53 protein-coding genes (1 of these 53 only partly in view) are annotated in these 56,166 nt (G+C 72.6%); 17 read left to right on the top strand and 36 right to left on the bottom strand.

Features of this window, described 5'->3' with window-relative positions:
* From AB0O19_RS11410 to AB0O19_RS11355, 12 genes are all read right to left on the bottom strand, one after another.
* A protein-coding gene (locus tag AB0O19_RS11410; protein ID WP_363619159.1) for an NADH-quinone oxidoreductase subunit J crosses the window boundary here: on the bottom strand, positions 1-211 show its beginning. The gene continues 779 nt to the left of window position 1, outside the view; the window shows 211 of its 990 coding nt (coding positions 1-211); its start codon is at positions 209-211; its stop codon lies beyond the left edge, outside the window.
* Entirely contained in the window at positions 208-810 is a 603-nt protein-coding gene (nuoI, locus tag AB0O19_RS11405) for an NADH-quinone oxidoreductase subunit NuoI (RefSeq protein ID WP_363619158.1), read from the bottom strand. Before nuoI ends, AB0O19_RS11410 begins: the two co-directional genes overlap by 4 nt.
* A 6-nt stretch (positions 811-816) precedes the next feature.
* Entirely contained in the window at positions 817-2,145 is a 1,329-nt protein-coding gene (gene nuoH, locus AB0O19_RS11400; RefSeq protein WP_363619157.1) for an NADH-quinone oxidoreductase subunit NuoH, read from the bottom strand.
* Positions 2,142-4,685, bottom strand: coding sequence for an NADH-quinone oxidoreductase subunit G (locus tag AB0O19_RS11395; RefSeq protein WP_363619156.1), 2,544 nt, complete (start codon positions 4,683-4,685; stop codon positions 2,142-2,144). The genes nuoH and AB0O19_RS11395 overlap by 4 nt, the downstream gene beginning before the upstream one ends.
* Positions 4,682-6,043 (bottom strand): NADH-quinone oxidoreductase subunit NuoF, encoded by a 1,362-nt coding sequence (gene nuoF, locus AB0O19_RS11390; protein WP_363619155.1) that lies wholly within the window; start codon positions 6,041-6,043, stop codon positions 4,682-4,684. The genes AB0O19_RS11395 and nuoF overlap by 4 nt, the downstream gene beginning before the upstream one ends.
* On the bottom strand, positions 6,043-6,798 hold the full coding sequence (nuoE, locus tag AB0O19_RS11385) for an NADH-quinone oxidoreductase subunit NuoE (RefSeq protein ID WP_363585048.1): 756 nt from the start codon (positions 6,796-6,798) through the stop codon (positions 6,043-6,045). Before nuoE ends, nuoF begins: the two co-directional genes overlap by 1 nt.
* Positions 6,795-8,171, bottom strand: a complete 1,377-nt coding sequence (locus AB0O19_RS11380; protein ID WP_363619154.1) for an NADH-quinone oxidoreductase subunit D — start codon at positions 8,169-8,171, stop codon at positions 6,795-6,797. The genes nuoE and AB0O19_RS11380 overlap by 4 nt, the downstream gene beginning before the upstream one ends.
* Positions 8,171-8,884: an NADH-quinone oxidoreductase subunit C gene (locus AB0O19_RS11375; protein ID WP_363619153.1), complete on the bottom strand. Its 714-nt coding sequence runs from the start codon at positions 8,882-8,884 to the stop codon at positions 8,171-8,173. Before AB0O19_RS11375 ends, AB0O19_RS11380 begins: the two co-directional genes overlap by 1 nt.
* Positions 8,881-9,435, bottom strand: coding sequence for an NADH-quinone oxidoreductase subunit B (locus AB0O19_RS11370; RefSeq protein ID WP_063348147.1), 555 nt, complete (start codon positions 9,433-9,435; stop codon positions 8,881-8,883). The genes AB0O19_RS11375 and AB0O19_RS11370 overlap by 4 nt, the downstream gene beginning before the upstream one ends.
* A 100-nt stretch (positions 9,436-9,535) precedes the next feature.
* Positions 9,536-9,895: an NADH-quinone oxidoreductase subunit A gene (locus AB0O19_RS11365; protein ID WP_030060100.1), complete on the bottom strand. Its 360-nt coding sequence runs from the start codon at positions 9,893-9,895 to the stop codon at positions 9,536-9,538.
* A gap of 549 nt (positions 9,896-10,444) precedes the next feature.
* Positions 10,445-11,485 carry a DMT family transporter gene (locus AB0O19_RS11360; RefSeq protein WP_363619152.1) on the bottom strand — a complete coding sequence of 347 codons (1,041 nt, stop codon included), beginning with the start codon at positions 11,483-11,485 and terminating at the stop codon, positions 10,445-10,447.
* A 230-nt stretch (positions 11,486-11,715) separates the two neighbouring features.
* Positions 11,716-12,381 carry a CatB-related O-acetyltransferase gene (locus AB0O19_RS11355; RefSeq protein ID WP_363619151.1) on the bottom strand — a complete coding sequence of 222 codons (666 nt, stop codon included), beginning with the start codon at positions 12,379-12,381 and terminating at the stop codon, positions 11,716-11,718.
* A 94-nt stretch (positions 12,382-12,475) separates the two neighbouring features.
* Here AB0O19_RS11355 and AB0O19_RS11350 point away from each other — a divergent pair, with 94 nt between their 5' ends.
* The 3 genes from AB0O19_RS11350 (at position 12,476) to AB0O19_RS11340 (ending at position 14,490) form a co-directional block, all read left to right on the top strand.
* Positions 12,476-13,240, top strand: a complete 765-nt coding sequence (locus AB0O19_RS11350; protein ID WP_363619150.1) for a TetR/AcrR family transcriptional regulator — start codon at positions 12,476-12,478, stop codon at positions 13,238-13,240.
* 85 nt (positions 13,241-13,325) lie between these two features.
* Positions 13,326-14,024, top strand: a complete 699-nt coding sequence (locus AB0O19_RS11345) for a peptidylprolyl isomerase (RefSeq protein ID WP_363619149.1) — start codon at positions 13,326-13,328, stop codon at positions 14,022-14,024.
* A 103-nt stretch (positions 14,025-14,127) separates the two neighbouring features.
* Positions 14,128-14,490 (top strand): MazG-like family protein, encoded by a 363-nt coding sequence (locus tag AB0O19_RS11340; protein ID WP_363585035.1) that lies wholly within the window; start codon positions 14,128-14,130, stop codon positions 14,488-14,490.
* A 62-nt stretch (positions 14,491-14,552) separates the two neighbouring features.
* Here AB0O19_RS11340 and AB0O19_RS11335 read toward each other — a convergent pair whose 3' ends face one another.
* The 6 genes from AB0O19_RS11335 to AB0O19_RS11310 form a co-directional block, all read right to left on the bottom strand.
* The gene (locus tag AB0O19_RS11335) at positions 14,553-15,842 is read right to left on the bottom strand and encodes a geranylgeranyl reductase family protein (RefSeq protein ID WP_350877772.1); all 1,290 of its coding nucleotides are present in this window, start codon (positions 15,840-15,842) and stop codon (positions 14,553-14,555) included.
* Between the two features lie 134 nt (positions 15,843-15,976).
* On the bottom strand, positions 15,977-16,672 hold the full coding sequence (locus AB0O19_RS11330) for a demethylmenaquinone methyltransferase (RefSeq protein WP_363585033.1): 696 nt from the start codon (positions 16,670-16,672) through the stop codon (positions 15,977-15,979).
* A 124-nt stretch (positions 16,673-16,796) separates the two neighbouring features.
* The gene (locus tag AB0O19_RS11325) at positions 16,797-17,384 is read right to left on the bottom strand and encodes a hypothetical protein (protein WP_363585031.1); all 588 of its coding nucleotides are present in this window, start codon (positions 17,382-17,384) and stop codon (positions 16,797-16,799) included.
* 247 nt (positions 17,385-17,631) lie between these two features.
* Entirely contained in the window at positions 17,632-18,273 is a 642-nt protein-coding gene (locus tag AB0O19_RS11320; RefSeq protein WP_363585029.1) for a hypothetical protein, read from the bottom strand.
* 16 nt (positions 18,274-18,289) lie between these two features.
* The gene (gene mqnC, locus AB0O19_RS11315) at positions 18,290-19,510 is read right to left on the bottom strand and encodes a cyclic dehypoxanthinyl futalosine synthase (protein WP_363585027.1); all 1,221 of its coding nucleotides are present in this window, start codon (positions 19,508-19,510) and stop codon (positions 18,290-18,292) included.
* A 174-nt stretch (positions 19,511-19,684) separates the two neighbouring features.
* On the bottom strand, positions 19,685-20,587 hold the full coding sequence (locus AB0O19_RS11310; protein ID WP_063348157.1) for a menaquinone biosynthesis protein: 903 nt from the start codon (positions 20,585-20,587) through the stop codon (positions 19,685-19,687).
* A 368-nt stretch (positions 20,588-20,955) separates the two neighbouring features.
* Between AB0O19_RS11310 and AB0O19_RS11305 the strand changes: the two genes are divergently transcribed.
* Positions 20,956-21,159, top strand: coding sequence for a cold-shock protein (locus AB0O19_RS11305; protein WP_052580872.1), 204 nt, complete (start codon positions 20,956-20,958; stop codon positions 21,157-21,159).
* Positions 21,160-21,430: 271 nt separating this feature from the next.
* Here AB0O19_RS11305 and AB0O19_RS11300 read toward each other — a convergent pair whose 3' ends face one another.
* Positions 21,431-22,777, bottom strand: a complete 1,347-nt coding sequence (locus AB0O19_RS11300; RefSeq protein WP_363619148.1) for a dicarboxylate/amino acid:cation symporter — start codon at positions 22,775-22,777, stop codon at positions 21,431-21,433.
* A 424-nt stretch (positions 22,778-23,201) separates the two neighbouring features.
* Between AB0O19_RS11300 and AB0O19_RS11295 the strand changes: the two genes are divergently transcribed.
* Complete coding sequence (locus tag AB0O19_RS11295; protein WP_363619147.1) at positions 23,202-24,410, top strand: MFS transporter; 1,209 nt, start codon at positions 23,202-23,204, stop codon at positions 24,408-24,410.
* A gap of 73 nt (positions 24,411-24,483) precedes the next feature.
* Here AB0O19_RS11295 and AB0O19_RS11290 read toward each other — a convergent pair whose 3' ends face one another.
* The 4 genes from AB0O19_RS11290 to AB0O19_RS11275 all read right to left on the bottom strand — a co-directional run bounded on the left by AB0O19_RS11290 (position 24,484) and on the right by AB0O19_RS11275 (position 28,022).
* The gene (locus AB0O19_RS11290) at positions 24,484-25,479 is read right to left on the bottom strand and encodes a LacI family DNA-binding transcriptional regulator (RefSeq protein ID WP_363619146.1); all 996 of its coding nucleotides are present in this window, start codon (positions 25,477-25,479) and stop codon (positions 24,484-24,486) included.
* A gap of 227 nt (positions 25,480-25,706) precedes the next feature.
* A complete protein-coding gene (locus AB0O19_RS11285; RefSeq protein WP_363619145.1) occupies positions 25,707-26,051 on the bottom strand; it encodes a DUF4229 domain-containing protein in 345 nt (114 codons plus the stop codon).
* A gap of 121 nt (positions 26,052-26,172) precedes the next feature.
* Positions 26,173-26,700 (bottom strand): GNAT family N-acetyltransferase, encoded by a 528-nt coding sequence (locus tag AB0O19_RS11280; protein WP_363619144.1) that lies wholly within the window; start codon positions 26,698-26,700, stop codon positions 26,173-26,175.
* Positions 26,701-26,771: 71 nt separating this feature from the next.
* Positions 26,772-28,022 carry an MFS transporter gene (locus tag AB0O19_RS11275; RefSeq protein WP_363619244.1) on the bottom strand — a complete coding sequence of 417 codons (1,251 nt, stop codon included), beginning with the start codon at positions 28,020-28,022 and terminating at the stop codon, positions 26,772-26,774.
* 278 nt (positions 28,023-28,300) lie between these two features.
* On the opposite strand from AB0O19_RS11275, the gene AB0O19_RS11270 reads away from it, so the two are divergent.
* Positions 28,301-29,272, top strand: a complete 972-nt coding sequence (locus tag AB0O19_RS11270; RefSeq protein ID WP_363619143.1) for a helix-turn-helix domain-containing protein — start codon at positions 28,301-28,303, stop codon at positions 29,270-29,272.
* Positions 29,273-29,710: 438 nt separating this feature from the next.
* Here the strand turns inward: AB0O19_RS11270 and AB0O19_RS11265 are convergent, their stop codons facing one another.
* On the bottom strand, positions 29,711-30,184 hold the full coding sequence (locus tag AB0O19_RS11265; RefSeq protein WP_063348164.1) for an ATP-binding protein: 474 nt from the start codon (positions 30,182-30,184) through the stop codon (positions 29,711-29,713).
* 644 nt (positions 30,185-30,828) lie between these two features.
* On the opposite strand from AB0O19_RS11265, the gene AB0O19_RS11260 reads away from it, so the two are divergent.
* Together AB0O19_RS11260 and AB0O19_RS11255 are read left to right on the top strand one after the other, a co-directional pair.
* A complete protein-coding gene (locus AB0O19_RS11260; protein WP_363619142.1) occupies positions 30,829-31,488 on the top strand; it encodes a sigma-70 family RNA polymerase sigma factor in 660 nt (219 codons plus the stop codon).
* Positions 31,485-32,732, top strand: a complete 1,248-nt coding sequence (locus AB0O19_RS11255; protein WP_363619141.1) for a zf-HC2 domain-containing protein — start codon at positions 31,485-31,487, stop codon at positions 32,730-32,732. Before AB0O19_RS11260 ends, AB0O19_RS11255 begins: the two co-directional genes overlap by 4 nt.
* A gap of 67 nt (positions 32,733-32,799) precedes the next feature.
* On the opposite strand, the gene purU is transcribed toward AB0O19_RS11255, so the two are convergent.
* Positions 32,800-33,675: a formyltetrahydrofolate deformylase gene (gene purU / locus AB0O19_RS11250; RefSeq protein WP_063348167.1), complete on the bottom strand. Its 876-nt coding sequence runs from the start codon at positions 33,673-33,675 to the stop codon at positions 32,800-32,802.
* 176 nt (positions 33,676-33,851) lie between these two features.
* Positions 33,852-34,286, bottom strand: a complete 435-nt coding sequence (locus tag AB0O19_RS11245; protein WP_363619140.1) for a hypothetical protein — start codon at positions 34,284-34,286, stop codon at positions 33,852-33,854.
* A gap of 255 nt (positions 34,287-34,541) precedes the next feature.
* Here AB0O19_RS11245 and AB0O19_RS11240 point away from each other — a divergent pair, with 255 nt between their 5' ends.
* Positions 34,542-35,840 (top strand): ABC transporter substrate-binding protein, encoded by a 1,299-nt coding sequence (locus AB0O19_RS11240; RefSeq protein WP_363619139.1) that lies wholly within the window; start codon positions 34,542-34,544, stop codon positions 35,838-35,840.
* A gap of 121 nt (positions 35,841-35,961) precedes the next feature.
* On the opposite strand, the gene AB0O19_RS11235 is transcribed toward AB0O19_RS11240, so the two are convergent.
* Both AB0O19_RS11235 and AB0O19_RS11230 read right to left on the bottom strand, forming a co-directional pair.
* A complete protein-coding gene (locus AB0O19_RS11235; protein WP_363619138.1) occupies positions 35,962-37,191 on the bottom strand; it encodes a hypothetical protein in 1,230 nt (409 codons plus the stop codon).
* A 209-nt stretch (positions 37,192-37,400) separates the two neighbouring features.
* Positions 37,401-38,777 carry a transcriptional regulator gene (locus AB0O19_RS11230; protein ID WP_363619137.1) on the bottom strand — a complete coding sequence of 459 codons (1,377 nt, stop codon included), beginning with the start codon at positions 38,775-38,777 and terminating at the stop codon, positions 37,401-37,403.
* Positions 38,778-39,083: 306 nt separating this feature from the next.
* On the opposite strand from AB0O19_RS11230, the gene AB0O19_RS11225 reads away from it, so the two are divergent.
* Entirely contained in the window at positions 39,084-39,797 is a 714-nt protein-coding gene (locus tag AB0O19_RS11225) for a bifunctional DNA primase/polymerase (RefSeq protein WP_363585006.1), read from the top strand.
* 555 nt (positions 39,798-40,352) lie between these two features.
* Here AB0O19_RS11225 and AB0O19_RS11220 read toward each other — a convergent pair.
* Entirely contained in the window at positions 40,353-41,045 is a 693-nt protein-coding gene (locus AB0O19_RS11220) for a metal-dependent transcriptional regulator (RefSeq protein ID WP_350877579.1), read from the bottom strand.
* Between the two features lie 222 nt (positions 41,046-41,267).
* On the opposite strand from AB0O19_RS11220, the gene AB0O19_RS11215 reads away from it, so the two are divergent.
* The 3 genes from AB0O19_RS11215 (at position 41,268) to AB0O19_RS11205 (ending at position 44,039) form a co-directional block, all read left to right on the top strand.
* Positions 41,268-42,032 (top strand): sugar isomerase domain-containing protein, encoded by a 765-nt coding sequence (locus AB0O19_RS11215; RefSeq protein WP_363619136.1) that lies wholly within the window; start codon positions 41,268-41,270, stop codon positions 42,030-42,032.
* 220 nt (positions 42,033-42,252) lie between these two features.
* Positions 42,253-43,161, top strand: a complete 909-nt coding sequence (locus tag AB0O19_RS11210; RefSeq protein ID WP_363585002.1) for a DUF4231 domain-containing protein — start codon at positions 42,253-42,255, stop codon at positions 43,159-43,161.
* Positions 43,162-43,184: 23 nt separating this feature from the next.
* On the top strand, positions 43,185-44,039 hold the full coding sequence (locus AB0O19_RS11205; RefSeq protein WP_363585072.1) for an alpha/beta hydrolase: 855 nt from the start codon (positions 43,185-43,187) through the stop codon (positions 44,037-44,039).
* A gap of 4 nt (positions 44,040-44,043) precedes the next feature.
* Here AB0O19_RS11205 and AB0O19_RS11200 read toward each other — a convergent pair whose 3' ends face one another.
* The 3 genes from AB0O19_RS11200 to AB0O19_RS11190 form a co-directional block, all read right to left on the bottom strand.
* Positions 44,044-45,096 (bottom strand): D-glycerate dehydrogenase, encoded by a 1,053-nt coding sequence (locus AB0O19_RS11200; protein ID WP_363619135.1) that lies wholly within the window; start codon positions 45,094-45,096, stop codon positions 44,044-44,046.
* A 53-nt stretch (positions 45,097-45,149) separates the two neighbouring features.
* Positions 45,150-49,070 carry an FxSxx-COOH system tetratricopeptide repeat protein gene (fxsT, locus tag AB0O19_RS11195; RefSeq protein WP_363619243.1) on the bottom strand — a complete coding sequence of 1,307 codons (3,921 nt, stop codon included), beginning with the start codon at positions 49,068-49,070 and terminating at the stop codon, positions 45,150-45,152.
* Positions 49,071-49,153: 83 nt separating this feature from the next.
* A complete protein-coding gene (locus AB0O19_RS11190; RefSeq protein WP_363619134.1) occupies positions 49,154-50,533 on the bottom strand; it encodes a TIR-like protein FxsC in 1,380 nt (459 codons plus the stop codon).
* Between the two features lie 194 nt (positions 50,534-50,727).
* Between AB0O19_RS11190 and AB0O19_RS11185 the strand changes: the two genes are divergently transcribed.
* The gene (locus tag AB0O19_RS11185) at positions 50,728-50,922 is read left to right on the top strand and encodes a DUF397 domain-containing protein (RefSeq protein WP_363584996.1); all 195 of its coding nucleotides are present in this window, start codon (positions 50,728-50,730) and stop codon (positions 50,920-50,922) included.
* Between the two features lie 160 nt (positions 50,923-51,082).
* Here the strand turns inward: AB0O19_RS11185 and AB0O19_RS11180 are convergent, their stop codons facing one another.
* Together AB0O19_RS11180 and AB0O19_RS11175 are read right to left on the bottom strand one after the other, a co-directional pair.
* A complete protein-coding gene (locus AB0O19_RS11180) occupies positions 51,083-51,334 on the bottom strand; it encodes a hypothetical protein (RefSeq protein ID WP_363619133.1) in 252 nt (83 codons plus the stop codon).
* Positions 51,331-51,699 (bottom strand): ATP-binding protein, encoded by a 369-nt coding sequence (locus AB0O19_RS11175; RefSeq protein WP_063348181.1) that lies wholly within the window; start codon positions 51,697-51,699, stop codon positions 51,331-51,333. The genes AB0O19_RS11180 and AB0O19_RS11175 overlap by 4 nt, the downstream gene beginning before the upstream one ends.
* 170 nt (positions 51,700-51,869) lie before the next feature.
* On the opposite strand from AB0O19_RS11175, the gene AB0O19_RS11170 reads away from it, so the two are divergent.
* Positions 51,870-52,739, top strand: a complete 870-nt coding sequence (locus AB0O19_RS11170; RefSeq protein ID WP_363619132.1) for a helix-turn-helix transcriptional regulator — start codon at positions 51,870-51,872, stop codon at positions 52,737-52,739.
* Between the two features lie 2 nt (positions 52,740-52,741).
* Positions 52,742-52,936 (top strand): DUF397 domain-containing protein, encoded by a 195-nt coding sequence (locus AB0O19_RS11165; protein ID WP_363619131.1) that lies wholly within the window; start codon positions 52,742-52,744, stop codon positions 52,934-52,936.
* Positions 52,937-53,002: 66 nt separating this feature from the next.
* Here AB0O19_RS11165 and AB0O19_RS11160 read toward each other — a convergent pair whose 3' ends face one another.
* Complete coding sequence (locus AB0O19_RS11160) at positions 53,003-54,238, bottom strand: cytochrome P450 (protein WP_363619130.1); 1,236 nt, start codon at positions 54,236-54,238, stop codon at positions 53,003-53,005.
* Positions 54,239-54,549: 311 nt separating this feature from the next.
* Positions 54,550-54,903 (bottom strand): DUF6879 family protein, encoded by a 354-nt coding sequence (locus tag AB0O19_RS11155; RefSeq protein ID WP_363619129.1) that lies wholly within the window; start codon positions 54,901-54,903, stop codon positions 54,550-54,552.
* Positions 54,904-55,353: 450 nt separating this feature from the next.
* On the opposite strand from AB0O19_RS11155, the gene AB0O19_RS11150 reads away from it, so the two are divergent.
* Complete coding sequence (locus AB0O19_RS11150) at positions 55,354-55,938, top strand: DUF6879 family protein (RefSeq protein WP_363619128.1); 585 nt, start codon at positions 55,354-55,356, stop codon at positions 55,936-55,938.
* Positions 55,939-56,166 lie beyond the last annotated feature (228 nt).

Genomic DNA, 56,166 nt, shown 5'->3' with positions numbered 1-56,166 from the left:
TCTGCACCACGCCCAGGAACACCGCGCCCTGCGCCATGTAACAGACCGCCAGCGCCATCATCGTGGCCGCCAGGCACAGCGCGCTGTGCACGGCCTTGCGCATCAGCACCATGCCGAGCGCGCCGCCGACCGCGATCACCGCGAGCACCCAGAACTGGACGGCCTCCCCGACGGAGGTCGTCCCGGTCGCGGCCAGGTTGAGGGAGGTCACTGCTGGACCTCCCGCTCCCGGTCGGTGCGCTCCTGCTGGACCGTCCCGGGCGCCGCCGCGGTGATCTCGCCCCGGTAGTACGCGCCCTCGTCGGCGCCCGGGAAGATCGCGTGCGGGGAGTCCACCATGCCCTCGGACAGGCCGACCAGCAGCTGCTCCTTGGTGAAGATCAGGTCCCGGCGCGAGGAGTCGGCCAGCTCGTACTCGTTGGTCATGGTGAGCGCGCGGGTCGGGCAGGCCTCGATGCACAGCCCGCACAGGATGCAGCGGGCGTAGTTGATCTGGTAGACCGCGCCGTAGCGCTCGCCCGGCGAGTAGCGCTCCTCCTCCCGGTTGTCCGCGCCCTCCACGTAGATGGCGTCGGCCGGACAGGCCCACGCGCACAGCTCGCAGCCGACGCACTTCTCCAGGCCGTCCGGGTGCCGGTTCAGCTGGTGGCGGCCGTGGAAGCGCGGAGCGGTGGGCTTCTTCTGCTCCGGGTACTGCTCGGTGAGCCGCTTCTTGAACATGGCCTTGAAGGTCACGCCGAAGCCGGCGGCCGGGCCGAGGATCGACGGCTTGTCGGGCCGCTCGGCCCGCTCCGTCTGGTCGGACGACATCTCGGTTCAGCTCCCTTCGGTATGGTCGGCCCCGTTGAGGGCGTCCTGGAGTTGCTTCGGGGCCCGGCTGCGCCGGCGCGGCACCGGCGGGAGCTCCTGTCCGGGCAGCGGGGGCACCGGGTATCCGCCCGCCATCGGGTCGAAGTCCCCCTTCGGCAGGGCGGGTTCGGGCTCGGGTTCCTTCTTCAGGAAGTCCCGCAGCAGGGCGAGCAGCAGGATCGCCCCGACCGGCGCGCCGACGTACAGCACCACCTCGCCGAAGCCGTAGCCCTCGTTGCGCAGCGCCCGCACGCTAGCGATCAGCACCAGCCACACCAGCGAGACCGGGATCAGCACCTTCCAGCCCAGCTTCATGAACTGGTCGTAGCGGAACCGGGGCAGCGTGCCGCGCAGCCAGATGAAGAAGAACAGCAGCAGCTGGATCTTCAGCGTGATCCACAGCATCGGCCACCAGCCGTGGTTGGCGCCCTCCCAGAAGGTCGACACCGGCCACGGGGCCCGCCAGCCGCCCAGGAACAGGGTGGAGGCCACCGCCGAGACGGTCACCATGTTGACGTACTCGGCCAGCATGAACATCGCGAACTTCAGCGAGGAGTACTCGGTGTTGAAGCCGCCGACCAGCTCGCCCTCGGCCTCCGGGAGGTCGAACGGCGCCCGGTTGGTCTCGCCCACCATCGCGATGATGTACACGATGAACGACACCGGCAGCAGCGCCGCGAACCAGGTCGGCTGCTGGTGCGCCACGATCTCCGAGGTCGACATCGACCCCGAGTAGATGAACACCGCCGCGAAGGACAGGCCCATCGCGATCTCGTAGCTGACCATCTGCGCGGCCGAGCGCAGCCCGCCCAGCAGCGGGTACGTCGAACCGGACGACCAGCCGGCCAGCACGATGCCGTAGATGCCGATCGAGGCCGTCGCCAGGATGTACAGCAGGGCCACCGGGAAGTCGGTCAGCTGCATCGCCGTCCGGGTGCCGAAGATCGACACCTCGTTGCCGGCCGGCCCGAACGGGATCACCGCGAAGGCCATGAACGCCGGGACGGCGCAGACGATCGGGGCCAGGACGTAGACCGCCTTGTCCGCGCCCTTGACCACCAGGTCTTCCTTGAGCGCCAGCTTCACGCCGTCCGCCAGGGACTGCAGCATCCCCCACGGCCCGTGCCGGTTCGGCCCGATGCGCAGCTGCATCCAGGCCACCACCTTGCGCTCCCAGACGATCGCGATCAGCACCGTCAGGACCAGGAAGCCGAAGCAGAACACCGCCTTCAGCAGCACCAGCCACCACGGGTCCTGCCCGAAGAAGTGGAGCGTCTCGTACGGCTGCGGAGTCATCGCTCCTCCCCTTCGCTGCCCGCGTCGCCCGCCGCGGCCCCGGCCCTCGCGGCCGGCTCGGGGGCGGCCACGGCGATCGTCACCAGATGGCCGACGGTGGTGCCGAGCGCGCGGTGGGCGCCGCCCGGCGTGGAGTTGAGCGGGATCCAGACCGTGCGGTCCGGGATCGAGTCGGTGACCTCCAGCGGCAGGGTCAGCGAGCCGGCCGGGCCGGTCAGCCGCAGCGCCCCGCCCGCCCCGCCCGCCTCGGCGCCGGCCTCCGGCGCACCGACCTCCTTGGCGGTGGCCGGCGAGACCCGGGCCACCGCCCGGTGCCGGGTGCCCGCCAGGTGCGGATCACCCTGCTGCAACGTGCCGTTGTCCAGCAGCTGGCGCCAACCCGCCAGCACCGCCTGGCCGGTGGCCGGGCGGGGCAGCACGCCGGGGTGCGCGGCCGGGTCCGCGGACCGGTCACCCGTCCACGGGGTGAAGTGGTCCAGCTCCAGCCGGGCCGCCCGGACGTCCGGCAGACCCAGCCGGTGGCCCAGCGCCTCCGCCAGCATGGTCAGCACCCGCAGGTCCGGGTACAGATGGCGGCCCATCTGCTGATCGGGCTTGAGCGCCGCCTCGAACATCCGCAGCCGGCCCTCCCAGTCCAGGAAGGCGCCGGCCTTCTCCGCCACCGCCGCCACCGGCAGCACCACGTCCGCGCGCGCCGTCACCGCGGAGGGCCGCAGCTCCAGCGACACCACGAACGGCACCGCCGCCAGCGCCGCGTCGGCCAGCGCCGGATCCGGCAGGTCGTCCGGGTCGACGCCGCCGACCAGCAGCGCGTCCAGCTCGCCGTGCGCCGCGGCCGTCAGGATCTGCTCGGTGTCCCGGCCCGGCCGGGACGGCAGCTCCGCCACCCCCCACACCCCGGCGGCCTCCGCCCGGGCGGCCGGAGCCGCCACCGGACGGCCGCCGGGTAGCAGCCCCGGCAGCAGGCCCGCCTCGACCGCACCGCGCTCACCCGCCCGGCGCGGCACCCACGCCAGCCGGGCGCCGGTCGCGTGCGCCAGGCGCAGCACCGCCGTCAGCGCGCCCGGGGCGGCGGCCAGCCGCTCGCCCACCAGGATCACCGCGCCCGGGCCGCGCAGCAGCTCGGCGGCCCGCCCGGCCTCGTCGTTCAGCGGCTCGTCGGCGGCCAGCGCGGCGAACCACTCCGCCTCCGTGCCCGGGGCGGCCGGCAGCAGCGCGCCGCGCAGCTTGGCCAGGCCCCGGGAGGCGAACGCCGCCACCGAGTACACCTTCAGGCCCCGGTCGCGGCTGGCCTTGCGCAGCCGCAGGAAGACGATCGGCGACTCCTCCTCCGGCTCGAAACCCGCCAGCAGCACCGCCGGAGCCTGCTCCAGCTGCTCGTAGGTCAGGCCCTCGCCGTCCACGTCCACCCCGCGCCCGGCGACGGCGGCGGCCAGGAAGTCCGCCTCCTCGCCGCTGTGCGGGCGGGCCCGGAAGTCCACGTCGTTGGTGCCGAGCACCACCCGCGCGAACTTCCCGTACGCGTAGGCGTCCTCGACGGTGACGCGGCCGCCGGTCAGCACCCCGGCGCGGGCGCCGCGCAGTCCCTCGGCGGCCCGGGCCAGTGCCTCCGGCCAGGAGGCGGGCACCAGCTCGCCGTCCACCCGCACCAGCGGGGTGGCGATCCGGTCCCGCTGCTGGGCGTAGCGGAACGCGAACCGGCCCTTGTCGCAGTTCCACTCCTCGTTGACCGCCGGGTCCTCGCCCGCCAGCCGGCGCAGCACCTTGCCGCGCCGGTGGTCGGTGCGCTGGGCGCAGCCCGAGGAGCAGTGCTCGCACACGCTCGGCGAGGAGACCAGGTCGAACGGGCGGGAGCGGAAGCGGTAGGCCGCCGAGGTCAGGGCGCCCACCGGGCAGATCTGGATGGTGTTCCCGGAGAAGTACGAGTCGAGCGGCTCGTCGTCCCCGGTGCCGACCTGCTGGAGCGCGCCGCGTTCCAGCAGGTCGATGAACGGGTCCCCGGCGATCTGCTGCGAGAAGCGGGTGCAGCGCGCGCACAGCACGCAGCGCTCCCGGTCCAGCAGCACCTGGGTGCTGAGCGGGATCGGCTTCTCGTAGGTGCGCTTCATCCCCTCGAAGCGGGTGTCGGCGTCACCCGTGGACATCGCCTGGTTCTGCAGCGGGCACTCGCCGCCCTTGTCGCAGACCGGGCAGTCCAGCGGGTGGTTGATCAGCAGCAGCTCCATCACGCCGCGCTGCGCCTTCTCGGCCACCGGTGAACTCACCTGGGTGCGCACCACCATGCCCTCGGCGACCGGGATGGTGCAGGAGGCGACGGGCTTGCGCTGGCCCTCGATCTCGACGATGCACTGCCGGCAGGCGCCGGCCGGGTCGAGCAGCGGATGGTCGCAGAAGCGCGGGATCTGGGTGCCGATCCGTTCGGCGGCCCGGATCACCAACGTCCCCTTGGGGACCTGCACTTCGACGCCGTCGATGGTGAGCGTGACCAGCTCGACCGCGGCCTTGTCGCCCGTGGAGGTGGATGGCTCTGTGATCGTCACGCGTGCACCTCCCTTTCGGTGGCGGACTGGTGGCCGGGGCGGGGGCCGTCGGCCCAGACGGTGGAGGCGGCCGGGTCGAACGGGCAGCGGCGCTCGGCCAGGTGCTGCTCGTACTCGGCCCGGAAGTGCTGGAGGGAGGAGACGATCGGGCTCGCGGCGCCGTCGCCCAGTGCGCAGAAGGACTTGCCGTTGATGTTGTCGGCGATGTCGAGGAGCTTCTCCAGGTCCCCGTCGACGCCCGCGCCCGCCTCGATCCGCTTGAGCAGCTGGACCAGCCAGTAGGTGCCCTCGCGGCAGGGGGTGCACTTGCCGCAGGACTCGTGGGCGTAGAACTCGGTCCAGCGGGTGACCGCCCGCACCACGCAGGTGGTCTCGTCGAAGACCTGCAGCGCCTTGGTGCCGAGCATCGAGCCGGCCGCGCCGACACCCTCGTAGTCCAGCGGGACGTCCAGGTGCTCGTCGGTGAACATCGGGGTGGACGAGCCGCCCGGGGTCCAGAACTTGAGCCGGTGCCCGGGGCGGACGCCGCCGCTCATGTCCAGCAGCTGGCGCAGCGTGATGCCCAGCGGCGCCTCGTACTGGCCGGGGTTGGTGACGTGGCCGGAGAGCGAGTACAGCGTGAAGCCGGGGGACTTCTCGGTGCCCAGGCCCTTGAACCACTCCTTGCCGCGGGCCAGGATCGGCGGCACCGAGGCGATCGACTCGACGTTGTTGACCACCGTCGGGCAGGCGTACAGGCCGGCGATCGCCGGGAACGGCGGCCGCAGCCGGGGCTGGCCGCGGCGGCCCTCCAGCGAGTCCAGCAGTGCCGTCTCCTCGCCGCAGATGTAGGCGCCGGCTCCGGCGTGCACGGTGATGTCGAGGTCGACGCCCGAGCCGAGGATGTCCCGGCCGAGCAGCCCGGCCTGGTACGCCTCGGCGACGGCCGCGTGCAGGCGGCGCAGCACCGGGACGACCTCGCCGCGCAGGTAGATGAACGCGTGGTCGCAGCGGATCGCGTAGGAGGCGATGATCATGCCCTCGATCAGCGCGTGCGGGTTGGCGAACAGCAGCGGGATGTCCTTGCAGGTGCCCGGCTCGGACTCGTCCGCGTTGACCACCAGGTAGTGCGGCTTGCCGTCGTTCTGCGGGATGAACTGCCACTTCATCCCGGTGGGGAAGCCGGCACCGCCGCGACCGCGCAGCCCGGCGTCCTTCACCAGGGCGATCACGTCGTCCGGCGGCATCGCCAGGGCCGCCTTGAGGCCGTCGTAGCCGTGGTGGCGGCGGTAGGTGGCCAGCGTCCAGGGCCGTTCGTCGTCCCAGGAGGCGGACAGGACGGGGGTGAGCAGCTTCTCGGCCGGCTCGGCGGCGGTCATCACGCTTCCGTCCCTTCGTGGCCGGTGCCCTCGTGGCGGGGCGCGACGACCTTGGTGCCGCCGGTGCCGGGCAGCGCCTCGCCCTTGGCCAGGCGCAGGCCGGCCAGCGAGGGCGCGCCGCCCGCGCCGGACTCGTCGTTGGCACCCGGGCGCTCGTCGGGGAAGCCCGCCAGGATCCGGGCGGACTCCTTGAAGGTGCACAGCCGGGCGCCGCGGGTCGGCCGGACCTCCCGGCCCGCGCGCAGGTCGTCGACCAGCCGCTTGGCGCTCTCCGGGGTCTGGTCGTCGAAGAACTCCCAGTTGACCATCACCACGGGCGCGTAGTCGCAGGCCGCGTTGCACTCGATGTGCTCGATCGAGATCTCGCCGTCCCCGGTGGTCTCGTTGTTGCGCACGCCGAGGTGCTGCTGGAGCTCGTCGAAGATCTGGTCGCCGCCGAGCACCGCGCACAGGGTGTTGGTGCAGACCCCGACGTGGTACTTCCCGGCCGGGCGCCGCCGGTACATGGTGTAGAAGGTGGCGACGGCGGTGACCTCGGCGGTGGTGAGGTCCAACTGCTCGGCGCAGAACCGGATGCCGGTCGGGCTGACGAAGCCCTCCTCGGCCTGCACCAGGTGCAGCAGCGGCAGCAGCGCCGACCGGGCCTGCGGGTAGCGGCCGATCAGCTCCGCGGCGTCGGCGGCCAGCCGGGCGTGCACCTCCTCGGGGTACGGTGTGGCCGGCAGCGCCGGCATCCCCAACTGGACGTCTGTCACCGGTCCACGCCTCCCATCACCGGGTCGATCCCGGCCACCGCGACGATCACGTCGGCGACCTGGCCGCCCTCGCACATCGCCGCCATCGTCTGCAGATTGGTGAACGACGGGTCCCGGAAATGGACCCGGTACGGGCGCGTCCCGCCGTCGCTGACCACGTGCACGCCCAGCTCGCCCTTGGGCGACTCGACCGCCGCGTACGCCTGGCCGACCGGGACCCGGAAGCCCTCGGTGACCAGCTTGAAGTGGTGGATCAGGGCCTCCATCGAGGTACCCATGATCTTGCGGATGTGGTCGAGCGAGTTGCCCATCCCGTCCGGGCCGACGGCGAGTTGGGCGGGCCAGGCGATCTTCTTGTCGGCCACCATCACCGGGCCCGGCCGCAGCCGGTCCAGGCACTGCTCGACGATCCCCAGCGACTGCCGCATCTCCTCCAGGCGGATCAGGAAGCGGCCGTAGGAGTCGGCGCTGTCCGCGGTCGCGACCTCGAAGTCGTAGTCCTGGTAGCCGCAGTACGGGTCGGTCTTGCGCAGGTCGTGCGGGAGGCCGGTGGCGCGCAGGATCGGGCCGGTGGCGCCGAGGGCCAGGCAGCCGGGCAGGTCGAGGAAGCCGACGTCGACCAGGCGGGCCTTGAACACCGGGTTCCCGGTGGCGAGTTTGTCGTACTCGTGCATCCGGGAGCGCAGGGTCTTCACGCACTCGCGGATCTGGTCGACGGCGCCGGGCGGGAGGTCCTGGGCGAGGCCGCCGGGGCGCACGTACGCGTGGTTCATGCGCAGGCCGGTGACCAGTTCGAAGACGTCCAGGATCAGCTCGCGGTCGCGGAAGCCGTAGATCATCAGGGTGGTGGAGCCGATCTCCATGCCACCGGTGGCCAGGCAGACCAGGTGCGAGGCGATCCGGTTGAGCTCCATCATCAGCACCCGGATCACGCTGACCCGGTCCGGGATGTCGTCGGTGATGCCGAGCAGCTTCTCGACGGCCAGGCAGTACGCGGTCTCGTTGAACAGCGGGGTCAGGTAGTCCATCCGGGTCACGAAGGTGGTGCCCTGGACCCAGTTGCGGAACTCCATGTTCTTCTCGATGCCGGTGTGGAGGTAGCCGATGCCGCAGCGGGCCTCCTTCACCGTCTCGCCGTCGATCTCCAGGATCAGCCGCAGCACGCCGTGGGTGGACGGGTGCTGGGGGCCCATGTTGACGATGATGCGCTCGTCGTCGGCCCGGCCGACCGCCTCGACCACCTCGCCCCAGTCGCCGCCGGTGACCGTGAAGACCCGGCCCTCGGTGGTCTCCCGGGCCTCTGCCTGCTCGGTCTCCTCGTGGGGTCGAGTCTCTTCGTCGTGCCGAGCATCTTCGTGGTGCCGAGTACTCATCAGCTGTACGACCTCCGCTGGTCGGGAGCCGGGATCTGGGCGCCCTTGTACTCGACGGGGATGCCGCCGAGCGGGTAGTCCTTGCGCTGCGGGTGGCCCAGCCAGTCGTCCGGCATCATGATCCGGGTGAGCGCCGGGTGGCCTTCGAAGACCAGGCCGAAGAAGTCGTAGGCCTCGCGCTCGTGCCAGTCGTTGGTCGGGTAGACGCTCACCACGGAGGGGATGCGCGGGTCGGCGTCCGGCGCGGTGACCTCCACCCGGATCAGCCGTCCGTGGGTGATCGACCGCAGGTGGTAGACCGCGTGCAGCTCGCGGCCCTTGTCGTCGGGATAGTGCACGCCGCTCACGCCCAGGCACAGTTCGAAGCGCAGCGCCGGGTCGTCGCGCAGGGTGCGGGCGGTCCGGAGCAGGTGGGCGCGGTCGATGTGGAAGGTGAGCTCGCCGCGGTCGACGACGGTCTTCTCGATCACCTCGACCGGGTCCAGGCCCTGCTCCTCCAGGGCGCCCTCCAGCTCGTCGGCGACCTCGTCGAACCAGCCGCCGTACGGCCGTTCGCTCGGGCCGGGCAGCACGATCGGCGCGGCCAGGCCGCCGAAGCCGGAGGTGTCGCCGCTGTCCTGGGCACCGAACATGCCCTGCCGGCGGCCGACCACCTCGACCGGGATCTCGCGGACCGGGTGCTCGTGACGGGTCTCGGGTACCTGCTCGTTCATCGCAGCAGCCCCCGCATCTCGCTGACCGGGGTGGCCTTGAGGGCGAGCGCCTCGCCCAGTTCCTCGGCCCGGATCCGGTTCGCGCCCAGCGGCTCGTGCTGGATCTTGTCGTGCAGCTTCAGGATGGCGTCCATCAGCATCTCCGGGCGGGGCGGGCAACCGGGCAGGTAGATGTCCACCGGGACGATGTGGTCGACGCCCTGCACGATCGCGTAGTTGTTGAACATCCCGCCCGAGGAGGCGCAGACGCCCATCGAGATGACCCACTTCGGGTTGGCCATCTGGTCGTACACCTGGCGCAGCACCGGGGCCATCTTCTGGCTCACCCGACCCGCCACGATCATCAGATCGGCCTGCCGGGGGGAACCCCGGAACACCTCCATGCCGAACCGGGCCAGGTCGTAGCGGCCTGCGCCGGTGGTCATCATCTCGATCGCGCAGCAGGCCAGACCGAAGGTGGCCGGGAAGAGTGACGCCTTGCGCACCCAACCGGCGGCCGTCTCCACGGTCGTGAGCAGAAAGCCGCTCGGCAGCTTCTCCTCGATTCCCATCAGATCCCTCTCAATGCCCTCAAGAAGCCCTCAAGTCCTGTGGTACGTCGGCCCGTTCGGGCTTGTCCGCTCGTTCACAAAGGCGGCGGCCACCCCGCGCTCAGTCCCACTCCAGGCCGCCGCGGCGCCACACGTAGGCGTAGGCGACGAAGACCGTGGCGATGAACAGGAGCATCTCGACCAACCCGAAGATCCCCAGGGCGTCGAAGGTCACCGCCCAGGGATAGAGAAAGACGATCTCGATGTCGAAGACGATGAAGAGCATCGCCGTCAGGTAGTACTTGATCGGGAACCGACCGCCGCCCACGGGCTGCGGGGTCGGCTCGATGCCGCACTCGTACGCCTCCAACTTGGCCCGGTTGTAGCGCTTGGGGCCGGTGAGTGAGGCCATCACGACGGAGCCGACCGCGAACGCCGCCGCGATGGCACCGAGTACGAGGATCGGCGCGTAGGCATTCATAGCCCCCGCTCCCTCCGTCCAGTCGTCCTTGACTGCAGATCGGAACCGGCGGGTCACGCTGAGGTGAACCCGCGTTCCGGTTCCCGGAATCCGCCCCATGTGAGGCAGTTCACAAAGCCTGGAACGAGCGCATCCTATGCCCGTCGGCTTGTGATCTGCGACACGCAGTTCAACGTCATCTTTGTGATCTACGCCACGATGGGAATCGTGACGAATATGAACATGCCCAGAGTTGTCAACACAAAGAAGTCAAATGGTCACAACCAGTCGTATTTACTTGTGAAGCGGCTGGTCAGAGCCGCACCCCTATATCAACTATGCGTCGACGGGAGCAAATTTCGAGGCGCCATGTTGACGTGTTATAGCGACTCACTCTGAGGGGTGGCGGGGGGCCGAACGCTCGCTTGACCCTTCGTTCACAAGCGCGCGAAACGGTCCTTGGGGCCCCACCCCGCCCGCCGCCCGCCGCCCGGTACGCCGAGCACCAGCCGGGCTGGGGCACGGTCTACGCCCGTCGGCCGCCGAGTCGCCGGTGACCACCACAGCGGATCACACCGGGGCCGGCTCCGGGCCCCGCTCCCCGACCCCGGTCGTGGACTCGGCGACAACAGATCCAGCGGCCTCGGACTCGACGGCTTCGGACTCGACGGCTTCGGACTCCCCGCGCCGGACGGGAGCGGGAGCGGGGACGGAGGCGGGAGCGGTGCGGCGGCCCCACTCGGTGGCGACCATGACCAGGGCTCCGCCGACCAGGGCGAGCGGACCCATCCGGTTCCCCGCGATGGTGATGCCGAAGACGGCGGCCCACAGCGGTTCGGTGCCGAGCAACAGACTCACCCGGGACGGCGAGGTGGCGCGGACAGCCCACATCTGAACGAAGAAGGCGAACAGCGTGCACAACAGGGACAGGTGCAGCAACCAGGCCCACTGGCCGGGCCCGTACGAGCGGGCGACGGCCCACGGCGACGGCCCTACGGCCGGCGCGACGGCCGCGAACACGGCTGTCGCGACGGCGAGTTGGACCCAGGTCAGGGCCAGCATGTCGGTTCCGCGGACGGCGCGGGCGCGGGCCGTCGCCAGGACGAAGGCCGAGCGCACCAGGGCGGCGCCCAGCACCAGCAGGTCGCCGGGCGAAGGCGGGCGCAGCCCGCCGTCCCCGGTGAGCAGCGCGACGCCGAGCACGGCCAGCGCGGCGGCCGCGAGGAAGGCGCGCGGCGGCGCCGTCCGGCTGAGGACGCTCTCGCCGAGCGGGGTGAGCACCATCGCGAGGCTGATGATCAGCCCGGCATTGGTGGCGGAGGTGTGCACGGCACCGTACGTCTCCAGCAGGAAGATCCCGCTGAGCACCAGCCCCAGTGCGCCGCCGCCCAGCCACTCGGCGCGGCTCAGCCTCCGTAGCGCCGGCCAGGCGACCATCCCGAGCAGCGGCAGCACCAGCCCGAACCGCAGGACCAGCATCGCCACGGCCGTCCCGGGCTCCGCCACCCGCTGGACGGCGAGGAAGCTCGACCCCCACACCACCGCCACCAGGAGAACCGGCAGGTCGCGAAAGGCCGATGAGGACGAAGACACGGACTGGGAGGCGCGCATGAGTCAGATCCCTCCGAGCGAACGGAACCGGCGGGGCGCGAGTACCGTACGGCGTCGGACGGACCCTGGAGCTGGGCGGAGGGCGCAGCTATCGACGGGGCGGAGCATGGAGCAGCGGGACGCCATCCTCCCGCACCGGCGCACCCGTGATCAACGCCCTGCCGCAACTCACCGGATCTCCGGCGGGCTCCAGCGACCCCGGGGCCGACGTCCTTCCCAGGCCCGGCAGGTCAGCGGGCGAGCAGGCCGTTCGCCGCGGCGATCTCCTCGATGTCGGCCGGGGTCCCGGACATGATGGCGCGGACGTGCTCGGTGACGAGCTCGACCGGCCAGTTCCACCAGGCCGCACGGAGCAGTCGCTCGACGTCGGCGCCCTCGAAGCGGCGCCGGATCGGGCGGGCGGGGTTGCCGCCGACGATGGTGTACGGCTCGACGTCGGCGGTGACCATCGCACCGGCCGCGACGATCGCGCCGTCGCCGATCCGGACGCCGGGCAGGACGGTGGCGCCGAAGCCGAACCAGACGTCGTTGCCGATCACGGTGTCGCCCCGGCTGGGCAGGCCGGTGACGAGGTCGAGGGTCCGCTCGGTCCACTCGCCGCCGAACATCGTGAACGGGAAGGTGGACACGCCGATGGTCGGGTGGGCGGCGCCGGCCATCAGGAAGCGGGCCCCGGTGGCGATCGCGCAGTACTTTCCGATCACCAGCCGCTCGGGTCCGTAGGCGTAGAGGACGTTGCGCTCCTCGAAGCGGGTGGCCCCTTCGGGGTCGTCGAAGTAGGTGTACTCGCCGACCTCGATCCGCGGGTCGGTGACGAGCGGGCGCAGCAGGACGACCCGGTCGTGGCCGGCGAGCGGGTGCAGGGCAGTGGGGTCGGGAATGGCGGTGGCGGTCACGCAGACTCCTCTCGTAACGCGACCAACGTCGCATTACGATGAGCATGGCACGGCCGCCACACCACAGCAAGCCTTAACGCGACTGGAGTCGACTTTGAACGACAACGCCCCGGAGCCGACCCACCCCGAAACGACCCACCCCGCAACCACCGCACAGCCCGCGACGACCCACCCCGCCACCACCGCACAGCCCGCGACGACCCACCCCGAAACGACCCACCCCGAGCCCCGCACCCCGACCCCCCGCCCCGGCGGTCGCAGCGCCCGGGTCCGGGAGGGGGTGGTCGCCGCCACGCTCGCCGAGGTCGCCGAGAAGGGGTACGACGGCCTCACCGTCGAGGCGGTCGCGAGCCGCTCCGGCGTCCACAAGGCGACGCTGTACCGGCGGTGGGGCGGAGTGGACGGCCTGGTCGCGGACGCCCTGACCGCCTCGGCCGACCAGCCCTGGCCGTTGCCCGACACCGGCGACCTCCGCGAGGACCTGCGGCTGATCACCCGGGAGGTGTTCACCGTCTTCACCGATCCCGACCTGGGGGCCACCCCCACCGCGCTGATCTTCGCCGCCCAGCGCTCCGACACCGGCGCGACCGCCCTGCGCGCCTTCTTCGCCTCCCGCCACCGCCAGGCCGCCGAGGTCGCCGAACGAGCCGTCGCCCGGGGCGAGTTGCCCACCGGAACGGACGGCGCCGAGGTGGTCCGGGCCGCCACCGCCCCGCTCTACTACCGGCTGTTCGTCACCGGCGAGCCGCTGGACGCCCACACCGCCGAGCGGGCCGCCGACGCCGCCGCGCTGGCCGCCCGCGCCGGGCTGTTCACCTCCGCACCCCGGGCCAACCCCGTTCCCCCGGAGCCCTCCTGACCCTCCACCCGCCCGACGGTGCCTGAAACCCGACGGCCCCTACCGACCCCTACCGGATCGCCGCCCCGGCGTGGATGATGGCGCCATGCCAACCCCGCCGTCCACCACCCTCCGGAAGGCCCGTCACGTGAAGCGCGCACCCTGGGCCCTGCTCGCCGTCGCCACCGTGCTCCCGCTCACGGCGAGCACCGGCACCGCCGTCGCGGACACCCCGCCGCCCGCGCCCGCCTGCGCCTACACGCCCGCGGTGCCGGCCGACAACTTCAAGGGCATCCCCGTCTTCGACGCCGAGAAGGCCGCCCAGCCCTACCGCGCCACCCTGCGCACCAGCCAGGGCGCGATCACCTTCCAGGCGCTGACCGACAAGGCGCCCTGCACCACCTTCTCGTTCCGCTTCCTCGCCGAGCACGACTACTTCGACCGCAGCCACTGCCACCGCCTCACCACCCAGCGGCTCTACGTCCTGCAGTGCGGCGACCCGACCGGAACGGGCAGCGGCGGGCCCGGCTACTCCTTCCCGGACGAGAACCTGACCGGCGCCACCTACCCGGCCGGCACCGTGGCGATGGCCAACGCCGGTCCGAACACCAACGGCAGCCAGTTCTTCTTCGTCTGGAAGGACACCAAGCTCTCCCCCGCCTACACCCCGTTCGGCCGGATCACGGCGGGCCTGGACGTCCTGCAGAAGATCGCCGCGGGCGGCGAGGACGACCAGAACAACCCCGGCGACGGCTTCCCCACCCTCCCCGTGAACATCCGCCACGTGAAGATCAGCACCCGCTGACCGGGAGCCCGCCCCTCACCCCCCGCCCCCACGCTGTTCCCGTGCGTCCGCGGCGCCTCCCGTACGGTGGCAGCACCAACGACACCGCACGGGAGCAGCGCGCATGGACAGCCGGATCTGGGAGAGCGTGGACCACCTCGTCGCGTGGCTCGACGAGCAGGGCACGCAGTCGCCCCGGGAGGAGCGCCTGCTGCGGATCCTCAAGCTCTCCGAGGAGGTCGGCGAGGTCGGCGCCGCGGTGATCGGCGCCACCGGCCAGAACCCGCGCAAGGGCGTCACCCACAGCTGGGAGGACGTCCAGCACGAGCTCTGCGACGTCGTCTTCACCGCCCTCGTCGCCCTCCGGACGCTCACCCCCGACGCGGCCCGGGTCTTCGCCGACCGCCTCGCCTACGTCGAACAGCGCTCCGCCGCCTCCCGCCGCCCGGCGGACGGGGAGCGGAAGACGGCGGAGGAGACGCCCTGAGGTCCTGGAAGGGACCGGGGGGCCGGGTGGACCGAGGGGGCCGGGAGAAGGCCCCGGGCCCGCTACGCGTTGGGCGCGACCTTCGCGAGGCCGTTGATGATGCGGTCCATCGCGTCGCCGCCCTGCGGGTCGGTGAGGTTGGCGAGCATCTTGAGGGTGAAGCGCATCAGCATCGGGTGGGTGAGGCCGCGCTGGGTGGCGAGCTGCATCACCTTGGGGTTGCCGATGAGCTTCACGAAGGCGCGGCCCATCGTGTAGTAGCCGCCGTAGACGTCCTTGAGGACGCGCGGGTAGCCCTGCAGAGCGCGCTCGCGCCCGGTCTCGGTGACCCGGGCGTGGGCCTGGACGATGACGCCGGCGGCGATCTGGCCGGATTCCATCGCGTAGGCGATGCCCTCGCCGTTGAACGGGTTGACCATGCCGCCCGCGTCGCCGACGAGCAGCAGGCCGCGGGTGTAGTGCGGCTGCCGGTTGAAGGCCATCGGCAGCGCGGCGCCGCGGATCGGGTCGGTCATGTTCTCGGGGGTGTAGCCCCACTCCTCCGGCATGCCGGCGCACCAGGCCTTGAGCACCTCGCGCCAGTCGAGTTCGCCGAACGCGGGCGAGGAGTTGAGGATGCCGAGGCCGACGTTGGAGGTGCCGTCGCCCATGCCGAAGACCCAGCCGTACCCGGGCAGCTGCTTGCGCTGGCCGCCGCGGGTGTCCCACAGCTCCAGCCAGGACTCCAGGTAGTCGTCGTCGTGGCGCGGCGAGGTGAAGTACGTCCGGTAGGCGACGCCCATCGGGCGGTCCTCGCGGCGGTGCAGGCCCATGGCGAGCGAGAGCCGGGTGGAGTTGCCGTCGGCGGCGACCACCAGCGGGGCGCGGAAGGTGACCGGCCGCTTCTCGTCGCCGAGCTTGGCGGTGACGCCGACGATCCGGCCGGTGCGCTCGTCCAGGACGGGCCCGCTGACGTTGCAGCGCTCGTAGAGCCGGGCGCCGGCCTTCTCGGCCTGACGGACCAGCAGCTCGTCGAAGTCGGCGCGCTTGCGGACCAGGCCGTAGTCGGGGAAGGCGGACAGCTCGGGCCAGTCCAGCTCCAGCCGGACGCCGCCGCCGATGATGCGCAGGCCCTTGTTGTGCAGCCAGCCGTTCTCGGTGGAGACGTCGATGCCCATGTCCACCAGCTGCTTGGTGGCGCGGGGGGTGAGGCCGTCGCCGCAGACCTTCTCGCGCGGGAACGCGGTCTTCTCCAGCAGCAGCACGTCCAGCCCGGCCTGGGCGAGGTAGTACGCGGTGGTGGAGCCGGCCGGACCCGCGCCGACCACGATGACGTCGGCCGTGCTCTCGACCGGGCTGTCCGGCTTCGTCAGATCGGCTGCGGTCTCGGACACGGTGGACACTCTCCTGGAGCTGCGGCTGTGGGGACGGCGGCTTCTGTCTCCGGCAGTCTAGTTCCGTCCCCGCCGCCGGAAACGACCACGCCCCCACCCCGCCGGTGCAACGGCTACCCGAGCTTGTACGCCCGGTGCAGCGCGACGATGCCGCCGGTGAGGTTGCGCCAGGCGACCTTGGACCAGCCGCTCTCCTGCAGCCGGGCCGCCAGCTCGGGCTGGTCGGGCCAGGAGCGGATGGACTCGGCGAGGTACACGTACGCGTCCGGGTTGCTGCTGACCGCGGTGGCGACCGGCGGCAGGGCGCGCATCAGGTACTCGGTGTAGACCGTCCGGAACGGCGTCCAGGTCGGGGTGGAGAACTCGCAGATCACCAGCTTGCCGCCGGGCTTGGTGACGCGCTGCATCTCGCGCAGCGCCGCGTCGGTGTCCTGGACGTTGCGCAGCGCGAAGGAGATCGTCACCGAGTCGAAGGTGCCGTCCGCGAACGGCAGCCGGGTGGCGTCGCCGGCGGTGAGCGGCAGCTCGGGGTGGCGGCGCTTGCCCTCGACGAGCATGCCGACGGAGAAGTCGCAGGGGACGACCTGCGCGCCGGCCTCGGCGAAGGGCAGCGAGGAGGTGCCGGTGCCGGCTCCGAGGTCGAGCACGAGGTCCCCCGGTCCGGCGTCCACCGCCTCGGCCACCGCCCGGCGCCAGGCGCGGGCCTGGCCGAGGGACAGCACGTCGTTGGTGCGGTCGTACTTGGCCGCGACGTCGTCGAACATGGCGGCGACTTCGTGCGGCTGCTTGTCCAGAGAGGCTCGGGTCACGCCCCCATTGTTCACCCTGGCGCCGACACCCCGACCAACGGGGCACGCCGCGGGGCGTCCGCACCCGCCGCACGCCCCCGCCGTCCAGCGCCCCCGCCCGGCCCCACCGGTGCCGCGCGCCCCGTCAGTGCTGCGCGCGCCGCCCGCTCGCGCGCCGCCGGCGCCGGGAGCGCTTGCCGTGGGTTATCGCGGGCATCCCGTCGGCCAGCGCCCCGGTCGCCAGTGCGACGGTGGTGGCCAGCCGGCCCTGCCCGGCGCGGACCGCGAGCGCCCGCCGGTGCCGCCGGATGCGCAGCACGCAGATCACGAACATCCCGACCGCGACCGGCACGCTGAACCGGGCCAGGCCGACGCCGACCGGCTGCGGGTAGGTGTCGCCGCAGATCCGCACCGCGCCCGGGTCGTCGGCGGCGTGCTCCAGGCAGATCGGGTCGCCGATCCTGGCGCCGTCGGCGAGCGGCAGCGCGGCCGCGGTGTGCGACTGGCCGGACGCCCGGTAGCTGACGGCACTGTAGGAGCCGCCGCCGGTGGGGAGCTGGGTGACGACGCCTTCGACTCTCACGGGGTGGGCGCCGATCCGGTCGGCCTGGTCGGCCTGGCGCCAGCCGAGCAGGCACATGCCGACGGCCAGCACGGCGCTGAGCACGGCGGCGAGGTACCAACCACGGCCCAACCGCGGGGATCGCGGCGGGGGGACGGTCGCGGATCGCATGGTTCCTGTCCTGGCTTGCCTTCGGGGCCTGGGACACGGCCCCGCCACCCGCGGGCACGGGCGGTAGGTGGTGAGGGTACGGAGTGAGCTGTCCGGGATCGTATCCGCTGGCGGGCCCTCAGGTCACGGCGAAGGGGGAATCACCCCGCAGGGTGGACAGTGGAGTTCGGCGGCACACGAAGGAAGTGCCGTACGCCGCAAGGAAGTCCGACTACCGGCGAGTACGTCGTCCGGTTCCCGGCCCCGTTCAGCGCCGCCGGTACACCAACCGCCCGCCCAGCACCGCGGCCAGGCAACCGCCCGGCGATGGCTGGGCGAAGCCCTCCCCAACGGCCGGGAACACCGCGAAGTCGGCCCGGCCGCCCGCCGCCACCCGGCCGTGCACGGCCGCCGCGAGCGGCAGCACCGACAGCGGGTCCAGCGGGCCGTCCGCCGGGGCCGTCGCGTCCGGGGCGCCCGGCAGCGCGACCAGCCCGGAGCGCGCCACGGCCGTGCGCACCGCGGCCCGCTCGAACGGCCCGGCCACCGCCGTCACCCCGAACCCGAGCATCCGTTGCAGCCCGCGCCGGGCGCTCGCGCCGCAGCGCCCCTCGTCGACGGAGCCCGTCAGCCCGTCCGCGACCGGCTCGACGCCGATCTCCTCGCGCGGGTCCGGGTGGTAGGCGTGTTCCAGCAGCCGGTGCCCGTACGGGTTGCGCAGCCCCGGTGTGAGCACCGCGGCGCCCCAGTCCCGCAGTCGCGCCCCCGGGTGCGCGGCGGCCAGTTCCCGGTACGGTCCGACGGCCTCGACGCGGTCACCGCGCACCAGCACCGCCCCGTCCGGGAGGGACGGGGCGGTGGGGTCGGCCGGGTCGGGCAGCACCAGGGCCGCCCGGTGCAGGGTCAGCACGACGGTGCCCCGGGCCTCAGTTGTCCAGGATCTTCAGCTCGGGGTGCGCGGTGCCGCCCTCGATCGCCGTGGAGGCGATGTGCGAGGCGACCCGCGGGTCCACCGGGTCGTTGGCCGGGTCGTCCAGCACCCGCAGGTGCTCGTACGTGGTCGCGCGCTGCGCCGGGACGCGGTCGGCGGCCCGGATGAGGTGGATCAGCTCGGTGAGGTTGGAGCGGTGCTTGGCACCGGCCGCCGAGACGACGTTCTCCTCCAGCATGACCGAGCCGAGGTCGTCCGCACCGTAGTGCAGCGACAGCTGGCCGGCCTCCTTGCCGGTGGTGAGCCAGGAGCCCTGGATGTGGGCGACGTTGTCGAGGAACAGGCGGGCGATCGCGATCATCCGCAGGTACTCGAAGACGGTGGCCTGCGTCGAGCCCTTCAGGTGGTTGTTCTGCGGCTGGTAGGTGTAGGGGATGAAGGCCCGGAAGCCGCCGGTGCGGTCCTGCACGTCGCGGATCATCCGCAGGTGCTCGATCCGCTCGGCGTTGGTCTCGCCGGTGCCCATCAGCATGGTGGAGGTGGACTCCACGCCGAGGCCGTGCGCGGCCTCCATGATCTCCAGCCAGCGCTCGCCGGACTCCTTGAGCGGGGCGATCGCCTTGCGCGGCCGCGCGGGCAGCAGCTCGGCGCCGGCGCCGGCGAAGGAGTCCAGGCCGGCCCGGTGGATCCGGGTGATGGCCTCCTCGATCGAGACGCCCGAGATCCGGGCCATGTGGTCGACCTCGGAGGCGCCCAGGGAGTGGATCACCAGCTGCGGGAAGTCGGCCTTGATGGCCGAGAACGCGCGCTCGTAGTACTCCACGCCGTAGTCCGGGTGGTGGCCGCCCTGGAACATGATCTGGGTGCCGCCCAGTTCGACGGTCTCGGCGCAGCGGCGCAGGATCTCGTCGAGCTCGCGGGACCAGCCCTTGTCGCTCTTCGGCGGCACGTAGAAGGCGCAGAACTTGCACGCCGTCACGCAGACGTTGGTGTAGTTGATGTTGCGCTCGATGATGTACGTCGCGATGTGCTCGGTACCGGCGTAGCGGCGGCGGCGCACCGCGTCGGCGGCGGAGCCGAGCGCGTGCAGCGGCGCCGAGCGGTACAGCTCCAGCGCCTCCTCCGGGGTGATCCGGCCACCGCCGGCGGCCCGGTCGAGCACGGCCTGCAAATCGGTGCTGGGCGCATCGAGGGTGGTCGCTGCGAGCTCGGTCACCTGGCCGCCTTCTCTCTCTCGGATACTGCAGTTCTCGGCGCTGCCGCCCCCCGGACGGCAGGCGTCCGGGTACGGCCGAACCAGCCTACGCCAGGCCTTTCGAGCGTCCGCATCAGCCCGCTGCCCGTCGACCACCGCGCTCAATCGACCACCGCGCTCAACCGACCACCGTGCTCAGCCGACCGGCAGCGCCGCCGGCTCCAGCAGCCGCACCGCGACGTCCGACGCGAAGCCGCTGTCGTGCGCGACCCGGCGGGCGAACTCGGCGACGCCGGCCAGCTGCCGCTCGCCGAGCGAGAAGTCGAGGGCCTCGCTGAAGTACCGCTCCAGCACGTCCGCGCCGAAGGCCTCCCAGCGGGCGGCCTGTTCGGCGACCTTGGCGGCCTCGACCAGTGAGAGGTCGCGGGACTCCAGGAAGGCCCGGTGCACGGCCGCGGTCAGTTCCGGACGGCGCTCGGCGAACTCGCGGCGCACGGCCCAGACGGCGAAGACGAACGGCAGGCCGGTCCACTCCTTCCACATCTCGCCGAGGTCGTGGACGGTCAGTCCGAGGTCGGCGGCCTGGCCGAGGTAGGCGCGCAGCGCCGGGTCGCCGATCAGGACGGCGGCGTCGGCCTCGGCGAGCATCGAGCTGAGGTCGGGCGGGCAGCTGAAGTAGTCGGGGCGGACGCCCTCGCGTTCCTCCAGCAGCAGCCGGGCGAGCCGGACGGAGGTGCGGCTGGTGGAGCCGAGGGCGACGCGGCGGCCGTCCAGGTCGGCGAGCGGCACCTTGCTGACGATGAGGCAGGACATCACCGGGCCGTCGCTGCCGACCGCGATGTCGGGCAGGACCAGGAGGTCGTCGGCGTTGCGCAGGTACTCCACGCAGGTGATCGGACCGATGTCCAGCGAGCCGTCGACGAGCTGGTCGCTCAGCTTCTCCGGGGTGTCCTTGGTGAGGTCGAGGTCCAGCAGGTTGCCGGTCCTGGCGAGGCCCCAGTAGAGGGGGACGCAGTTCAGGAACTGGATGTGGCCGACGCGAGGCCTGACCGGGGTGTGTTCCTGGGGCTCCCGCGATTGTCCGTCCGGTGCTGCCACTGCGCCGCTCCCTTGTACTGTTCGTGCGCTTTCCCGCAGCGTATGCCTGCTGTTCACAGAGGCTTGCACCGGGCACCCGACACGCGCTCGCGAGGCCTGCGGGACGCCCCTGCGGGGCCCTACGACACGCGCCGTGGGGGCCGCAGTTCACCCCTGGTCGTCACAGCGACCGCATGCTAGCGTTGCCCTCAGTTGCAGTTTGATTCCCCTTGCAGTACTTGAAGCCTGCGGAGCATGTAACCGCGGGCTTTTTGTAGTTTTTCAGCAATATCGAAAAACTTCGGACTCGTCCGGAGGCAGGGCGATCAGCGCAGCGGACCGGGTGCCACACGGTGTGGCCCCGACACGTCCCTCGCAAGGAGAACGGCATGGCCACGGGAACCGTCAAGTGGTTCAACGCTGAGAAGGGCTTCGGCTTCATCGCCCAGGAGGGCGGCGGCCCCGACGTCTTCGTCCACTACTCCGCCATCAACGCGAGCGGCTTCCGCTCGCTGGAGGAGAACCAGGCGGTGAACTTTGACGTCACCCAGGGCCCGAAGGGCCCGCAGGCGGAGAACGTCACCCCCATCTGACCATCCTCTGATGTTCTGATCGCTCGGGACCCCAGCGGGTCCGTCGGCGGCTCCCGACAGCCGTCACCATGAGCACAAGAGCAACACCCAAGGGGGCCCGCCCGACCGGCGGGCCCCCTGCCTTTTCCCCGTGCCTTTTCCCCGGCCTCTCCTCCCGGCCACCGCCCCGGGAAGCAGCGCACGCACCCGCGCCCCCGCGGCACGCACAAGGGCCCGCCTCCGCACCGGGGAACGGTGCGGAGGCGGGCCCTTGTCGCCGAGCCGGCCGGGATCAGGCAGCTACCGGGGCCGCCTTGTCCGCCTGCGCCGGGACGACGGCCGACGGCGCGTCCTCGTACAGGTCGCCGGAGGGGCGGTTGTAGGCGGCGACGTCGAGGATCTTCTCCCGCGAGGCCACCAGGACCGGCACCAGCACCTGGCCCGCGACGTTCGTCGCGGTGCGCATCATGTCGAGGATCGGGTCGATGGCGAGCAGCAGGCCGACGCCCTCCAGGGGCAGGCCCAGGGTGGAGAGGGTGAGCGTCAGCATGATGATCGCACCGGTGAGGCCCGCGGTGGCGGCCGAGCCGACGACCGAGACGAAGGCGATCAGCAGGTAGTCCCGGATACCGAGGTCGATGTTGTAGACCTGGGCGACGAAGATCGCGGCGATCGCCGGGTAGATCGAGGCGCAGCCGTCCATCTTGGTGGTGGCGCCGAACGGCACGGAGAAGGACGCGTACTCGCTGGGGACGCCGAGGCGCTCGGTGACGCGGCGGGTGACCGGCAGGGTGCCGACCGAGGAGCGCGAGACGAAGGCCAGCTGGATGGCGGGCCAGGCGCCCTTGAAGAAGTTGACCGGGTTCAGGCCGGCGGCGAACTTCAGCAGCAGCGAGTAGACGACGAAGAGCACCAGCGCGCAGCCGACGTAGATGTCGAGGGTCAGCGTGGCGAAGGGCTTGAGCAGGTCCCAGCCGTACTTGGCGACGGACTTGCCGATCAGGCCGAGGGTGCCGAGCGGGGAGAGCCGGATGACCCACCACAGGGCGGTCTGGGTCAGCTCCAGGACGGACTCGCTGAGCTTGAGGACCGGCTCGGCCTTGCTGCCGAGCTTGATGATCGCCGCGCCGACCACGACCGCCATGAAGACGATCTGCAGCACGTTCACCTTGGCGAAGGCGTCGACGATGTTGGTCGGGAAGATCCCGGTCAGGAAGTCGATCCAGGTGCCCTTGGAGTCGAGCGCCTTGAGGCCGTCGGTCTTGAGGTTGGTGCCCTGGCCGGGGTTGGTCAGCAGGCCCAGGCCCAGGCCGACGGCCACCGCGATCAGCGAGGTGATCATGAACCAGAGCAGCGTGCGGGTGGCCAGGCGGGCCGCGTTGGTGACGTTGCGCAGGTTGGCGACGCTCACCACGATCGCGGTGAACACCAGCGGCGGGACGGCCAGCTTGAGCAGCTGGACGAAGATCTTGCCGATGGTCTCCAGGGTGGTGGCCAGCCAGGAGATGTCGGCGGCGCGGGCCAGGTAGCCCAGGCCGACGCCGAGCAGCAGGCCGCCGACGATCTGGACCCAGAACGGGGTCTTGCGGATTCTCGCGAGCACGGACGGCGACGGGGTCGCCTCGGGCGCTGTGGACATGACGGTGCGGCTCCGGGGGAGGGCGTTGCTGACGGTGGGGTGTGGCGGAGGAGGCGGCACGGCGCGCGGGCCGGGCGGGGAGGTCCCGGCCCCCGGTCAGGGGCGTGCCGCCGGGATACAGCTCATGGCGCGACAACGGCGCGGGCTGTCCACAGCACCGGTCAGAGCGCACGGGCGGGCGGCACCGGGCAGCGAGCCCCGGCCGTGCTTCCGCGATGCGTCTGAGGTGGTCATGGCCGACACATTAGCAGCAAAGGTTTGAGATGTTCAAAGTAGTTGTTTGAGGTTGGGATGAGATCCGGACACGAACGAAGCTGACGCACCATCAGATCATCCCCACCGGCTCGATTGACCGCTGAGCGGTTATACGTATAACTTTGACGGCGTCCCCGCCCTCGCCTGCCCAGACCGGAGAAGACGCCCGATGGGCTACCTCGCCCTGCTCCGCGCCCCCCATGTCAGCCGCCTGCTCCTCGGCACCCTGCTCGGCCGCCTGCCCGCCGGCATGACCGCCCTGGTGATCGCCCTCGCCCTGCGCGAGGCCGGCGCGCCGTACGGGCGGATCGGACTGGCCACCGCCGCCTACGCGATCTCCGCCGCCGTCGGCGGGCCGGTGCTCGGGCGGATCGTGGACCGCACCGGGCAGCCCCGCGTCCTGCTCGCCTCCGCCGTGCTCGCCGGCGGCGGGTACGCGCTGCTCGCCCTCGCCCCCGGCTCCGAGATCGCCGCTCCGCTCGGTGCCGCGATCGCCGGGCTCGCCATGCCCCCGCTCGAACCCTGCCTGCGCTCGCTCTGGCCGGACGTGGTGGAGGAGGAGCAGCTCGACACCGCCTACGCCTTCGACTCCGCCTCCCAGCAGATCCTCTACGTGGCCGGCCCGCTGGCCGTCGCCGGGATCGCCGGCCTGTTCAGCCCGGTCGCCGCGCTCTGGATGGCCGCCGGACTGGGGCTGGCCGGCGCGCTGATCGTGGCCACCACCGCCCCGGCCCGGGCCTGGCGCGCCCCGGCCCGCGCGCACTCCGCCGGACTGCTCGGCCCGCTGCGCTCCCCCGGCCTGGTGCTGCTGCTGGTCGGACTGGCCGGGGCCGGCTGGGCGGTCGGCGCGCAGAACGTGCTGTTCATCGCCTACGCCGAGCACCACGCCGACGCCCTGCCCGGCGGCGCGGGCACCCTGCTGGCGCTGGCGGCGCTCGGCGGCCTGCTCGGCGCGCTCGCCTACGGCGCGGTGAAGTGGCGCAGCAGCACGGCCACCCGCACCTGGGTCATGGCGCTCGCGATGGCCGCGTCCTACCTGCCGCTGGTGCTGCTGCCCGGGCCGTACCCGATGGCCGCGCTGGCCTTCCTCTCCGGGATCGGGCTGGCGCCGCTGCTGGCGGCGGCGTTCGTGCTGGTCGCCGAGCTGGCGCCGACCGGGACGGTGACCGAGGCGTTCGCCTGGCTGGTGACGCTGTTCGCGACGGGCAACTCGCTCGGCTACGCGGTGTCCGGCAACCTGGCCGAGGACTCGCTGCGGCCGGTGGCGCTGTGCGCGGCGGGCGGGATCGCGCTCGGCGCCCTGCTGCTGTTCGGCGCCCGCCGCTGGTTCCACCCGGTGCCGCCGGCGCCGTCGATGCGACCGGTGCCGGTGGGCTGAGGCCCCCCACAGACGACCGCGCCCACCGGGGTCTGGCCGGCGGGCGCGGTCTTTCGTCCTCCCCTGCTCCTGCCTACGGCTTCGCTCCCCGCCCCGGCGCGCCGGCCGCCGGCGCGGTGGAGGAGCGCAGCACCAGCGAGGTGGCCAGCGGCGGGACGGGCGCCGCCCGCTCGCCGCGCAGCAGGCCCGCAAGCGCCGCCGCGCCGACCCGGCCCAGCTCCTCGCCGGGCAGGTCGACGGTGGTCAGCGGCGGGGCCAGCAGCGCGGCCACCGCGACGTTGTCCATGCCGACCACCGACAGGTCGGCCGGCACCCTCAGCCCCAGCTCGGCGGCGGCCTGGTACACCCCGGAGGCGACCACGTCGTCGTCGCAGATCACCGCGCGCGGACGGTCCGGGCGCTCCAGCAGGCGGTGCGCCACGCTCCGCGCGGCCGGCTGGCCCTCGTTCAGGCTCACGCCCAACTCCACGACCTCCAGGTCGAGTTCGGCGGCGACCTGCTCGAACGCGGCCTGCCTCACCCGGAACGTGTACGCGGAGTGGGTGGAGCGCAGCCGCCCGATCCGGCGGTGGCCGAGCCCGGCCAGGTGCTCGACGGCGGCGCGCATCCCGCCCGCCACGTCGAGTTCGACGGTCGGCCGGGCCCGGTCGGTGCCCGGGTCGGCGTCGAGGAAGACGACGGGGGTGTCGGCGGGCAGCTCGCCGAGCTGGCTGTCGTCCGGGGAGCAGATCAGCAGGCCGTCGAAGCGGCTGGTGGTGGCGGCCTCCGCGAGGGTGGCGCTCCCCCAGCCGGAGCTGACCACGACCGCCAGGCCGTGCCGGCCGGCCTCCTCGTGGACGCCCTCCAGCACCCGGCCGAAGAACGGGCCGAGGATGTTCGGCACCGCCAGGAGGATCATCCCGCTACGGCCGAGCCGCAGCTGCCGGCCGGCCGCCTGCGGGCGGTAGCCGAGGCTGCGGGCGGCCTCCCGGACCCGCTCCCGGGTGGCGTCGGAGACCCGGCGGCCGGCCTCGGCACCGGAGAAGACCAGCGAGACGGTGGCCTGGGAGACCCCGGCGAGCCTGGCCACGTCCCGGCCGGTGGGCCGGCGCACCGGGGCCGGCCAGGTCCCGGCCTCCTCCCCGACGGACGACCCGAGCGACGCGGACGGCCCGAGCGACGCGGACGGCCCGGACGGCGGGTCGGCCGGTCCGGGCTCGGAAGCCGCAGAAGCGGAAGCGGGGTCGGGGTCGGAAGCGGAGGCGTCCGAGGCGGCGGAGTCGGGCACGGCGGCTGCGGCTGCGGGTCCGGCCGGGGTCAGCTCTGCCGGACGGCGGCCGACCGGGCCGCCTCGTCGGCGGCGTCCTCCTCGGCGTTCTGCGCGGCGATCCGCTCGGCGGTACGGCTGCGCAGGCCGGAGACCTTGGTGGTGATCTGGGCGGACATGTCGTCGCGCTGACGACTCAGCAGCACGTAGCTGAGCGGCGCGGACGCGATCGCGGCCAGCAGGAACAGGAAGATCACTCCGGCCTGGCCGCTGACCGGGATGATCTTGAAGTGCCCGAGCAGCAGGGCGACCAGCAGGCAGCCGAGGAAGATGCTGACCCGCAGGGAGGTGTAGCGGAGCGTGGCGTGCGACTTCTCCTGGCCGGTGCTGCTCACGGGACACATCCTTTTCACTGGTCTGGGCGGGGGCCGGTCTCCCAGTGAAGCATGCCTGACGGGCGGCGCGGGGAAGGGGGCGCCCGTCCCCCCGCCCGCCGCCGCCCGGCCGTCCTGCGGATCAGCGCAGGTCGAGCCACATGGTGATCTCGTCGCGGTCGTCCCCGGGGGCGACCCGGACCGCGGCCGGCACCCGGCCGACCTCCCGGTAGCCGCAGCGGGCGTAGAAACGCTCCAGGCCCTGGCCGCCGCGCGCGGTCAGCCGCAGGCTCTCCAGGCCCCACTCCCGGGCTATCCGCTCGGCCTCGGCGAGCAGCCGGACGCCGTGGCCGCGGCCCTGGCAGTCGGGGTGCACCATGACCCGCTTGAGCATCCGCCAGTGCTCCATCAGGCCGAACCGCATCGACTCGAAGAAGAGGACACCGACGAGCCGGCCGGTGTCACTCTCGTGGGCGACCAGCAGCCGGTCCGGGCCGTCCGGCGCGACCCCGGCGAACTGGTGGTCGGCGGTGTCCCAGACCTCGTCCTCCGTCACCGGCGCCACGAAGCCGACCGCGCCGCCGGCGTTGGTGACGTCGGCCCACAGCCGGACGACGGCGGTGCGCAGGTCCGGGTCGAGCTTCGGGTCCAGGGTGAAGATGAGCGCCATGGCTGCGGAGCCTAGCTCTCCGGTCCGACAGGCCCCCGACCCGCCTTGGGAGCCCGCCCTGGGAGCCCGCCCTACGGGAGGGCCGGGACGACGGGGCGGTCCGGCCGGCTGGTGCGCAGCGCCAGGCAGAGCCCGACGGCGACCACGCACAGGGCGCCGGCGCCGTACCAGGTGAGGTCGTAGTTCCCGAGCGCGTCGCGGGCCAGGCCCGCCAGCCCGGCGACGACGGCCGCACCGATCTGGTGGCTGGCCAGCACCCAGCCGAAGACGATCGGGGCGTCCCCGCCGAAGTGCCGGCGGCACAGCGCGACGGTCGGCGGCACGGTGGCCACCCAGTCCAGGCCGTAGAAGATGACGAAGGCCAGGATCGGCGGCTGCAGCGAGCCTGCGAGCAGTTGCGGCAGCAGGAGCAGCGAGATCCCGCGCAGCCCGTAGTAGGTGACCAGCAGGATCCGGGAGTCGACCCGGTCGGTGAGCCAGCCGCTGAAGATGGTGCCGATCACGTCGAAGACGCCGATCAGGGCGAGCAGACCGGCCGCGGTGGTCACCGGCATGCCGTGGTCGTGGGCGGCCGGGATGAAGTGGGTGCCGACCAGGCCGGCGGTGGTGGCGCCGCAGATCGCGAAGGAGCCGGACAGCAGCCAGAACGCCCGGCTCCGGGCGGCGTCCCGCAGCACCCGCAGCGAGCGGGTCAGGGCGCGGCCGTCGGCGGCGGGCGCCGGGGGCTCCTCGGTCGCTCCGTACGGGAGCAGGCCGAGGTCGGCGGGCCGCTCGCGCATCAGCAGCAGGACGGGGACGGCGACCGCGCTGGCCGCAAGCGAGACCACGATCACCGCCGAGCGCCAGCCGTGGTGCTCGACCAGCCAGGCGCCGACCGGCAGGAAGACCAGGTTTCCCGCTGCCCCGGCGGCCGTCAGCACGCCGGTGACCAGGCCCTGGCGCGCCTGGAACCAGCGGCCGGTGATGGTGGTGGCGAAGGCGCCGGCCATCGAGCCGCTGCCCAGGCCCACCAGCACGCCCCAGCAGAGCACCAGTTGCCAGGGCTCGCGCATCAGCATGGTGAGCCCGGAGCCGACCGAGATAGTCAGCAGCGCGCAGACCACCACCAGGCGCACGCCGAAACGGTCCATCAGGGCGGCGGCGAAGGGGGCGGTGAGGCCGTAGAGGGTCAGGTTGACGGAGGTGGCGATGGATATCGTCCCGAGCGACCAGCCGAACTCGTTGTGCAGGGCGTCCATCATCAGGCTGGGCGTGGACCGGAAGCCGGCCGAGCCGAGCAGGACCAGCAGCGAGACACCGGCCACCACCCAGGCGTAGTGCACCCGGAAGCGGGCCGGGCGGGCCGGGCGGACGGGTCCTTCGGGGGCGGGCGCGGGGGCGGGGGCGAAGGCGTTGCGTTCGGTCACGCGGACGAGTGTCCCGAAGCGGCGCGGCCGCGACGAGTGGCCTGAATGACAGCTTTCGCAAGAATCGGGCCACGGTCCCGGCGTACCCTGGCCCGAACCGGCCGGACCGACCGACCGAACCGACCGACCGACCGACTCAACCCGCCGACCCGATCCGACCGGCCCGGGCGGCCGCACCACCGAAGGGGAACGGCATGGCCCACCTGGTCGCGGTACTCGCCCTCGACGGCGTGATCGCCTTCGAACTCGGCATCCCCGCCCGCATCTTCGGCGGCGCCAAGGACCCGGCCGGACGGCCGCTCTACGAGGTCGCCACCTGCACGCTGGACGGCCGGCCGGTCGCCACCAGCGCGGACTTCCGGATCAGCGTCGACCACGGGCCGGAACTGCTGGAGCGGGCCGACACGGTGGTGATCCCGGCCTCCGCCGACGCGAGCACGGCCACCGTCGACGCCGCCTTCACCCCCGAACTGGCCGCCGCACTGCGCCGGATCCGGCCCGGCACCCGTCTGATGTCGATCTGCACCGGCTCCTTCCTGCTGGCCGCCGCCGGACTGCTGGACGGCCGCCCGGCCACCACCCACTGGCGCTACACCCGGCGCTTCGCCGAGCTGTACCCGAAGGTGCGGCTGGACCCGGACGTGCTCTACACCGACGACGGAGACCTCCTCACCTCCGGCGGGGTGGCCGCCGGGGTGGACCTGTGCCTGCACGTGGTCCGCCGCGACCACGGCAGCGCGGTGGCCAACGCGGTGGCCCGCAGCTGCCTGGTGCCGCCGTGGCGCGAGGGCGGCCAGAAGCAGTACGTCGAGGCCCCGAGCCCGGTGGACTCCACCGGCCACGGCACCGCCGCCGTCCGCGCGTGGGCACTGGAACACCTGGACCAGCCGCTGGCGCTGCGCCAACTCGCCGACCGGGCGGGCATGAGCGTGCGGACCTTCACCCGGCGCTTCCGCGAGGAGACCGGCGCCAGCCCCGGGAAGTGGCTCACCGTGCAGCGCACCGAGCGGGCCCGGCAGCTGCTGGAGCGCACCGACCTGACGATCGACCAAGTCGCCCGGGAGTCCGGTTTCGGCACCGCCGCCTCGCTCCGGCTGCAACTGCGCGACCGGCTGGACGTCGCCCCGAGCGCCTACCGGCGCACCTTCCGCACCGTCCCCGGGTGACCCCGGGCGGCTTCAGGTGCCCTGGGCGGCTCTCGGCCGAGTGGCCGGAAAACTCCGCCGGATGACGGCGGGTCGGATGGCAGCCGGCCGCGTGCACCCCGAGCACGGCGCGGCCGGCCACCATCCAATCGCGACGCACGGGCCCTGAACCCGCGCCGCGCCCTCCGCACTCGCCAAGGAGCGCCCGCGACCGGCGATCCACGGCCCCCCTGCTGGCGTGGTCCCCCTGGACAACAGCACCGCGGCGGCGTTCGGGCGTCCCCTCGGCGTCCCCTCACTGACGGAGAGCCGCACCCAAGCGTGATCAGTCGGATACGTCACGTCAATGGGTAGTCCGAAATTCGGAATGGTTGCGTCAACTTTCGGCCGGTGATCTCCGCCGGCGATCACCGGCGGGATCGGCAGCGAACCGAGCGGGCCCCGGGGCTGCCGCTGCCGCTACTGCGCCAGCGCCGCCCAGTCCACGCCCGCCAACGGGTCCGCCGGCCGGGCATCCGCACCGATCTCGCACCACACCCGCTTGCCCGAGCCGTCCGGGAACCAGCCCCAGCGCTCGCAGAGCAGCTCGACCAGCTCCAGGCCGCGCCCGTTGGTGGCGTTCTCGTCCGCCCCGGCGTGCCGCGGGGCGGGGGCCGTCCGGCTCGCGTCGGCGACCTCCACCCGCAGCGGGCCGGCCGGCTCGCCGCCCGCCTGGTCCTCCTCCACCGGCAGACAGAGCCGTAGCACCGCCGGACACCCGGTGTGCACCACGGCGTTGGTCACCAGCTCGGAGACCACCAGCACCACCGTCTCGGCGACCGGCGCGTCCGGGTCCACCCCGTGGTTCAGCAGCCGCGAGCGCACCCACCGACGGGCCCGGCCGACCTCGGCGGGGTCCGCCTGCACCGCCAGCTGTACCTGAAGAACCTGCACCGCTCCACCACCCGCACTCGCAGTTCGGCCATCGTCCCGATCGGGCCGGATCGTCCAGCCGGCGAACCCTCGCACATCGCCCGGTGCCACCCGGGCCCTCGGCCGGGCTCCCGCCCGGCGCTCACCCGACCTGTCCCGTCCGGGCCAACTCGTCCGGGCCAACTCGTCCGTCGCGCACTGGCCGCGACTCGATTACGCCTCAGGATGAGTGGGCGGACGGACCTCGGCAAGCGCTTCGGGCATATTCCAGCGATCGGGGGACAGCTCAGTGCATACTGTCCCGTTCACTCTCGCGAGCCTCGCACCGGCACTCGTCCGGCCCGGGCCGACCCGCCGGTCCCGCAGTGGCGAACCTACCTCCGGACGCCCCGCGCACCCGGCCCGCCACTCGCGAACCACCCGTGCGACATATGTCCAACGGCCTTCGAACAGTGGCCTCCAAGGACCGCCCCGCGCACGGGCCGCCGGTCCGAGCGACAACCGGGCGACGACCCGGCTGGCGACCCGGCTGGCGACCCGGCTGGCGACCCGGGCGACGATCCGCAGGCCCGGGTTCCGTTCTTCGGGGAATGCTCCCGCCGCCGACCGGCCGCAAGATACCGTTGGGTACGCCAGCGAAACCCGGGCAGGAGGGTCGGTTCCCGATGGCCACCCCCGACCGCGCGCCGCGCTGGGACGAGCAGCTCCAACGCCGCCTCGCCCGCGGCGAGGAGACCGCGCTCGGCGAGATCTACGACCAGCTCGCGCCGATGGTGCACGGACTGGCCGGGCGGATACTCGCCGACCAGGCCGCCGCCGCCCAGCTCACCCGGGAGATATTCGCCCAGGTCTGGGAGCACCCCGAGGACTTCGACCCCGCCCAGGGCTCGCTGCGCTCCTGGCTCGGCGCGCTCACCCACCGCCGCGCGGTCGACCGGCTGCGGGCGCGGCGGGCCGCCGAGCGGGTACCGGGCGGCCCGGGCGGCGGACTTGACGGGCCGGGAGGCAGCGAGGGCGCGGCCGAGGCGGAGATCCGAGCCGTGGCCACCGCCGCGCGCATGCAGTACGTGGTGGACTCCCTGCCCCAACCCCTGCGTGAGACCATCGCGGTGACGTACTACGACGGCCGCACCTACCAGGAGACGGCCCGGCTGCTCGGCATCAGCGAGCAGGCCGCCAAGCAGCGGATGCGGCTCGGCCTGGAACTGCTGGCCACCGAACTGGCCGAGGAGCGCGCCCGCCACGACGAACGGCACGGCCGCGAGGACGACCGGGAAGACACGGACGACGCGGGCGACAGGGACGACGGGGACAGGGGCGCATGAGCGAGCGGAGCGAGCCCACCACCGAGGAGCAGCACGACGCCCTGCGCTCGCTGCTCGGCGCCTGGGCCCTCGGCGCCTGCCCGAGCCATGACGCCGCCGAGCTGGAGCGGCACCTGCGCACCTGCCCGGAGTGCGCCGAGGAGGCCGCCCGGCTGCGCGAGGCGGCGGGCTGGCTCGCCCTGGACGAGCCGCTCGACCAGCCCAACTCGCTGCGCCAGCAGGTGCTCGACTGGTGCCTGGCCCGCCGACCGGCCGAACTGCCCGTCCCCGCCTGGGGCATGCCGTACACCGCGGAGACGGCCAAGCTCGACGCGCTGCTGCGCGACCTCGGCCCGGAGGAGTGGCAGGAGGTGGCGGACCTGCCGTGGCACGGCGGCACCGGGCGGCTGCGCCCGGCCGAGGTGCTGTGCCACCTCGCCGCCGTGGACGGCTATCTGGCGCTCGCCCTCGGCCTGCCCGACCCGGTGCCGGCCGGCCCGGGCGCCGCACCGGCCCCGGCCGCCCGGCGGGTGCCGCCGCAGGAGCCGGCCGCGCGGCCGCCGGCGCTCCGGATCCCGCCCCTGCTCCCGCCCCGGGTCCCGCCGCAGGGCGGGCCGTACGCCGGGATCGCCGAACGCACCGCCCGGTTGGTCGCCGACCGGGCCGGCCTCCCGCCGCAGTCGGTGCGGGAGCGGTGGCGGCGGCAGACCCACGACCTGGTGCGCACCGCCGCGCTCGCCCCGCAGGGCAACACCCCCGTCGACTACGGCTTCGCCGTGCTGCCACTGCGCGACGCCTTCGTGGACCGCGCCTTCGAGTGCTACGTGCACGGCGAGGACGTGGCCCGCGCGGTCGCCTACCCGTACGACCCGCCGGCGCCCCAGCACCTGCGGCAGATGGTGGACCTGGCGGTCCGGATGGTCCCGCGGGCACTGGCCGACCTGCGTGCCGCCCGCGCCACCCGTCCCGAGCCCGCCGGGGCCCCGGCCCTCCCGCCCGTGGCGGACCAGGGTCAGGGCCGGGGCCGGCGGCTGCGGCTGGTGATCGACGGCCCGGCGGCCGGCGAGTGGCTGATACCGCTGGACGGGCCGGAATCGGGGCCGCCCGGCGGCGAGCCGGTGGCCTCGATGGTGCTGGACGGCCTGGAGCTCTGCCACCTGGCCGCCGCGCACCGCGATCCGGACCGGCTGCCGGTCGGCGAGCACGGCGACCGGGCCGCGATCCGCGAGGTGCTGCACGCCCTGCCGCTGCTGTCGCGGCCGTAAGCGGCCACAGCCGCCGCAACGGCGGCAACGGCGGCAACCACACCGCCCGCCGACCGCCCCGACCTCGCTACGCGAAGACCACCGTGCGGGTGCCGTTCAGCAGCACCCGGTGCTCGCTGTGCCACTTCACCGCACGGGCCAGCGCCTGGCACTCGACGTCCCGGCCGAGCGCGACCAGCTGGTCCGGGGTGACGTCGTGGGTCACCCGGGCCACCTCCTGCTCGATGATCGGGCCCTCGTCGAGGTCGGCGGTGACGTAGTGCGCGGTGGCGCCGATCAGCTTCACGCCCCGGGCGTGCGCCTGGTGGTAGGGCTTGGCGCCCTTGAAGCTCGGCAGGAAGGAGTGGTGGATGTTGATCACCCGGCCGGACAGCGCGGTGCACAGCTGGTCCGAGAGCACCTGCATGTAGCGGGCCAGCACGACCAGCTCGACGTCCTCCTTGGCGACCAGGTCCAGCAGCTGCTGCTCGGCGTCGGCCTTGGTGTCCCGGGTGACCGGGATGTGGTGGAACGGGACGCCGTAGCTCTCGGTCAGGTCGCGCAGGTCGGTGTGGTTGGACACCACCGCGGCGATCTCCACCGGCAGGGCGCCGATCCGGGTGCGGTAGAGCAGGTCGTTCAGGCAGTGCCCGAACTTGCTGACCATGAGGACGATCCGCATCCGCTGCTCGGTCGGGTGGATCTGCCAGTCCATCCCGAACGAGGCCCCGATCGCCGCGAAGCTGGCCCGCAGCTTGTCGGCGGTGACCGGCTCGGCGGCGGAGAAGTGCACCCGCATGAAGAACAGCCCGCTGTCCCCGTCGCCGAACTGCTGGCTGTCGATGATGTTGCAGCCGGTCATGAAGAGGTAGCTGGAGACGGCGTGGACGATGCCCTGCTTGTCGGGGCAGGACAGCGTGAGGACGTACTGGGCGCTGGCCGGCTGCTGGTCCACTGGGGGTATCCCGTCCTGAGGTCGTGGCGTTCGTGGGTGGTCCAGCGTGTCACATCCTGGACAGCCGCCGCCCCGCTGCCCGTACTGCGGGACGGCACTGCTCAGCGGCCCGACCGGACACCCGACCGGACGCCCGGCCGGCGCCCCCCGGCGGCCCCGCCGTCGGCCCGGGCTCAGACCCGGGCTCAGACCCGGGTGAGGATGCGCAGCACGTCCAGCGACTTGGGCGCCGTGTCCGGGTCGTCCCCGTCGTTCACCGCCAGCGCGACGTGCGCCTCGCGCGCGGCCCGGACCGCCTCCGGCCAGCCGGGGTGGCCGAAGTAGGCGGAGGCGTGGGCGTCCGCGCCGACCTCGTGCAGCAGCTGGACCACCCGCAGCACCGCGACGTCGACCAGGGCGGCCTCGGCGGAGTCGCGGAAGATCGTGCCCACGTACTTCTCGGCCGACCAGTGGTCCAGCCAGGTGTCCTCGACCAGCCGGTAGACGGCGTCGGTCACGTCGCCGTACCCCTCCCGGCCGTTCAGCCAGGTCTCCTGCTGGAAACCGGGGTCGGACAACATGTGCAGCGCCGAGCGCAGTCGGGCTCGCCAGCGCCACCAGGGCAGGTCGTTGAGCGGCATGCCGTTCATCGTGCTGGAGCGGTGGCCCGGACGAGAAGTGTTTCGGGCAGACCGATGCGAAGAATCTGTGCTGGCGGACATGGAGAACGATCGTACGTTCCCTGTCCGTTCGTACTCCACTCCCGATCTACACGCGTACCCCGCCTGATTTCAGCTCCCGTTACCCGGCCGTTCGTACTTCGGCCCTCTCGGCGTGTGGCGCCGGGGCTTGGCTTGCTCCGGTGCGCCGGATGGCGCCCCAGAGAGGGAAGACCGATGACCAGCCGAAGGGACCCGTTCCGACCCCGGCACCAGTTCGCGCGGCGCCGCCGCCGCCCGATCGCCGCGGCCGCCACCGCCGCGGCCCTGCTCCCCACCCTCTTCTCGGCCTCCGCGTGCGGCGGACCGGCCGATGCCTCCACCAACGGCGGCGACCTCACCGTGATGACCTGGTCCCCGTCCGGCACCGGCTCCGCCGACCGGCCCGGCATGACCGCGCTCGCCGAGGCGATCGGCCGGGACGTCAACCTCAAGGGCGGACTGAACAGCCGCCGGCTGCAGGTGCTCACCTGCAACGAGCACAACACCTCCGAAGGCGCCAAGGCCTGCGCCCAGCGGGCGGTGGACGCCAAGGCGGTCGCCGTGATCGGCTCCTACAGCCAGTACGGCTTCGACTTCATGCCCGTCCTGGAGCGCGCCGGCATCCCCCTGATCGGCGGCTACGGGCTCTCCCAGCCCGAGTTCAGCAGCCCGCTCTCGTACCCGGTGGACGGCGGCATGCCCGCACTGATCGGCGGCAGCGGCCGTCAGCTGGTCGAAGCCGGCTGCAAGGCCGTCGCACTCGTCCGCCCGGACACCCCGTCCGGCGACAACCTGCTCGGCTACCTGGCCAACGCGCTCAAGCCGGCCGGCATCAAGCTGCTCGACGTCAAGGCACCCGAGCAGTCCACCGACTACACGGCGGTGGCCCGCAAGGCGATCGGCCGGGACGAAGCGGCGAACTGCGTCACCAGCGCCCTCGCCGCCGAGCCGACCGGCAACCTGCTGGACTCCTACCGTCGGCTGAACCCGAGGAACACCCGGTTCGCCTCGGTGATCGGCAGCGTGCAGCAGTCGGTGGTCGACTCCACCGGCGGCGACTCCGGCCCGCTGGCCGGCACCTACGTCACCAGCTGGTACCCGCCGGAGTCGGCGAAGGTCTGGGACGGGCTGCGCGCGGTGGTGCGCGCCGACACCACCGGCGGCCACACCATCGACGTCTCCGATCCCGGCGTACAGACCACCTGGGTCGCGTACGAGGTGTTCCGGCTGGTCGCCGAGAAGGTCGCGGCGTCCGGCCGGCAGGTCACCGAGAAGACCGTCACCGGGCTGCTGGACAGCGGCGAGGGCATCGACGTCGGCCTCACCCCGCCGCTGAACTGGGGCACCCCCAACATGCTGCCCAGCACCGAGTCCCCGCGGCTGGTGAACACCTGGGTCACCTACCAGGTGGTCAAGGGCGGCCGGATGACCCTGCAGCAGCCGGGCTTCGTGGACATCCGCTGGGTGCTCACCGGGGGCCGCCCGCCGGCGTGACGCCCGGGCGGCGCAGCACGGACGGCGAAGGACAGCCGACGCAGCACGGGCGGCGCAGCACGGACGACAGGGGGGACGGACGGCGAAGGGGCGGGCCGGCGGGCCCGTTCCCCCGTCCGTCCTACAGGTCGCCGTCGCTGCGGCTGGGCAGGCCGGTCTGGGCGGCGATCGCGTTCCACAGGGTCGAGGCCTGCTTCTTCGCGGTGGTCGCCGTGCCGCTGGCCTGGACGGCGTTCTTGTAGTGCTGGTTGTCCAGCTTCTTGGGGTCGCAGGCGCCGGGCGCCTGCGAGTCCCCGGCCCAGGCCGCGTACTCGTCGTCGGCCTGCGCGGAGGCGGTCCACGCCGCATTGAGCTGCTCGACCAGCTGCTGGCCGCCGGGCAGCTTGTCGGCCTTCAGCTGGCCGAGCTTGGTCTGGAGTTCGCGCCGCTTGCCGGCCGCGCCGGTGAGCGCCTGCTGCGACTCGGGCAGCTTGTCGCACTTCTGCACCGCGGCGACCGCGCCGACCACCGCCGAGCGGCTGTCGCTCGCGGTGCCGAGCAGGTCCGACAGCGGCTGCGCCTGGGCCTTGACCGCCGGGTCGACGGTGGTGCCCGAGCTGCTCGCGCTCGCCGTGCCGGGGGTGGCGCTGCCGGTGGCGGCCACCGGGAGGGTCTTCTTGGCGTCGGCGGCGGGGGTGGTGTCGTCCCCGTTCACCAGGACGGCGACCAGGATGCCGGCCACCGCGAAACCGGCCACCACCCCACCGATGATCAGCTTGTTGGACGGGCGGCCGCCCCGGGCGGCCGGAGCCTGCGCGCCCGCCCGGGTGGTGTCGAAGCCCTGCCCGTGGTCCTGGGCGTAGCCCTGCCCGTGCCCGTGGTCCTGCCCGTAGCCCTGGCCGTAGTTCTGCCCGTAGTCCTGACCGGGGTAGGCCGGCGCCGGCTGCGGCTGCCCGGCCTGCGAGTAGCCCTGGTAGCCGCCCGGGCCGGGCTGCTGCGGGTAGCCGGCCTGGGACTGGCCCGTGGGGTACCCGCCCGCGTACGGGTCCGCGCCCGGGTACGGCGGGAGGTGCTGCGTCTCCGGCGCCGGCTCGTGCTGCGGGACGCCGTAACCGGGCTGCGGAGCGCCGGCCCACGGGGCGGGCTGGGCCGGCATGGCCTGGGTCGGCCGCGCGTGCCCGCCCTCGCCGAGGTACTCCGGCTGCCCGGACGGCTGCCCCACCGGCGGCACGCCCGTCTGCCCCTGCGGGTGGCCCTGGGGGTGACCCTGCGGCTGGCCCGGCGCGCCGCCCTGGGTCTGGCCGGGCTCGGGGCGGAACAGGTCGTCCAGGTTGAAGTCACCCGAGTTGGGGTACGAGCGGCGCTGGCTCAACGCGATTCCTCACCTGTGCACGACCGCGCGCTGACGGCGGACCACATCTCGTCGGTTCTTGGGGGCATCACAGTTCTTTGGACGTCACACCCACGCTACCGGTTCGCCGAACCGGGTGACCACGCGGGCGGGACATCCCTCACGCTCCCCTCACGCCGCCCCGCCGGGGCCCGGGGCCTTGGACCCGCCCTGGTGCCCCGGGCGCGACACTAGGCGGCCTCCGCATCCGCCCGGGCGTGGAACTCACGGACCACCCGCTGCTCCCGGTAGGGCTCCAGCCTGCGCCGGAACTCGTCCAGGTACTCCACGCCCCGGTTGGACCGCAGCCCGCTCAGCAGCCGGACCGCCTGCGCGCCCGTCTCACAGGCGCGTTCGAGGTCCCGCTGCTGCAACTGGGCGGTGGCGAGCAGGACGAGGTCCACCGCGCGGCGGCGGACCCGGGTCGGCGGGTGCAGGTCGAGCGCCCGGCGGGCGTAGTGCTCGGCCTGGCCGGCCTGCTCCAAGTCCCGGTGGCAGTGGGCCAGTTCGTCCGACAGGTAGGCGTCGTCGAAGTGGACGATCCAGTCCGGGTCGTCCTCCGGGCGGCGCTTCTCCATCATCTCCAGCGCCTTGGCCGACACCGCCTCGCAGGAGCGGGCGTCCCCCAGCAGGGCGTGGCCGCGGGCCTCGGCGGCGTAGAACATCGCCATCGCCGTCGGGGTGGCGACCGTCCGGGCGCCCTCCTGCGCGGCGCGGGCGAGCTGGGCGATCTCCCGCGGGTTGCCGAGCGTCGCCGCCAGGTGGCTCATCGACGCCGCCAGCACGTAGCCGCCGTAGCCGCGGTCGTCGGCCGCCTGGGCGAGCCGGAGCGCCTGGATGTAGTAGCGCTGGGCCAGGCCGGGCTGGCCGGTGTCCACCGCCATGTATCCGGCCAGTTCGGTCAACCGGGCCACCGCGGCGAAGAGTTGGCGCCCGGTCTCGTCCCGGTACGCCCCGCCGAGCAGGCTGGAGACCACCGAGTTGAGGTAGTGCACGACCACCGGGCGCACGTGACCGCTGCCGAAGCGGTGGTCCAGGTCGACCAGCATCGCGGTGGTGGCCTTGATCGCGGCCACGTCGGTCGGGCCGACCCGGGGGCCGCCGGTGCGGGCCACCACCGGGTCGGGCGGGGTGATCAGCCAGTCCCGGCTGGGCTCCACCAGCGCAGAGGCCGCGACCGTGGCCCCGGTCAGGAAGTCCCGCCGCCCGACGTCGCTGCGCCAGAGCTCGCAGACCTGCTCCAGGGCGGCGTTCAGGGTCGGCGCGAACTGGAGCCCGATGCCGGAGCTGAGGTTCTTGCCGTCGGCCATGCCGATCTCCTCGACCGACACGCTGCGGCCGAGCTTGCGGCCGAGGGCCTCGGCGATCACGGCCGGCGCCTGCCCGCGCGGCTGCTGCCCGCGCAGCCAGCGGGCGACGGAGGTCTTGTCGTACCGCAGGTCCAGACCGTGCTCGGCGCCGCAGAGGTTGACCCTCCGGGCCAGGCCGGCGTTGGAGCAGCTGGCCTCCTGGATCAGTTGCTGCAGACGCTCGTTGGGCTGTCGTGCGACGAGTGGTCTTGCGGCCATTGGGTTTCGCCTCCCCACACCCTCCGGTCCCGGCCGGCGGGCGACGATTCTGCTGATCTGTTGCCGACTGTCCGACCGTCCAAGGAATCTGACACCAGGTTAGCGATCAGCAACGCCAGCGGGATACCCACGGTGACGATCCGCACCCCCCACGCGCCCTGGGAAATGCTCCTGTGCGCCCCCACTGCGCCTGCCCCCGCCCGCCTCAACTCGGTCGAGTAACCGGTTCGGGTGACATTGCCGGTATGCGCCCAACCGGCTTGCGCCGGGCCGTAACCAGCCTCACACACGGTAGTTGAGCAGCGCGTGGAAGACATCCCCGACTCCCCCGACCAGGGCAAGACCGCCGCACTGCCCCCGCTGCTCATCGAAGCCGTCGGCTACGCCGAGAACCGCCACTGGGAGGTCGCTCCCGGCGCCTGGCTGATCGACGGCGACGGGCCCGCCCGCTGCTCCTGCGGCGACCGGCGCTGCCTGCTGCCGGGGGCCCACCCGCTCGACGCGGACTGGGCCCGCAAGGCGAGCGCCGGGCCGGGGGCGGTGCGGCGCTGGTGGACCGAGCGGCCGCAGGCCTCGATCCTGCTGCCCACCGGCCGGTCCTTCGACGTCCTGGACGTCCCGGAGACGGCCGGCTGCCTGGCGCTCGCGCGGATGGAGCGGATGGACCTCCAGCTGGGCCCGGTCGCGGTGCTGCCCGCCTCACCCGGCCGGATCGGCCGGCGGCTGCACTTCCTGGTGCTGCCCGGGGTCGCGGCCAAGCTGCCGGAGATGCTCCGCAAGCTCGGCTGGCCGCCCGGCCGGCTGGACCTGGTGGCCCGCGGCGAAGGGGACTGGACGGTCGCCCCGCCCTCCCGGATCGGCGGCACCGGCTACGCCCAGTGGGCCCGCTCCCCCTCGGCGCTCAACCGCTGGCTGCCCGACGCCGCCGAGCTGATCAGCCCGCTCGCGTACGCCTGCGGACGCGAGGCGCCCGCGGCCGCCCACCCCCAGCCCGCCCAGCCGGCGGCAGCGGTGCGCTGAACGGGCGCGGCAACGGTTCACCGCCGCGGTTCACCACCGCGGTTCACCACCCTGGTTCACCGTCTCGTGAACGGCCTCGTGAACCGCCCCGATTCACTGCCCCGATTCACCGCCCCGTGAACGGCCGCCCTCCGCCTATCGGGTGAGGGCGCGCAGCGCGCGACACCCCGCGCCCGGCTGACGGGCCTTGTCTCCCACCGGAGGCGAGGCCCGTCACACGCATGTGCGGATAAGGCCTCCGTGTACCCGCTGATCATGGGCGAAAGCCCCCCGGACGAGTGACAACGCTCAAGGATTGCCATGATCGGCCGAGGGGAGGAATTGCGGTGCGAGGGGACGCCGGAGGGAGCGCTCGGACGGGGAAGCCGGGCGAGGCGGTGGAGGGGCCGGGAGGGAATGGAGGGGATGGAGGGGACGGGAGGGACGGAGGGGACAGGGAGGGAACGGGGAGGCGAAAGGGCCCGCTGCACGGGGAGCAGCGGGCCCTTCGCGTCGTTCCGGGAAGCACGTTCCCCGGGCCCGGAAGCGTTCCTCCGGGCCCGGAGGGCGCGTTCCTCAGGCCTGGGCGACGAAGACGTGCTGGGCGATGTCCTTGCCCAGCTCCGCCGCGTTCTCCCCGGTGCCGACCAGCACGCCGCCGACGCCGGCGCTGACCCGCACGGTGGAGCCCGGCCGGATCCCGGCCCGGCGCAGCGTGCGCATCAGTTCGCCGTCGGTCTGGATCGGCTCGCCGATCCGGCGGACCACCACGCTGGCGCCGCCGTCACCCGGCTTGACGGTGTCCAGCGGGACGAGCGCGGCGTCGAAGCCCTCGCCCTCGGCCTTGGCGTCGCCCAGCTCGTCCAGGCCCGGGATCGGGTTGCCGTACGGGGACTGGGTCGGGTGGCCGAGCATGGCGAGCACCTTGCGCTCGACCGTCTCGCTCATCACGTGCTCCCAGCGGCAGGCCTCCTCGTGGACCTGCTCCCACTCCAGTCCGATCACGTCGACGAGCAGGCACTCGGCGATGCGGTGCTTGCGCATGACGCGCACGGCGAGCCGGCGCCCGTCGTCGGTCAGTTCGAGGTGGCGGTCCCCCGCCACCTGCAACAACCCGTCGCGCTCCATCCGGCCGACCGTCTGGCTGACCGTCGGGCCGCTCTGCTCCAGTCGCTCGGCGATCCGGGCGCGCATCGGGACGATGCCTTCCTCCTCCAGCTCCAGGATGGTGCGAAGGTACATCTCAGTGGTGTCGATCAGCCCAGACATCGCCGCTGGCTCCGTTCTTCGGTGTCCTCACCGCCAATTCTGACGTACTGCACCGACAACCGGGCCCGCGCAAGGGCCCCGGGTCCCGGTTTTCGTTCCTGTTGACAGCGGTGCCGCCGGGGCGCCACGGTGCTCGCCGTAGCTTTCTCCACTGGCGACCCGGACCCGACCGGACCGCCCCACCCGGCCGGCTCCCCCACCGGCAGAGAGCGAAGGCAACAGATGAACGACCTGGTCGGCCGGTACTTCGACGCCGCGATCGCCCATCTCCAGCGGGTCCGGGAGGAGGAGGCCGACGCCATCGAGGCCGCCGCGGCACTGCTCGCCGAGGCGATCACCGAGGGCCGCCGGGTGTTCACCTTCGGTGCCGGGCACTCCGCGCTGCCGGCCCAGGACGTGGTCTACCGGGCCGGCGGGCTGGTCCCGATGAACCTGCTGAACGTCCCCGGGATGGCGGGGGTGACGGTGATGCCCGCGCCGCTGGCCAGCGCGCTGGAGCGGGTGTCCGGCCTGGCCACCACCACCCTGGACCTGACCCCGGCCGCCTCCGGCGACCTGCTGTTCGTGATCTCGCTGTCCGGCCGCCAGGTGATGCCGGTCGAGCTGGCCCGGTACGCCCGGGAGCGCGGTCTGAAGGTGATCGGCGTGACCTCGCTGGCGTACCCGGGCGAGGTGCCCCCGGCGCACCCGTCCGGCACGTACCTGAAGGACAACTGCGACGTGGTGCTGGACAGCAAGATCGCGGTCGGGGACGGCGAGCTGACCCACCCGGCCGCCGAGACCACCTTCGGCCCGGTCTCCACCATCGTGACCAGCGCGCTCATGCAGGCCGTGGTCGCCTCGGCGGTCGGCCGGCTGGCCGACGCGGCGGCCGGGGGCACCGCCGCGGCCCCGCCGCTGTTCCGCTCCGGCAACGTCCCCGGCGGCACCGAGTGGAACGCCAAGCAGATGGCCGACAACGCCGACCGGATCCTCTACACCTACTGACGCCCACCGGTCGCGCCCACGGGCACGCCGGGCCACGCAGGGTGTCCGCCCGCCCACCGAAAGTACCCGGGCCGGACAATCCACCGGGGCATCCCGGCCATTGCGGGCGGCCCGGGGGCGGGCCAGGCGTACCGGGAAGCCGCCCGGGGCAGGAGGGCGGTGCGACCGGAGCGACGGGTGGGGGCCGGACATGGCGTCTGGGGCGGGACGGACGGGGTGGGTGCGCGAGCGGGAACTGCTGCCCGGGTTCTTCTGGGCCGCCGACGCGGCCTCGCTGCGCGGCCAGCGGCGTTCGGTGCTGCTCTCCGCCTGGGAGCTGCTCCTGCTGGTGGCCGCCGCCGCGACCGGCTCGGCCGACGGCGAGCCGTGGGCCTGGCCGGCGGCCGCCGCCTACCTCGGCGCGATCGTCCTCGCGGTGGTGATCAGCCGGCAGAACCCGCAGGGGCTCTGGTACGAGGGCCGGGCCGCCGCCGAGTCGGTCAAGACGCTGGCCTGGAAGTTCGCCGTCCGGGCGGACGCCTACCAGCCGCCGCCGCACACCCTGCCGGACGCGGAGGGCCTGTACCGCGTCCAGCTCGGCGGGGTGCTGGGCGCCTTCCGGGACAGCCGGGTGGTCACGCCGGGCGCCGGGGCGGAGCTCGCCGGGATCACGGCGGCGATGCGCGACCTGCGCGAGCAGCCGCTCGCGGTGCGGCGCGAGGTGTACCTGCGGGAGCGGATCCAGGTGCAGCACGACTGGTACCGCGCCAAGTCCCGGTACTGCGCCCGGGCCGGGGCCCTGGCGGGGGTGCTGGGCGTGGTGCTCCCGGCGCTCGGGCTGGTGCTCGCGGTGCTGCGGGCGCTCGGCGCGTTCACCTACGACGCGTTGGGCACCGTCTCGGCGGTGGCCGCCTCGATCACCGCGTGGGCGCAGCTGCGCCAGTACCGCCCGCTGGCCGCCGCGTACGGGCTGGCCGCCGACGAGCTGGAGCTCATCCGGCGCCAACTGGCCCGGCTGGACGTGGAGTCGGCGGACGCCGAGGAGCTCTGGGCCCGGCTGGCCCGGGACGCCGAGGACGCGGTCTCCCGCGAGCACACCACCTGGCAGGCCCGCCGGGAGATCCGCACCACCACCGACCGGGACCACTGAGGAGGCCGCAGGTGTCGTTACGGATGGTCAAGGCCCCGGACGGTCGCGCCCTCGCCGTCGAATCCCTGGGCGACCCGCGCGGCCGCCCGGTGTTCCTGCTGCACGGCATGCCCGGCAGCCGGGTGGGCCCGCACCCGCGCAGCACCGTGCTGTACCGGCTGGGGGTGCGGCTGATCTCCTACGACCGGCCGGGCTACGGCGACTCGACCCGCCAGTTCGGCCGCCGGGTGAGCGCGGCGGCCGCCGACGTGCGGGCCATCGCGGACGACCTCAAGCTGGACGGCTTCGCGGTGCTCGGCCGCTCCGGCGGCGGCCCGCACGCGCTGGCCTGCGCGGCGCTGCTGCCGGAGCGGGTCAGCCGGGTGGCGGTGCTGGTCGGCCTGGCGCCGCGCAACGCGGCCGGCCTGGACTGGTACGCCGGGATGACCCCGTCGAACGTGCACGCCTACCAGGAGGCGGAGCGCGGGCACGGCCGGATCGCCGACGCGATGGAGTTCCGCTCCCGGCAGATCAAGGACGACCCGGTCCGGCTGCTGAACGGGCTGCGACCCGAACTGTCGCCCGCCGACCGGGAGGTGGTGGCCGACAGCGGGCTGCGGCGGATGCTGCAGAGCAACTACCGGGAGGCGTTCCGGCACGGCGCGGACGGCTGGATCGACGACGTGCTGGCGTTCACCGCCGACTGGGGGTTCAAGGTCGAGGACATCGCGGTGCCGAGCTGGCTGTGGCACGGCACCGACGACCAGTTCTCCCCGGTCGAGCACTCCCGCTGGCTGGGCGACCACATCCCCGGCGCCGAGCTCTTCCTGGAGCCCGGCGCCGCGCACTTCGGCGCTTTCCGGGTGCTGACCACCGCCCTGGCCTGGGCGGCGGGCTGAGGCCTCAGACCGTCACCGGGGTGACCGGCGCTCCCCCGCCCAGCACGGCCAGGACGTTGTCCACGGCCAGGCCGCCCATCGCCTGCCGGGTGGCGACGGTGGCACTGCCCAGGTGCGGGGCCAGGACGGCGCGTTCCTGGGCGAGCAGCGCGGACGGGACGGCCGGCTCGTGCTCGAAGTTGTCCACGGCGGCGGCGAACAGCGCGCCGGACTCCAGCGCGGCGGCCAGCGCCTCCTCGTCCACCACTCCGGCGGTCATGCTGACCACCACCGCCCCGCGCGGCAGCAGGGCGAGGCGGCGGGCGTCCAGCAGGTGCCGGGTGGCGGCGCTGAGCGGGGCGGTGACGACCAGCACCGTGGAGTGGGCGAGCAGGTCCTCCAGCCGCCGCCAGGTGGCGCCGTCGGCTTGCTCGGGCGGCAGCTCGCGGCGGTTGTGGTAGCTGACCGGCATGTCGAAGGCGCGGGCCCGGCGGGCCACCGCCTGCCCGATCCGGCCCATGCCGAGCACGCCCAGCGGGGTGCCGGCCAGCTCCATGCCGAGCAGGAAGTTCGGCGCCCAGGTCCAGGGGCTGCCGGAGCGCAGCAGGCGCTCGCCCTCGCCGAGGCGGCGGGTGGCGGCCAGCAGCAGCGCCCAGGCCATGTCGGCGGTGGCGGTGGTGAGCACGCCGGGGGTGTTGGAGACCAGCACGCCGCGTTCGGCGCAGGCGGCCAGGTCGATGTTGTGGTGCCCCACGGCGTGGTTGGCGACGATCTCCAGGGACGGCCCGGCCGCGTCCAGGAACTCGCCGTCGACCCGGTCGTCCAGGGTGGTGAGCACGGCGCGGCGGCCGCGGACGGCGGCCAGCAGGTCGGCCCGGGCCATCGCCTGGTCGGAGTCGTGGCAGGTGACGGCGTGGCGCGCGGTGAGCCGTTCGATCACCCCGGGCGCGAGGCGCCGGGTGACCAGGACCGGGGGCGGGGGCGGGGTCTGCTCGCTCAGGCGCCCACCTCGCTTTCGCTCGGCGGTCCCTTCGTGAGACGCGCCCCCTTCCATGACTCGCTCGCTTCGCTCGCTCATGGTGCCGCAGCGTACCCGCCGCCCCCGCGCGTCGGCCGTGCTCACCCTGCCGCTTACACCGGCTGCGGCTCCAGGTCCCGGTTGATCCGCTTCCAGCCGCGCGCCGCGACCGTGTTGGGGTGCTCCTCGCCGAACTGCCGGATCAGCTCGCCGATCGCGCGGGCCCGCAGTTCGGCGGCCTGGGTGTGCCGGCCGGCCGAGCGCAGGGTGATCGACAGGTTGGCCTCGCAGGCGACGGCGTCCGGGTGCCGGGGCGTGTAGCGCTCGCACAGGCCCTGGTAGGCGGCCCGGCCGAGTTCCTCGGCGAGGCCGATCTGGCCGTCGTCGCCGTAGGCGTTGGCCAGGTTGATCACCGCGTTGAGGGTGTACGGGTGGTCCGCTCCGACGGAGTCGGTGAGCCCCTCGACGGTGAGCCGGCCGCGTTCGATGGCGCCCTGGATGTCACCGCTGCCGCGCAGGTAGATGCCGAGGTTGTTGGCGCAGGCCAGGGTGAAGGGGTGTTCGTCGCCGAACAGGCGGCGGTGGCCTTCGAAGACGGTGGAGCAGAGGTCGCGGGCGGCCTCCTTGTCGCCGGAGGCGCTGTGGTCGGCGGCCAGGTTGAGCGCGCAGGCGAGCGCGTCGGGGGCGTCGGCGCCGTAGCGCTCCAGGTAGCGCTCGTAGGTCTCCTTGGTGATCCGGCGGGCTTCGGCGAGCGCGCCGATGCGGCGCAGTGAGACGGCCAGGGACTTGGCGTTGCGCAGGTTCTCCGGCAGGTCGGGGTCGAGGACGTCGCCGAGGTCGGAGGTGACTTCCTGGAGCAGGTCCACCGAGCCGCGGTAGTCGCCGAGTTCGCGCAGGTCGCGGGCGAGGTTGGACTTGGTGGAGAGGGTGTAGGGGTGCCGGGGGCCGAGGACGGCCGTGCGCCGGTCGAGGGTCTCCTGGTCGAGTTCGCGGGCGGCCTCGCTGTTGCCGACGAGCCGGTAGTCGATGGCCAGGTTGTTGGCCATGGAGAGCGTGCGCGGGTTGTCGTCGCCGAACAACTCGCGGAACTGGTCGAGGATTTCGCGGTCGAGGTCGAGTGCGGCCTGGAACCGGCCGAGTGCCCGGCGGTCGGCGCCGAGGGAGCCGGCCGTCATCAGGGTGTACGGGTGGTGCTCGCCGAGCAGGGCCCGCTGGCGTTCCAGGGTGTCCTCGTCCAGGGCCAGGGCTTCCGCGTAGTTGCCCTGGGAGCGCAGCACGTTGGCGAGTTGGAAGCGCAGCAGCAGGGTCTGCCGGTCGTTCTCGCCGAGCTTGTTGGTCCACTCGGTGTCCAGGGCGTGGCCGAGGTCGCGGGCGCGGTCGAGTTCGCCGCGCTTCCAGAGGTAGCGGACGCGGTCGATGAGCAGCTGGCGGGTGTCCGCCTCGTCGCAGTTGTGCGCCTTGGAGGGCGACAGGTGCGGCCAGATCTCGTCGAAGGCGGGCCAGTTGGCGGGGTCGTCGGTGTCGCCGAGGACCGGCCGGGCGCCGGTCAGGATGCGATGCACCTCGTGGACGGCGATCTCCTGTTCGTCGTCGGTCATCTCGGCCCGGATCACCGCCTGGACGAGCCGGTGCACCTGGAAGCTGTTGCTGCCGGCGTCGACCTTGGCCAGCGCGTACCGGCCGATCGCCTGGATCACCTTGCCCAGCATGAACTTGTCGCTGAGGTCGGCGTCGTACTTCACCAGCGCCCGGATCATCTGGTCGCTGTAGAAGAGGTTCATCGAGATCGGCTCGGGCGCGAAGAACGCGCAGAGCTGGAGGAGCCGGACGGCGGCCGGGGACTGCTGGCGCAGCCGGCCGATGGAGACGTTCCAGGTCGCGCCGACCGGGGTCGGGTAGTCGGCGGGGCGGGCGACGGCCAGCGCACGGGCCGCCTCGGCGTGCAGTTGGGCGACGTAGGTCTCCACCGGGGTGCCGGTGGTGTCCAGCCAGGCGGCCGCGACCTCGACGGCGAGCGGCAGGTCGCCGACCGCCTCGGCGACCCGGTCGGCGTCCGGGCGGGACAGGCCGCGGGCGCGCCGGCACAGGTGCTCGACGCTCTCGCCGCGGGTGAAGACGTCCACCTCCAGCGCCTCGGCGTGCCCGGTCCAGGCCTGGTTCCGGGAGGTGACCAGGATGTGGCCGGAGCCGCCGGGGAAGAAGCGGCGGATCTCGGCCGGTTCGTCGGCGTTGTCGAAGATCAGCAGCCAGCGCGAGGTGGGCACGCCGCGGCGCAGCGCCTCCCGGGCGGCCTCGGCGGCCTCGGTGACGGAGTCGCCGACGCGCAGGCCGAGCCGGCGGGCGAGGTCGGCGAGGGCGGGGGCGACGAGTTCGGTCTGTTCGGCGTCGATCCACCAGACCAGGTCGTAGTCGGACATGAACCGGTGCGCGTACTCCAGCGCGACCTGGGTCTTGCCGACGCCGCCGAGCCCGTACAGCGTCTGGGGGGTGGGCAGGACGGCCGCCATGCCGCCGCGCAGCTGGTTGCGCAGCTGCTCCAGGACGGCGGCGCGGCCGGTGAAGGAGGGGTTGCGCGGCGGCACGTCCCACACGGTCGGCTTGCTGCCGGGGAAGCGCGGCCCGCCGCCGTTGGGCTCGTTCAGGACGACGTCGCCGCGGCCGAGGGCGCGCAGCAGGGTCTGGACGGACTGCGTCTCGTCGCGGCCGACGAGGTCGACGGGGTTGCGGTTGCTGAAGGGTGCGGTGAGCCTGACGTCGCCGACGCGGACGGGGACGAGCTGGCGCCGGGTGCCGGCGGGGTCGGAGTTGACCACGGACTCCCACAGCGCCCGGGCCTGCGGGGAGCGCTGGTAGGCGGGCGAGAGCACGGCGACGGTCCGGTAGGCGGCGTCGATGCCGCGTTCGGTCTCCTCGCGCGTGTCGGTGCCGGCGCTGAGGTCGCGGGGCAGCACCCGGAAGCCGGCCCGGGTGAGCACGGACTCGATCCAGTCCGCCCACATCCGGTCCTCGGGGACGTAGGAGAGGTAGAGGTCGGCGGGGACGGACGGGCGGCGGCGGGTGAACGCGTCCACGTAGCGCAGCCGTAGTTCCTCGTCCATGACCGGCAGGGAGGTGACCTTGCGCTGGGTGATCATCGCGGTGAGCCGCTCGCAGGCGGCGAGCATCGAGGTGGGGGTGCCGGTCTGGTCGCCGAAGGTGGCGAGGATCTCCTCGTAGGCGTAGAACGGCCGGTACGGGATCTCCACCGAGCCCCAGTAGGAGGCGAGTTCCTCGCCGTTGAGGCCGGCCGGCAGCCCGTCGAAGCGGACCCGGGCGAGGGAGCGGCCGGCGTCGGCCTTCTCCTTCTCGCCCTCGTCGATGCGCATCGGGACGGGCAGGATGCGGATGCCGCGCTCGCGGTAGCGGTCGTGGATGTGCTGGGCGATCCGGGAGGCACCGTCGATGGACTGGTCGCTCAGGGTGAAGCAGACCACCAGGTCGTCGGGCATCTGGACGGTGCAGATCTCGGCGATGTCGGACAGTCCGGTGCGCGAGTCGATGAGCACGTAGTCGTACCGCTTGCTCATGTCGGCCTTGAGGGCGTCGAAGAACTGCCCGCCGTCGAAGCGGTCGTAGAAGATGTCCCAGTCCAGGTGGGTGACGGCCTCGGAGTAGTCCCGGTTGAACTGGCCGGCGGACAGGAAGTCCAGGCTGCCCCCGGTCGGGAACAGCGGCCAGGACAGCGACAGCGCGTGCGGGTGCACCCTGGCGAAGTCCAGGTGCCAGCCCTCGGCGTGCTCGACCGGGCGCAGGGCCTCCTCGCGGTACTCGGCGATCAGGTCCATCATCCCGGTCGTGCCGGCCAACGAGGCCGGATCGAGGAAGGGGTGGAAGAACTTGGCCAGGCCCGGCGCCTCCAGGTCCCAGTCCACGGTGAGCACCCGGTAGCCGTTGGCGGCCAGGATCCAGGCGGTGTTGGCGAGCGCCATGGTGCGCCCGGTGCCGCCCTTGTAGGAGTAGAAGGTGATGATCCGGCCGTTGCGGTCCTGCTCCACGGACCGTCGCTCGGCCTCCCGCTGGGAGGCCAGTTCGGCCACGGTGAGGCCCCCGACGCGGAAGTTCCTGGTGGGGTTCTCGCTCATCTGGGTCGTCCTCCCAAGGGCGCCATCCCGTCATCGGGGTCATCGCCGTCGTCACGGTCTGGGTGGTCGTCGGGTCCGGAGCCGTCCTGCCCGAAGGGGGCGTCGCGGCCGAACGGGGCCGCGCCCGGACCGCGCCGGAAGGCGTCCCGCAGGTTCGGGCGGGGCGGCGGCGGATCCTCCGGCTCGGCCCTGGTGCGGCCCTCGAAGGCGTACTTGGCCTTCATGGCGGCCCGGGGCAGCGCGTCGTCGAAGTCCTCCAGGGTGTTCAGCCCGGTCGGGCCGGTCACGCCGAGGAAGCTGGGGCGGCTCGCCCGCCGGGTGATGCGCAGCGCCTGGTCGCTCAACTCTCCGAGGTCGCCGCCGCGTTCCTCGCACTCGGGGTCCTCGGTGTTCCACGGCTCCAGGACGCTCACCCAGGTGGCGTCCGAGCGGTCGAAGCGGCGGACCAGCTCCCGGCGGTCCGGATCGCGCAGCGCCCACCGGTCGAGCAGGAGCAGGCCGGGGGCGGCCGCCTCCCCCTCGATGATGGACTCGACCTCGTCGTCGAACTCGTGCACGGTCGGCTGGAACCCCAACTGCCGGGCCAGCCGCACCGCGTGCTGGGCGATCGGCGAGCCGGCCGGGCGATAGGGGTGCCAGTCGGTGCGCCGGGCGCCGTAGAAGTCGGGATTGCGGTCGGGCGGCAACTCGCCCTGATGGTAGGAGAGTACGGAGATCCGCAGCTGCTTGGTCGGCGCGCTCACGTCGAAGGCGCTGGGCAGCCCGTTGAAGTCCAGCCGCCGCCCGACCGGGATCACCGTCTCCTCCGCCACCTGCACGATCCGCGCCGCCAACCGGTGCACGGCCAGCTCGTAGGCGGAGCGGAAGTAGGTGAGCTTCATCAGCGCGTACAGGCCCTCGGTGGCGTAGTCCGGGCCGAAACTGGCGTGGTTGAACTGGAGTTCACTGGCCACCTTGGGCAGCCGGTAGCGGCTCATCGGCGCCCACAGCACCGGCACGATGCCGCTGGTGCGCTCCGCGTCGATCGTCGCCGGGTACACCGGGCGGCGGGTGAAGGCGTGCCACTCCTGCCCGCACGGGACGCTGTTGAAGTACCGGGGCGAGTACAGCGGTACGAACACCCGGCAGGTCGCCAGTTCCTCCGACAGCCGCTCCGCCCACAACTCCCCCTGGTGCATGGACTCGTCCATGAAGCCGACCGGCACCCCGGCCGGGACCGTCGTCAGCTGCAGCACCGCCTCGCACAGGTCCCGGTACAGCTGGCGGACCCAGTGGTTCGGGTCACCGGCGCCGCGCGTGCCGGCCTTCGGGGTGTGCGCGTAGGAGAGGAAGAAGTACGGCCGGGCATCGTCCTCGTCCCAGCCACGGTCGTTCACACGCGCCTCCCCCGGGCCCGTCGGCAACCTGGTTCCCGCAGCCCCCGTGCGGCGGGGTCTCAGTGTAGGAACGACTGAGGACCCAAGGGAATAGCACAACGAGTCGTACGAATTGACATGACCGAAACGACGCGGCTGTGCGCCCGCTTATCGTGGCTCCAGCACGTCCGCCACGGAGTACAAGGAAGGTAGCCATGGAGCACCTCAACTGGCAGCAGCCGAGCTTCAGCAGCGATCAGGCGAACTGCCTCGAAATCGCGTCCGACGGCGACCTCGTCTACCTCCGCGAGTCCGACAACCCCACCCACATCGTCACCACCACCCGCACCAAGCTCAACGCCTGGCTCCTCGGCGCCAAGGCCGGCGAGTTCGACCACTTCATCGCCTGACCTCCACGGCCGGGCATGGCGCGGGCCCGCCTGGAGAAGGCGGGCCCGCGTGCCATGTATGGCACCTACGTCCGATCCCGTCGATCCCGAAGCCGCTCGGACCGGGCCTGGCACACACCGCCGACGGCGGCGGCCAGCAGGATCAGGACCAGCATGCCCGTCACGCCCGGCCCCGCCGGCGCTTGAACTCGCGCAGCAGAGCCAGCAGGTTGATCAAGGTACTGGCCGGGATGTTGCCGATGGAGATCAGAGCGCGGCCGTTCAGGTCGGTCTCGCCGGACTGGGCGGACGGCCAGAGGAGGCCGAACTCCCGCCCCTCTGTACGGAGATCGACGATCAGTTCGGTGATCTGCCGCCCGGTGAGCTGCCGCAGGGCCGGGTCGGCGGGGTGGATCGGGTGGTGGGCGATCACGCGGCGCCGTCCAGCTCGAACCAGACGCGCTTGCCGAGCTTCTGCGGCTCCGCACCCCAGCGGTGCATGAGCCCCTCCACCAGCATCAACCCCCGCCCGGACTGGGCGAATGGGTCGGGCTTCCGCTGCTCGGGCAGCACGGGACTGCGGTCCGCGACGGTGACGCGGAGCGTCCCGTGGACGACGGCGACCAGGACGACGGGCGCGGCGGTCAACCCGTGCCGCCAGGCGTTCACCACCAGCTCCACGAGCGCGAGTTCGGCATCCCCGATGGAGGAGTTGGGGTACCCGGCGCGCGCCATGGTGTCGCGCAACGCCTCGCGAGAGACGGTGAGGGAGGGGGAGTTGAGGTTGGGGTCACACATGGGGAATCTCCCAGCGGTGCAGAGGGGCTACGCACAGACGCAACTGACGACCCGTCTGGCGAGCAGTGCACAAAGACTGTAACCACGAAAAGACCAGTTTTGCAACACACCCTGCGCACGCGCCTACACTGTGCGTAGCAGTCGCACCGTCCATCCGAGAAGGGACTGCCATGGGACTCAGGGTTTACATCACCGAACGCCAGCGCCGGTTCGGTGAGGAACTTCGCCGTCTACGCGAGGGTGCCGGAATGTCCGGCCCTGAGATTGGCGAGTTGCTCGGCATGAAGGGCCCCGCCGTGAGCCACACCGAGGCCGGAAGGCTGAGCCTCAACCTCGAACGGTTGCACGTTTGGCTCGACGTGTGCGGTTCGGATGACCCCAACTATCGCGCCGGGCTCATCAGTTTGTGCCAGAGCAGCGGCAAGGGTTGGTGGGACGCTTACAAGCCGTACGTCGTGACCCCAGCGCTCGACCTGGCCGAGTTCGAGGCCGCCGCCACCGCCCTGGACACGTACGAAACCCTCCTGATCCCCGGGCTCCTCCAGACCAAGGGATACATGGAGATCATCCTCGAATACGCCGAGAAGAAGGTCGAGTTCCGCCGCAAGCGCCAACAGATCCTGAGCATCGATAACGGGGTGCCATTCCATGCCGTGATCCACGAAGCGGCACTACGCACGATGTACGGCGGGCCTACCGTCATGCGCGACCAGCTGAACCACCTGATGGAGGTAGGCACGCTGCCTCACGTGACGATCCAGATCCTCCCGTTCGACTGCCCCGTCTTCGCTTCGACCGATACGTCGTTCATGACGCTCCATGGCCCTCACGCCAAGCTGAACACGGTCCTGCTGGAGACGCCACAAGGCGCGTCCTTCCTGGGAGAACCCGAAGCAGTAGCTTCATTCCGGCGCAAGTTCGACCGACTCAAGGGCCTTGCACTCCCTCCTCTGGAGGCCAAATCTGTCGGACCTTCACCCGCCTATCGTGACTCCTGGGGCCTGCTCCAGCACGTCCGCTACGGAGTACAAGGAAGGTAGCCATGCAAGAACTCACCTGGCAGAAGTCGAGCTTCAGCGGGGAGGAAGCCAACTGCGTCGAGATCGCCTCCGACAGCAACTTCGTCTACATCCGCGAGTCCGACGACCCCGCCCACATCGTCACCACCACCCGCACCAAGCTCAACGCCTGGCTCCTCGGCGCCAAGGCCGGCGAGTTCGACCACTTCACCGCCTGACCCACACAGCGCAGAAGGGCGGCTCCCGCGAACTCGCGGGAGCCGCCCTTCCCCCAGGTGCCGCCGTCACACTGCGGTGGGCCTCGGGACGATCCAGAGCTCGGCCGGGCCGCTGATGATGACGGACTCCAGGCGGGCCGGCGTCGGGCTGGCCGGGTCCAGAACGCTGCCGGGGTAGGCGCCGAAGAGGCCGCCCAGGGCCACTTCGGCCTCCAGCCGGGCCAGGGGTGCGCCGAGGCAGAAGTGCGGGCCGTAGCCGAAGGACAGGTGTTCCTTGTCGGGGCGGGTCGGGTCGAAGTCGTCCGGCCGGTCCGGGTGGACCTCCGGGTCCCGGCCGCCCGCGCCGAATCCGAGCAGGATCGGCTCGCCCTGCCGGATGACCACGCCCTCGCCGAGGTCGATGTCCTCCAGCGGGTAGCGGAGCGGGATGTGCATCACCGGGCTCTCGTGGCGCAGGGTCTCCTCGATGACGTCCTCCCACGCGAGGGCGCCCTCGCGGACCTGGGCCAGGTAGCGGGGGTGGGTGAGGAGCGCCTGGACGGCGCTGGTGATGAGGTTGACGGCGGTCTCGTACCCGGCGCCGAGCATCAGGAAGAGCTCGTCGCGGGACTCCTCCTCGGCGCGGCCCGTGTCGCCGCCGGTGCTGACGGCGGCCACGTCGCTGGCGAGGTCGGGCCCGGGGTCGCGCCGTTTGAGCTCCAGCAGTTCGACCAGCACCACGTTGATCTCCGCCCGCGCGAGCGTCATCTGCTCGGTCGTCGCCGTCGTCGTCAGCAGGGTGTCCATCGACCGGCCGATCTGCGGCCGCATGTCGGCGGGTACGCCGAAGAGGTCGCAGATCACCGTCATGGTGAGCGGGAGCGAGAGGGCCCGGCGGATGTCCACGGCCTCGCCGGGGGCGAGGTCACGGAACGCGCCGACCAGGGCGGCGGTCGTCGCCTCGATCCCGGGCCGCAGCGCGGACACCCGGCGGGGCGAGAACGAGGGCGCCATCCGTCGTCGTGCCGAGCGGTGTTCGTCGCCGTAGCGGTTGAAGAAGTTCTGCTGGAACGCGATCGGGCCCATCGGCCACCCCTCGGGCACCGAGGCCAGGCCGGGCCAGTGCTTGCGCGGGTCGCGGGAGACCCGCGGATCGCCGGTCAGGGCGCGGATCACCGAGCTGCGGGTCACGGACCAGGCGATGATGCCGCCGGGGAGTTCGACCCGCACGGCGGGCCCGGCGGCGCGGAGCTCCGCGTTCTGCTGGTGCAGGGCCCGGGCGGTCATGTCCAGCACCGGGCAGCCGTTGTCGTCTGGAGCCATGGCATTGCTCCTCAGGATCTCTCGGGGGTGCCCCGGCAGTCCGTGCCGCGACACGTCCTGCCGTGTCCGGGGCCTGGGCTCCGTTCTAGAGCGGCGCGGAGCGGTCGTCAACGGGCCGGGACGGTGTTACCAGGATCATCCAGTCAGACGGACTGTGCACCGTCTACACCGACGGTCACGCCGAACCGGCCCAGGTCCGGCCTCCCCTCCTCCTCCCCCCCCACCACCAGGCCGGCTCGCTTGCGCAGCTCTCGCAGCTTCTTCCCCAGCTCGGACTTGGACTGTCCGAGCCGTTCCGGATCCAGAGACACTCAGCCGCTTGCTCTCACGTACTCCGAGAAAGGAACCGACTCGGATTCGGCCAAGCGCTTCCACTCGACGAATCGGATCGGGTCGCCGTCGAACACCTCGCGACTGATCTGCGTCCCGTCCGGGCGGTAGTTCATCAGGACCACCCTGGACTCGTCGAACATCCAGAAATCCTGATCCGGTAAGCCCGGATTCTCGCGGCCGGTCAGGTCGAGAATCCGGATGTCCTCGCCGGCCGCGACGTTGTGGGCATAGTGCGCGAACTCGAAACGGAGGTAGTCCGTCAGGGGCCGGGTGATCACGTGATCGCGCCGAACAGCTCCGTCGCCACCGAACCTGCTGCGAGCGTTGCACAAGAAGTCGGCCCCACCGACTTCTTGTGCGACGCCGCACCCGCTTGCCCGCGTCCTGGGCGGCAGGCCTGGCTCGCGGTATGTTCCGGCGGCTCCTTGCTCCTCGCAAGGAGCCGCCGGCCAACAGTTCCTCGGAGCGGGAGACCCCGGGCAAGCTCCTTGTTCCAGACCCGGAATATGCCCAAGACCGCGTGGACAGGCATCGAAGGGAGCCCCAGCGTCGTTGACGAGTCAGGAGGCACCCGCCTGGAGGAGGTCAGCATGGCTGAGCGCCCACAACTACTGCCTCTTGCCGGCAAGTTCGACAGCCCGAGATGCGGCGATGACGACTGCCCGACCATGCACTCCACCGATCAAGGACGTCCGTGGTCCGGGGGGCAACCCTTCACCGCTCTGAAGGCACCCACCGGGAGTCCACCGAGGTTCCCCGACACGTTCCGAAGGAGGCCATCCGTGTTCTTGGATGGTGACCAGTGGCGCGCCCACTTCGACAGCTACCAGCACGAAGCGTTCCGGTTCGAGGCGCAGCCCGCCTACACCATGCCCAGGGAAGCAGAGAGCCTGGCCCGCTTTCTGCGCGGCGAGCCGAAGCCGGTCAATCACAACGCGGCGTGGCACCGGAGGGTGCACGGCTTCGTCTCCTCGGGGCGGACGATCGGCCGCGTCCGGGTGGTGCGCCGCCCCCTCACGGACTACCAGCGGTACCAGTTCGCCTGGGGCATCCCCGGCAACATCGCCGCCGGGGAAGGCATTCGGATCCTGGACGCCACTGAAGGGAACTTCGGCATTCCCGACCAGGACTGGTGGCTGTTCGATGACACCTCGGCAGTCCACCTGAACTTCCGACCTGACGGCACCCAGATCAACCGGGAGCTGGTCAGCGGCGACATGCGCCGCCACCGCGAGTGGAAAAGAATCGCCCTGGCTCACTCCGTGCCGTTTTCCGAATACCTGAAGTCGGCCCCACCGACTTCTTGCGCAACACCGCATCCGTCGGCCCGCGTCCCAGGTGTCCTGGGACGCGGGCCGACGTCATGACCGGGCCGGGCCTGTGCGGAGAGCGCAGCCCAGCCCCCTCCACAGGTAGGCGCGTCCTTGTGCGTAGGAAGTCGGTGAGGCCGACTTCCTACGCACAAGAGACCTGGACAGGACCGTCGCCGCTTCGGCGGGGCCGGACCCGGCCTTCCTGCACTCCCTGGTCAACACCGGGATGATCCTGGCCGTCCAGGTGCCCGTGATGATCGGCCTGGCGCTGGTGCTGGCCGT

The sequence above is a fragment of the Kitasatospora sp. NPDC091276 genome (assembly GCF_040684355.1).
GTDB lineage: Bacteria > Actinomycetota > Actinomycetes > Streptomycetales > Streptomycetaceae > Kitasatospora.
Note: the sequence above shows the minus strand (reverse complement) of the source record. Positions and strands in the feature narration are given on the sequence as shown.

Coding starts and splice junctions, on each gene's coding strand:
- nuoI (WP_363619158.1), bottom strand. CDS start 810: ATGTCGTCCGACCAGACGGAGCGGGCCGAGCGGCCCGACAAGCCGTCG.
- nuoH (WP_363619157.1), bottom strand. CDS start 2,145: ATGACTCCGCAGCCGTACGAGACGCTCCACTTCTTCGGGCAGGACCCG.
- nuoF (WP_363619155.1), bottom strand. CDS start 6,043: ATGACCGCCGCCGAGCCGGCCGAGAAGCTGCTCACCCCCGTCCTGTCC.
- AB0O19_RS11380 (WP_363619154.1), bottom strand. CDS start 8,171: ATGAGTACTCGGCACCACGAAGATGCTCGGCACGACGAAGAGACTCGA.
- AB0O19_RS11375 (WP_363619153.1), bottom strand. CDS start 8,884: ATGAACGAGCAGGTACCCGAGACCCGTCACGAGCACCCGGTCCGCGAG.
- AB0O19_RS11370 (WP_063348147.1), bottom strand. CDS start 9,435: ATGGGAATCGAGGAGAAGCTGCCGAGCGGCTTTCTGCTCACGACCGTG.
- AB0O19_RS11365 (WP_030060100.1), bottom strand. CDS start 9,895: ATGAATGCCTACGCGCCGATCCTCGTACTCGGTGCCATCGCGGCGGCG.
- AB0O19_RS11360 (WP_363619152.1), bottom strand. CDS start 11,485: ATGCGCGCCTCCCAGTCCGTGTCTTCGTCCTCATCGGCCTTTCGCGAC.
- AB0O19_RS11345 (WP_363619149.1), top strand. CDS start 13,326: ATGCCAACCCCGCCGTCCACCACCCTCCGGAAGGCCCGTCACGTGAAG.
- AB0O19_RS11340 (WP_363585035.1), top strand. CDS start 14,128: ATGGACAGCCGGATCTGGGAGAGCGTGGACCACCTCGTCGCGTGGCTC.
- AB0O19_RS11325 (WP_363585031.1), bottom strand. CDS start 17,384: ATGCGATCCGCGACCGTCCCCCCGCCGCGATCCCCGCGGTTGGGCCGT.
- AB0O19_RS11305 (WP_052580872.1), top strand. CDS start 20,956: ATGGCCACGGGAACCGTCAAGTGGTTCAACGCTGAGAAGGGCTTCGGC.
- AB0O19_RS11300 (WP_363619148.1), bottom strand. CDS start 22,777: ATGTCCACAGCGCCCGAGGCGACCCCGTCGCCGTCCGTGCTCGCGAGA.
- AB0O19_RS11295 (WP_363619147.1), top strand. CDS start 23,202: ATGGGCTACCTCGCCCTGCTCCGCGCCCCCCATGTCAGCCGCCTGCTC.
- AB0O19_RS11280 (WP_363619144.1), bottom strand. CDS start 26,700: ATGGCGCTCATCTTCACCCTGGACCCGAAGCTCGACCCGGACCTGCGC.
- AB0O19_RS11270 (WP_363619143.1), top strand. CDS start 28,301: ATGGCCCACCTGGTCGCGGTACTCGCCCTCGACGGCGTGATCGCCTTC.
- AB0O19_RS11260 (WP_363619142.1), top strand. CDS start 30,829: ATGGCCACCCCCGACCGCGCGCCGCGCTGGGACGAGCAGCTCCAACGC.
- AB0O19_RS11255 (WP_363619141.1), top strand. CDS start 31,485: ATGAGCGAGCGGAGCGAGCCCACCACCGAGGAGCAGCACGACGCCCTG.
- AB0O19_RS11245 (WP_363619140.1), bottom strand. CDS start 34,286: ATGCCGCTCAACGACCTGCCCTGGTGGCGCTGGCGAGCCCGACTGCGC.
- AB0O19_RS11240 (WP_363619139.1), top strand. CDS start 34,542: ATGACCAGCCGAAGGGACCCGTTCCGACCCCGGCACCAGTTCGCGCGG.
- AB0O19_RS11230 (WP_363619137.1), bottom strand. CDS start 38,777: ATGGCCGCAAGACCACTCGTCGCACGACAGCCCAACGAGCGTCTGCAG.
- AB0O19_RS11220 (WP_350877579.1), bottom strand. CDS start 41,045: ATGTCTGGGCTGATCGACACCACTGAGATGTACCTTCGCACCATCCTG.
- AB0O19_RS11215 (WP_363619136.1), top strand. CDS start 41,268: ATGAACGACCTGGTCGGCCGGTACTTCGACGCCGCGATCGCCCATCTC.
- AB0O19_RS11205 (WP_363585072.1), top strand. CDS start 43,185: ATGGTCAAGGCCCCGGACGGTCGCGCCCTCGCCGTCGAATCCCTGGGC.
- AB0O19_RS11200 (WP_363619135.1), bottom strand. CDS start 45,096: ATGAGCGAGCGAAGCGAGCGAGTCATGGAAGGGGGCGCGTCTCACGAA.
- AB0O19_RS11185 (WP_363584996.1), top strand. CDS start 50,728: ATGGAGCACCTCAACTGGCAGCAGCCGAGCTTCAGCAGCGATCAGGCG.
- AB0O19_RS11175 (WP_063348181.1), bottom strand. CDS start 51,699: ATGTGTGACCCCAACCTCAACTCCCCCTCCCTCACCGTCTCTCGCGAG.
- AB0O19_RS11170 (WP_363619132.1), top strand. CDS start 51,870: ATGGGACTCAGGGTTTACATCACCGAACGCCAGCGCCGGTTCGGTGAG.
- AB0O19_RS11165 (WP_363619131.1), top strand. CDS start 52,742: ATGCAAGAACTCACCTGGCAGAAGTCGAGCTTCAGCGGGGAGGAAGCC.
- AB0O19_RS11160 (WP_363619130.1), bottom strand. CDS start 54,238: ATGGCTCCAGACGACAACGGCTGCCCGGTGCTGGACATGACCGCCCGG.